Source organism: Candidatus Avelusimicrobium sp. (genome assembly GCF_051874775.1).
Lineage (GTDB): Bacteria > Elusimicrobiota > Elusimicrobia > Elusimicrobiales > Elusimicrobiaceae > Avelusimicrobium.
In genome coordinates, this window is the sequence record NZ_JBJEGE010000026.1 from 2621 (window position 1) to 44641 (window position 42021).

Genomic DNA, 42021 nt, shown 5'->3' on the forward strand with positions numbered 1-42021 from the left:
CGGAACTATTTGTCTTCAAAAAGGCTTTCGTCTTTCTGGATTTTATTGCAGATTTTATTGCATTTGCAATCAGGTACGCACACGTCGGGCAGTTTTAACAAAATGCGCGTATCGCAATCGTTAAAATCATCGGCCATTTCGCTGATGAGTTTGGCGTCTTTATCCGCCATTTTGACAAATTCAATCCCAATAGTATAGATGTTCTCGCGCTGTTTTACCCACGCCAGCTTCGCACTTACTTCCATTTTGCCTGCCCCGGGGAGTTGGAGACTGATAGCAAAACGGTCCGCCAGCGGTGCGCCCAAAAAGCTGATCATCCGCATACCGGAAGCGGATAAATCCGCTAAAATGGCGACAAGCGATGTTTCCTTTCCGTCCTCGGTTTTGTAGTGTAAGTTGACCGGTTCAATCAAATTGCTGATTACCGGCATACGCGGATGTTTGCGTTTTTCGGAAAAATTCTTTTTCTTCGTCATAATCAGTCCCTCGCAAATAATAAAGTTCCGTCTGCTTTTTCAATGTTCACTTTTACCAAACTTCCCGCCGGATAGTTTTTATGGGTCTTTACCCAAAAATTGCCCGACGATCGGCCCTTGTTTTCGCTTTCCATCAGCACTTCCTGCTCTGTGCCGATTTGTTTTTGGTAGGCGCGTTCAGCAAGACCTCTTACTCTATTTAACAAAATCTCAAGCCTTTGTTCCAGTATTTTGTCCGAGTGAAGCGTCATCTTAGCGGCAGGCGTACCTTCGCGGGGGGAATATTTATAACAAAACGCAGCGGAAAACCCCGCTTCTTCCACAAGCGTCAAGGTTTGCTCGAAGTCCGCTTCCGTTTCCGTCGGAAACCCGACAATCAAATCGGTGGAGATGTTCATACCGATTCCCTTTAACGCCCGTATTTTTTCCAAAAGCGTTTCGCGCGTATAGCCGCGTTTCATTTCGGCTAATACTTTGGAAGAACCGCTTTGGGCGGGCAGATGTACGTGATGGGCAATTTTGGGATTGCTTTTGACGGCTTCCAAAAATGCGGGCGTGAAATAAATGGGGTGCGGGCTGGTAAAGCGCACGCGCTGTACACCCGAAATTTCGCTTACGCGGTTGAGTAAGTCGGCAAAAGAGGTGTTTCCGTCGCAATAAGCGTTAACTGTTTGCCCCAACAACATAATTTCGGTCGCTCCTTGAGCGGTTTTGCGACGGACAGCTTGCAAAATTTCGTCCTGCGGCAAGCATTTAATGGGGCCGCGCACGGTGGGAACGATACAGTAGGTGCACGCAAAATTGCACCCGCGCATAATGGTGACGTATCCCGTCAAATTCGGTTTTAAGGGGTCTCCTTGGGGGGACTCGGCGGGAAAAAGGCCGCTGTTGTCCAATGTGTCGCTAAAATTTTCGATGTTTTTTGCGCCGGAAAGAATATCTAAAAAAGGGTAATGTTGTTTTAATTTTTCCCCCAAACGCTGTGCGGCGCAGCCGGCGAAAATTACGCGTCGTCCGGATTTTTCTCTTTTCCACGCACTCAGTCTGCCCAAAAACGAAACGGCGCGGTGTTCGGCGTGGTCGCGCACGGTGCAAGTGTTGATAAGTACCACATCGGCTTCGTCCAAATTATCGGTATGCGTCATCCCGCGCGCGGCGAGGTGGGCAAACATTTCTTCCGAATCGGCAATATTCATCTGACAGCCGTAGGTTTGAATAAAAACTTTTTTCATAGTGATAACAATAAAAAGGGCGGTCTTAAGCGGACCGCCCTGTTAAGATGGCGAGATTAGAACTGGTCGCTGATTTGTTTAATCCCTTCTGCCACGGGCTGTGCCAAGTGTATTTTAATGACGCGGCGGCCCTTGGATTCAAGCGCCTGAAAATCGCCCAGAGCCTGCGCGTTGCAGAGTTGTCCGAACGTGTAATTCTGCCCCGGGATTTTGATGTCGTTTTTCGGGTCGGCGGATAAAATCAAAAATACGCCGTTGTTGCCGTCCCCTTTATGGAGCTGGCCGGTAGAGTGTAAATACCGCGGACCATAACCGAACAAAACGGCGCGTTTGGTGCGTTCCATAATTTTATCGCGCAGGGCGAGTACTGCTTCGTCCACGTCTTTAGACGGGTTCAAATAAGGCAGTACAGCTACATAATCGTTGCTTTCCAAAATGGAATATAAATCTTGCGCCAGCGTGCTCAGTTTCACGTCTCCCGCGATATCTTTGGAAACGAGCAGGGGAGCGTTAATTTCAGCAGGAATTTTGCCCGCGCTGAGTTCGGCTAAAATGTTTTTGGCCAGTGTTTTGGCTTCCTGTACGTTGGGTTGGTCGAAGGGATCGATACCCAAGATGGCTCCCGCAGCGGCGGTAGCGATTTCCCACAAGAGGAACATCGCTCCCAAATAGTAAGTGTTGGGCAGTTCAATCGTCATTACGGGGTAACCGCGTTTAGCTAAATCGTCGGAAACGGCGCTGACACGTTTGTCGTCCTCGCTTCCGGTAGAAAGGTGCACGAAGAAGCGGTCCTCGCGGTAGTCGAAATTTTTGCGAAGCGGTTCGCCCGCTACGGGAACGATACCTTTGCCTTCTTTGCCGGTAGATTCAGCCACCAGCTGTTCCGCCCATAAACCGAACGTGGCAAAATCGGAAGGGGTCAAAAGCGTCAGCTTATCTTTTGAATGGTTGACGTTGCAGGCGCCCATAAACGCACCGAGTTTTACGGCGGCGTTGTCTTTGATCGGGGCTTCCGGCGCGAAGGTGGCGGCTTGTTCTTTGGCAATCGTCAGAATTTTCTTTACATCCACCCCCATAACGGCGGCGGGTACGATACCGAACAGCGACAGTGCGGAAAAGCGTCCGCCAATATCGGCCGGATTTAAGAAGATTTTGCGGAAGTTGTGTTTTTTAGCCAGCGTTTCCAGTCCGGTGCCCGGGTCAGTAATAGCAGCGAAGTTTTGGCCCGCTTCTTTTATGCCGGATTTTTTTACTTCGTCCATAAAATACGCAAACTGGGAGGACGGCTCTACCGTGCCGCCGGATTTGCTGGCGAAGATAAATAGGGTTTCTGCCGGATTAATGCGTTCGCGTGCAGAGGCGACCCAGTCGGGGTTGGTAGTGTCTAGCACAATAAGTTCCGGCCAGCCTTCCTGTTTGCCAAACACGCTGCGGAATACCTCTGGGGCGAGCGAAGAACCGCCCATACCCATAATTACACAATGTTTGAAATTTTGTTTTACGTCGTTTGCAAAAGTTTGTACTTCATCAAGATGTTTCAGCGTCCAATCGTACACTTTTTGCCAGCCTAGAAATTTAGGGATAAATTCAATGTGTTCTTTATCGTGTTTCCAGAGGGTGGGATCCTTGGCCCAGAATTTGGTATTAAATTCCAGTCCTTCCAGTTTGATTTCGCCTTCACGGATAATTCCTTCGGCCATAGGTGTTGCTTGTGTATTCATACGTTTCTTCATCCTTTTTATAAAGACCGCTGGGGCCTTATTTAAAATTTGCTTCTTCAATCGCTTTTACTTTGTTTAAGCGTCCTTCGTGGCGGGTGCCTGTCAAAAAAGACGCCTTTAAAAATCGTTCCGTCAGCTCCTCGGCTATGGAGGGGCCGATAATCCGCGCACCCAAACACAGCACGTTCAGCGCGTCGTGTTCCACGGCTTGTTTGGCACTGTATGCATCGTGGCAGACGCAGGCGCGTATGCCTTTTGTTTTATTCGCCGTTACGCAAACGCCTACGCCGCTTCCGCAGATTAAAATAGCGCGATCGGCTTTACCCGCGGCAACCAACTTGGCCGCTTTATCGGCATAGTCGGGGTAGTCGGCCCGTTCGCAGGAAAACGTCCCGCAGTCAATAACCTCGTGCCCCAAATGTTTTATTTGGTTGATAACGGTTTCTTTGAGCGGGAAACCCGCGTGATCGCATCCGACGGCTATTTTCATATTAATACGCCTGATCCACCAAGTCGCACATACAATGGCCCATAAAAATGTGGCAGGCCTGAATGTGCGGCGTGTCTTTTACGGCTACGGTAAGGGGAATATCGCATACTTCTTTAATGGTACCGCCGTCTTTGCCCAAAAAACCGGCCGTAATACAGCCTTTGCGCTTGGCAAGCGCCAAAGCGAGGTATACGTTTTTGCTGTTACCGGAAGTGGAAATGCCGATGACAACGTCCCCTTCCTTGGCAAAACCGTCAATCTGGCGCGAAAAAACCACATCATACGAGTAATCGTTGCCGATGGCGGTAAGCGTGGAGGTGTTGGTATTTAACGCCAACGCCGGCAGGGAAGGACGTTCTTTTTTAAAGCGGCCCACAAATTCCGCAGCAATGTGCTGCGCGTCGCCCGCGCTGCCGCCGTTACCCATTAAAATCACTTTGTTGCCGTTTTTGAACGCTTTAATCACCTCAGCGGCCAATTTTTCTACTTGTTCCGCCAAGTGTTCTTTGACGTATGTAACGGCTTTAATCAGTTCTTCGGCTTGATTTTGTACAAACATAAACACCTCTTTTAGAAATTAAATTTTTTCCACCGCGCTTTTTTCCACCCAGCCCTTTAAGCCTTGGGATTTCACGATAACGTTATACCACGAATCTTTTCCGTCCAGTACCAAAAGTAAATGCCCTTGCGCTGCTGTTGCACTGGCGGGGAAATTGGTTCCCGGGCCGCTGCGTATTTCGGCGGAAGGCGCGGCTACCACCGCAAGCGGTTCGGTTTCAAGTGTATGCCGCCACCACAGCCATCCGCCGCACAGCATAAATATAACAACAACTGTTGCCAGTACGCGGCCGAATTTACGTTTGACAAGCCATACGCTTCCCAATGTGCAGCTTATCCAGAAGAGCAGTAAAAACAGACCTTTCAGCTCATCGTACGACAACGCGAAAAAAGCTTGATGGAGCACTATCGGCATTCCCGCCGGAACAAACCGTTCCCCACCGGAAGAAAGCGCAAGGGAAAGATTGTGGCGGATGTCAGAATCCCGCGGGGCCAGTTTAAACGCGCGGTAGTAATTGGCCGCGGCTAAGCCTTTGCTCCCCATTTTAAAATAGCAATTTCCTATATTGTAGTAAACAAAAGGGTCGTTTGGGCGATTTTTTAATTCTTCTTCATACAGTCCGAGTGCGACCGAAAACTTGCCTTGACGGTAAGATTCTTCGGCTTGTTCCATTACGTTCTGTGCCCAAAGGGTATTTGCAAAGCATAGCAGGCAGGTTATCGCGAAAAGAAATAATTTACGCGTCATCTGGTTTCCTCCTCGAGCAGTCTAAGCACGTCAAGCGCCTGCGTGGAAAGGTTTGTAGCACTAGCGTTTGCGCCGGGGGCAAAACGTGCTGCATCTAAGCGCTGCCACAAAAGGGAAAACGCCTCAGCCGTAGACGGTTTTACACCGTGCTGTTTTAAAGCGGCTAAAATGGATTTTAAGGGCAGGCTTCCGGTGCTGATGTGTAGTTTTTTCTGTAAATAGGCCGATACGGCATCGGCTACGGCCTCTTCTCCTGCGGCCTGTTTGAGTGCACGTTTTGCATCGGAAAAAGCGCGCTTTTGGGCAATGGATTTCTTGCCTATGGCGGCAAATAATACGCTGGCGGCCAGTAAGAATAAAAAGAAAGCGTTTAATTGTTTGTATTGGGGCAGTTTCGCCAGTATGCCGGATTCAGGCGCATAATCGGTTTTTAAATACCGCACATCGCTTCCAAGCGTTTGCAGTCCGTTAGAGGTGTGGGCGGCAGAAGCAAAATTAAATCCATTTTCGGTTTTGGTAGAAGGTGTTACCGTAAGTTTTATGGGATTGGTATGCAGTATTTGGTAAGTTTTAGTACGCGGATTAAAATAGGACCATTTGACGGATGGCACCACATACACGCCGGATGCGGAAGGAACAATCACGGTCTTAAAGGTTTTGTAGCCCAAAGCTGATCCGTTAGAGGAAGGCAAGGAGCCGGATTCGGGCGCGGCGGGATAAGCTTTAAATCCGTTCATTTTTGGGAAAATTAAGTCTCCGGTAGATTTTAAATTATCGGGTCCTTTGACGGTTACAGTTACGTTGACGGCTTCGCCTGCTTCCACGTTAACGGGGTCAACGTTGGCGGACAGCGTGTAGTCTTCACCCACCGCCCCGTAGAAAGAGTCAGGTTTTCCTTCTGCCGGAAGTGCGCGGACTTGAATGGTAATGGGGGTAGATTCGGCGGTTTTAACTTCGGATACGGCGGCCCCTCCAAACAGACGGTCAAAGGCCGACATCGGCGATGAGCCCGTTTGGTATTGTACGGAGGCCGGCCCTATTTCTGCCGTTCCTGCATTGGCCGCAATCAACAGGTAACGCTGCTCTTCGTATCGGTAAAGTGTTCCGCCGATAACCTGCGAGCCTTGTGCCGTTGTGGCAGATTGCATAAAGAGGTTGCTTACGGACGGTTTTTGGTAAGGCGCTTCGTAAAACTGCTGGGAATAATAAAAACGCACGGCAAGCATAAACGGTTCGTTAACGTACGGCGTTTTATTGCTGACAGCTGATATCAAAAAGTATTTTTCGTCTCCGCGGGCATACGCTTGGTTGGCCAGAGACGCTTCCAACGGAGGCAAAGACGGATCAGCCTTTTCAACTGTTTTTACCCGCGCGCGCTGCTGCGCGGCGGGCAGGCTTTGCGCGTTGCGGTAAATTCGTATGGAAATAGGCGCTGTTTTATACGTTTTGCCGTTGTGGTTAAATGTTACCGGCCCAATAGTGGCTTGCCCTGCAAAACGCGGAAGCAGTACATAGCGAAACTCAAGCGAGGTGTTCCCGTTGATAGTGCTTTGTTCCATCTCTTGTGAATAGACATTAAAAGCGGGCAGACTGGGCAGCTGCGGCATAATGACGTTGCCCGAGGCTCCCGCTACCCGTACGGAGAGCGTGATTTCATCGTCCAGCGTAAGCGTATTTTTGTCAACGGAGGCGGTTAGGGTTACTTGGGCTGCGGCCCATACGCTTGCACTGAGCAGAAGGGAAAGAAATAAAAATATCTTTTTCATAATTACCAGTCTTTTTCTACTGTATCGTCTTGGGCCGTTCCTGCCGCCTGCGGTTTTTTGTATTCGTTTTCGCGCGCCATTTGCATAACACGTTGGGCCGCGTCTTTATTTTCTTTATCTTGGGCGGTGTTTTGTTGTTGCTCCTCCGAGGAATTTTTATCGTTATTGTTTCCGCCGCCGCTTTGGTTGGAGGAATTTTGGTTTTGGTTTTGATTATTTTGGTCGTTTTGGTTGTTTTGATTTTGCTGTTCTTCCAAAATAAGCTGTAAATTATGGACGGCTTCTTTATCTTTGGGATTTTTCAAAATGGCTTGGCGGTAGATTTCTTTGGCTTGTTGTTTGTCTCCCGCGCGGTAATAGGCGTTGCCTAAATTAAATAACGCATCTTGCTGAAGTTTCCCTTCCTGACGGACGGCTTGCTTAAATGCGGATTCGGCAGTACCATAGTCTTTTAAATAATAGGCGGCTGCCCCTGCACCGAAAGAAGCATCCTCATTTTGGGGGGAATAGCGCAGAATTTCGTTGTATTTGGCGAGCGCCTGCCCGTATTTTTGTTCTTGATAAAGTTTTCCGCTTTCGCGCAAATCCGCCTGTACTCCGGCCCAAGCGGAGCAAGCGGTAAACATCAGTAAAAGCAGAATTAGTTTCCTCATATTCTTATTTTACCTTTTTATATTTCTTTTTTCCCGTTTGATCCGTCTTTTGGTTTACGTCCGCGCGGCCAGAGCAGGTAGCCCGTCAGACAGAACATTGCCAGCAAAAGCGGAATTTGGTAGCGGTTTTTGTATGCTGCGCGTTTTACTGAGCTGGAGAGTGTTTTATCCAGCCCGCGCAGGGATTCTTCCACCTTGGCCGCCACTTGGGCGGGCGTCGTGTAAGAAATGTATACCCCGCCGGAGGCCTGTGCCAGTTCGGCGAGCGTTTTTTCGTCCAATTTGGAAACGACGGTATTGCCCTGTCTGTCTTTTTTGTAAGAGGAAATATTGCCCGCACTATCGATTTCATCGGGGATCAGCGTACCTTCCTTGGTGCCGATACCGATGGCGATGATGCGCACCCCGTACTGGGCGGCGGTCTGTTTGGCTTGTTCTAGGTCTTTGGGCAGGTGGTCTTCTCCGTCTGTCAGCAGGATAAGGGCTTTTTGCCCGGGATATTTAGAAAGCATTCTGGCCGCAAGAGATACAGGCGCGGCAAGCGACGTACCATTGACGGGCAGCATATTGGGGCGCAGGGCGGAAATAAAGTATTGCAGAGCGTCCTCGTCCGTAGTAATCGGACATTGTATAAACGCCTTCGACGTAAACGCAATAATACCGATGCGTTCTTCTTTTAAATTGCTGACCAACATCCGCAGCATATTTTTGGCATTGTCTAAACGGTCGGGCCGCAAGTCTCTTGCGCGCATAGAAGCGGAAACATCTACGGCGATAACCGTCTGTGCGAACGCCCCCTGCGCCTCAATAATTTCCGTCCCCCATTGAGGCCCGGCCAGTGCGGCAAAAAGGAAAAATTCCGCCAAAAAGAACAGGGCCGTCCGCCATTTGGCCGCCGGACGAAGATTTTGGGTAAGCTTTTGATAAGCCTGCGGCCCGAACAAAAAGTGTATGGCGCGGCGTTTTAATTTGCCTCCGGCCCAAAAGACGAGGGCGGTCAGCCCCGCCGCGGGCAGGAAATAAAAAAAGTAAATGGGATGGGCGAAAAGTTCCATATTAAGGCACCTTGATTAAAAATAATTTTTCAAGCGTAAGCGCCAAAAGCGCACACAAAAGCGCGAGCAGCAGAACCGGTTGAAAATAGTCCGTCCGGTGGATTGTGGCGCTGGGCGCAAATTCCGTTTTTTCGAGTTCGTTGATGGTGTCGTAAATTTTATCTAGTTCTTTTTCGTTGTTGGCGCGGTAGTATTTTCCGCCCGTTAAAGAGGCAATTTCCATCATCAGTCCTTCGTTAATTTCATCTGTAGAACTGGCATACGGGTTACGGTCCGGTGCGCTGGCGGTTCCCACCGTATAGACGCGTATGCCGTATGCGGCGGCGGCTTTGGCTGCCATTAACGGTTCAATCGTTCCGGCGTTGGAGTCTCCGTCCGTTAGCAAGATGATCACCTTGCTTTTAGCTTTACTGTCTTTTAAGTGGTTGGCGGCTACGCCGATTGCATCTCCGATAGCAGTATAATTAGGGTCTACCATTCCCACATATAAAGAATTAATATACTCCCTTAAAGCGTCGTGGTCTAAGGTCAGCGGTGCTTGGAGCATTGCTGCCTTGGCAAACGCCACTGCGCCAATACGGTCGTTTGGGCGTTTAGCGATAAAACGGTCCGCCGTCTGCTGGGCGGCGATGAAACGGTTAGGATAAAAGTCTATTTTTTGCATAGAAGCTGATACGTCCATCAGCAGAATGATATCAATCCCTTCCGAAGGGGGTAAAACGGTGCGGTCCACCCGTACGGGGCGGGCAAGAGCGATAATCATTAAAATAAGCGCTGCCGTATAGAGCGTAACGGGCAGCCAGTGTGTAAACAAGACGCGCAAGGAGCTTTGTTCTATTTTTAGGTGCACCATAGAGTAGTTCATCCGCCGCGTCAGTACACCGCGCATCAACGTGTGGGCCAAAAATACGCCGAAAGGCAAAATGAGCAGTAAAAACGCCCACGGGTACATAAATTCGGCGCGGTCTGCGGCAAAACGCATAAACAGTAAGGCGACGGCGGCAGAAAAAGCCGCAGCCCCCGCAGCGGCGACGGCGGCCGTCATCCATTTGGATTGGGTGCGGACAAAAAGCGAAGCGATGAGCGTCCCCAACAGAAGCCCCGTGCTGATGATAAAGAAATAAATCATTTTGCACCCTCCTGTCCTTCGGGCAAAATTTCTTTCGGCGAAGTTTCGCGAATGATTTTACGCAGGATCTGTACGTCTTTGTTGCGCACATCTTCTTCGGGAACGGCTTTAGCGAATTTGACGAGATCTCCCGAATTTAAAAAGCTCCGCAGGGCGAATAATAAAGGGGATATCTCGGGTATATTTTTTATGCGGCGCAAGAGTTCCGCCGACGTATCGGCCGATGCGTCAATTTGAAACCGCCGCCACAGGTATTCCCGCAGGATATCGGAAAGTGTAATGTAAAACAGTTTGTACTGCTGCTGTTCCCAAAGACCGCTGTTAAGGAGGGCGTCGATTTTGGAGAACGCAATTTCATCAGACGGGCGGGTATCTTCCGGTGCTTGGTGCACGGAAAGGGATTTTTCCTGCATTTTTTTGCGCCATACGTACACGACGGTAATAAAGGCTAATGCAGCCAGTGCGGCGAGCAGCCACGTCAGCCAGCCGGCAGGAATTTGCGGCGCGCGGATTTCGCGGAAATTTTTATCGTTGAACGTTTTTGCGGGAGAAACGGTAATATACACAGGTTCTTCAAGCGTGGCAGCCGTTTTGCCATTTTGGATAAGTAAAAATGTGGCTGTAAAGGTGGATTTGCCGAGCGTAAACGGCAGGACGGTAAAAGTAAATGTAGCGGTTCCTGCGGAGTTCTGCTGGACCGACTGTGTTTGAATTTCAAAGTCGCGGGAGAGTGATTGCTCGTCCACCTTTACTTGGTAATCGGGCGTGTGGCTGACTCCGTAGCTTAGCGTAAACGGCTGTGCGAAGGTCACTTTTTCCGGCGCATTTTTTTCCACCAGATTTAATTCTTGGGCGGCCAGCGGCGATAAAACAGCTAATATAAGGAAAGAAAAAATTTTTTTCACCGGTTATCTCCTTATTTTTTTGGCGCGGCGTTTAAAAAACGCAATGACCGGATCCGACGGCGGTTCGGCAGTGTCTACCAAAATGGATTCTATTTTGTACGGATTAAAAAGTGCGTGGAGCTCTTCTTTCAGGCGTGTGCGGTAGCTGTGCAATGTGTTGTTGGTTTCGCCGGAAGCAAGCGAGATTAAATCGTTCTTGCCTGTTTCGGGGTCGGTTACGTCCAAACAAACGCCGAGGCGCGGCAGTTTTTCTTCCAGTTTGTCTTTTAGAATGACGGGAATCAAGTCAAATTTTTTGGCGGCCAGTTTAAAAGATTTGGAAAACGATTCGACGGGGGCCAAAAAGTCCGAAATCAAAATCAAAATACCCTGACGTTTCATTACTTTGGTCAGCGTTTCCAAGCACAGGCCGATATCGGTTCCTTTTCTTTGGGGTTCAAACGCGACTACTTCGCGAATCAGGCGCAAGATATGCTTTTTGCCTTTTTTGGGGGGAACGAACAGTTCAATTTGATCTGAAAACAGCATTAGCCCTACTTTATCGTTGTTTTTCAGCGCAGAAAAAGCGAATAAGGCCGTCAGTTCGGCGGCGGCGTCCTGCTTGAGTTTATCTGTTGATCCAAATTGAAGCGAAGCAGAAACATCGCACGCGATGATGAGTGTCAATTCGCGTTCTTCGTTGTATTTTTTGATATACGGTACGCCGGTGCGTGCGGTAACGTTCCAGTCGATGGAGCGGATGTCGTCGCCGGCGTTGTATTCGCGCACTTCGGCAAATTCGATGCCCTGCCCTTTAAACGCGCTTAAATACTCTCCGGCGAAGGTCTCCGAAACCAGTTTGTTCGTCTGGATTTCAATTTGGCGTACTTTTTTTAAAATGTCCGCGGTATCCACGTTTTACCCCCGTGCGGAAATTACGGCACGTCTACGGCGTCAAAGATTTGCTTGACGATTTGGTCGGATGTTACGTTTTCCGCTTCCGCTTCGTACGATAAAAGCACGCGGTGGCGCAATACGTCAAGGCCGACGGCTTTGATATCCTCCGGCGTAACGAAGCCGCGCCCGTTTAAGAAGGCGTAAGCTTTGGCGGCCTGCGTGAGGAAAATCGTCGCGCGCGGACTGGCGCCGTAGGAAATAAACGAAGCCAGTTTTTCAAGTCCGGCGCCTTTCGGGTCGCGCGTGGCGAAAACAAGCTCTACAATATAGTTTTTGATTTTTTCGTCTACGTAAATTCCGTCCGTTACTGCGCGGGCTTTTAAAATCATTTCCGGTGTAACTTGGGTGTTCAGTTCAAATTTTTTGTGTCCCGCCATCCGTTCCAAAATCAGTTTTTCCTCTTCTTTGGTGGGATACGTGACGAGCACTTTAAGCATAAAGCGGTCCACCTGCGCTTCGGGAAGGGGGTATGTGCCTTCCTGCTCCACGGGGTTTTGCGTGGCCATAACCATAAACGGCTCGGGCAATTTATACGTCTGCTCGCCGATGGTTACCTGCCGCTCCTGCATCGCCTCCAAGAGAGCGCTTTGCACTTTGGCTGGCGAACGGTTAATTTCGTCGGCCAGTACAAAGTTGGAAAACACGGGGCCGCGTTTGGGGTAGAACATTCCGTCTTTGGGGTTGAAAATTAAGGTTCCGGTAATATCGGCGGGCAATAAATCGGGTGTAAACTGAATGCGCTGAAACTGGGCGTGAATGGCTTGTGCCAACGTTTTAACAGCCAAGGTTTTGGCAAGGCCGGGAACCCCTTCAATTAAAATATGTCCGTCAGCCAAGAGAGCAACGAGCATTTTTTCCACCAGAGCGTCTTGCCCTACGATTACTTTGCCGACTTCTCTTCTTAAATCTTGTAAAAAAAGGCTTTCCTGTTGGACTTGTTTGTTGATGGTAGTGATGTCCATATTATCCCTCCGTGGCACGCCGCGCGGTGCGGCTGTTTCTTTTTATATTATAGAAAACGGAACCACGGTTGGAAAGCTATTTTTAGGATTAGAAGCGCGCTTGTTGTTTATGTTCCCCGTATAAATTTTTGCCGGTGCGTATACGGTTATAGCAAAAACGGTCAAAAATTTTGGTATAATTTGCATTGTATACTTACCGGTAGGTAGAAATTGTCGGAGGGGCGTTATGGATACATTTACAATGGACGAACTGCGTCCTTTTCTTTTGGGGCAGGGAACCGAGCGGATTGTTTTTCGTTCTCCCAAGGAGAAGGACTGTGTAATTAAATTAAGTCCGTTAAACGCGCAAAAACAAACGCGGCGGGAGATCCGTTATTTTCGGTTTTTACAGAAAAAAGGAGTACCTTTTCTCCATATCCCGCAGTTTAAGGGGGAAGTAAAAGTCGCCGGTTATGTGGGATTCAAGCAGGAAGCTGTCTTGGATGCGGACGGAAGTGTTTCCCGCCCGTTGACTGCGTATTTGGCAGAAGGGTGGGGTGTGTCTGCGGGGCGTCTTTTGCCGGAAACAGAAGCGCTGTTAGATGAGTTACTTTGTTATCTGCTGCATTATAATGTATTGCCTTGCGATTTGACCTCTCCCAATGTGCTTTGTCAGCGCGGGGAGGATCGTACGCGCCTAGTGCTGATTGACGGCGTAGGCAGTATGAACGGAATACCGATTGCTCAGTATATCCCTTTTTTAGGCCGTCAGCAAATTAAGCGCAAATGGCTGCGTTTTATGACACGAAGAATTGAGCCGATTCTTAAAAAATAAAAATCTCCCCTGTTTGGCAGGGGAGATTTTTATTTGGGCGGACATTACACCTTTAATAATATAGAAAACTTCTTCGTTTGCTTCGTGCCAGTGGTATCCGTAGGCAAAGTGTTTGGGTTCTACTTCCACAAAATTGGCGTGGCATTTGGTTACGTCCGAAGCCGGAATAATTTCTTTCAAAACAAATTCTGCTCCGTGCAAAAAATATGCTGAGTAAAAAGGATTTTCACCCATGCCCTGTGGGACTATTTTTGCAGTTGGTGGGCAATAAATGGAAGATTTTGGTTATCCGCGATTTGTTGGGCGGCACCAAGCGTTTCGGCCAATTGCGCCGCAGTGTGGGATGTTCCCATTATTAAGAGGGCGCTGTCAAGTAAGGCGTCCACCTTCTGGGCCTTGACTTGTGTTTTTTTTTTTTGATACCATTTTTTTGGTCAAGGAGCGGGCTACCGGTATACAATGGGTGTTTAATTGCTTAAAATTGACTGGAGAACGATTTAACCGGCCAGTCCCTCCTCAAGAGACGCCGGAAACGGGAAGAACGAATTACCCGCTCTTCCCTATATTTTTTATGAGGAGGGTATATGAAAAGTCGTAAGAAGAAAGCTTTCACGCTGACGGAGCTGCTAGTCGTCGTCATTGTGATAGGCATATTATCAGCGGCGGTTCTGCCGAAATTCAGTAAAGTAATTGAAACGCGTAAAACGACAGAAGCGGAAGAACTGATGGCGTCCGTGCGCACGGAACAGGAAAAACGGTGTGCGTTGGATAAGCCGTATCTGGCAAGTATGTCTGATATGACGGATATTGTAAAAAAGAACCAAACGAAGAATTTTACGATAACGTTAGTCTCCCGTGGGATAGAGGCGGAGAGTGAGGGGAAATATACTTACACGCTAAAAATGCCGTCGTATGCGGACGGCCGTATTTGTTGTGATGGAACGGAGTGCAGCAAGTTAAACAAGAACTATCCCACGTGTGAAGAATTGAAAGGAAAATCGGATTACAGGGAATCTCCTGAGGATTGTGCGGCCGAGACTTCCGATGAGACAGTATCCGTGTTTACATGTTCGGGCGATGCTGAGGAGCCGTGCGGCTGCAAAAATGGCGGCAAACGGACGCGTACATGCGATACGACTACCGGTACGTGGAGCGCTTGGAGTGAGTGTAGTATTAAAAATACGTGTGAATGTACTGGAACGAAACCTGCGACAAGCCAGCAGTGTAACTCTTGTGGTACGCAGACCCAAACAGTAACGTGTGATGAGAATACGGGCGAATGGGTGGAAAGCGGTTTTGGCGCGTGTAGTGTGACAGATGAGAGCGAGTGCAAAATTGAATGTACAGGCACAAAGCCATCAACAAGCCAAACTTGTAATTCTTGCGGCAACCAGACGCGCACCGTAACTTGTGATACGGAAACGGGAAAATGGCAGACTGGGGATTGGGGAATCTGTAATGTATCCTCTCCGTCGTCTTGTGGATCTGGAACTGCGAAATCCGCCGTATTTTATGTGTTTAGTAGTAATCGTTCTGAAGCCTATTACAGCGGCGATTCTGCACTATGTGGATGTGGGTGTACTGTAGAGCCTATATTGGGAACATCTACTCGCGAGATTTGTACGACTCAGGAACAAGCACAGAAAGTTTGTGATCAGGGAGGAAAAGGGTGTGTCTCAAGTATTCCTACTGTGGATTCGAGACAAGTTACAACTCCTTCCACATATGAATGTATCGGAAAAAAGGAATGCTTCTATACTGGCGCTAGCTCTTCTAATACGGGACATTTTGTCCTTTGGGCAGATGAAACAAAAAGTAGTATGTATACTTGTGAGTCTGTAGCTAGTATTAGTTGTTCCGGTGTCTCTTTTGGTACGTGTGTAGATAGTGCCTGTTCGGAGACATCTTGTATTCGTCTCCAAACTTATAAGTGTCTGGAGCAACAGAGCGCAGGGAGGACTTGTTATGTTCCTGCTTATCAAGTTGTAAACGGATACATTTGTTCTGATTATGCCAGAACTGTCAGTAATATCTGTAGCAGTTCCGCTTATAGCGATGCGTGTTCTAGCGGTTATGGCTATAACATTTGCGGAGCGGGAGTGTGATAAAGGATCTATAGTTACTGACAACTCAAGAAAACAAGGCCGTTTCTTTAGAAACGGCCTTGTTGTTTTTGTGCAAAAAGACTTATTATAATAACTGTTTTGCATTGCCAATTTTAGCGGGGCAGTGTTTGGTATTTTAGTGTCGGTAAAGGGCGGATATGCTAGAGTTTTTTGACCTTGCACAGGGCCAAACGGTACTTTCTTCGGGTTAAATTAGTGTCAAATACTTGGCAGTATGTGCCATTAGTATCTATTCCGTATTCTTTCCAGAAAGATTCTCCCCATACCCAATATAAGAAAGGTACTAATATGTATATCGGGCCGGAATGTTGTTGTATTTCTTTTCGTATAGGAAAGTTGTGTTGATAATATGCGGAAGGAAGAAAAAATTGCACGGAGAGAATGTCTCCTTGTGAGACGTGAAGTTTTTCTGCCGAGAGTTGAATCCCGCCCATATAACGTGCCTTTGTGTTTAAAAACGGAATTAAGGCGGAATAATGTCCGGTAAGTATTACCAAGGCATCGTCAGGGATAACCACCCGTTGGGAGAACGTAATATTTTTTTTATCAAAGTCTTGATGCTGTACATCAAAAAGAGGTTTCTTTTTTAACTGCAGGGATAATGTTGATAAAATAATAAGGATAATACAGATCAGTTTTACAGGGATTCGTCTTATTAAAAGAAGGGTAAAGAGTAAGCTGGATAAAATTTCTAAAAAAATAGCATAACGCATATTTCCAAAGACGAATACCCACGGAATATAGGTGCCGATAAATAGGATTAACAGCAAGGTGTATGTTTTAGAAAGGGGACGCTTTTTAATATAATACAAGCATCCTGCTGCCAATACCGCAAAGGAAATAAATCCCAGCAAGAGACGGAAATCCAAACAATGCTCTGCATCGTAAAAATGCAGTCTTAAGAAAGGTAGAAATACATATTCTTTCCAGTTGTTCGGTACAGATTCACTATTGGGTAAGAAAATGGTAGGAAAAAACGGCGATTTAAAAATGTTGTTAAAAAAAGGGAAAAGCGGGTTTTTTAAGATTTTCCAGTTGTGCCATAAAAAATAGCCGTTTGTTAATATAAATCCGCTCAAGGCACAACTCATTACGCAGAGATATTTTTTGTAGGAAGATTTGTTTTTTATGAGTAAAAACAAGCAGCATAATCCTACTCCGCAGGCGGCGGGGGCGGCGGTATATTTAAGCCCCGCTGCACAGGAAACCAAAAAAACTGCAAGTAAGATATATTTTAAGCGAAAGTGCAAATGTTCGTCGGTCCCGCGGAATAGTAAATAAGCGGATATAACGGCAACACAAGCCATTAATTCTTCGTTACTGGAAAATCCGACTTGCAATAAGGTTGCCATCCCTGTAAGGGAAAAAATAATTATGACTCCTTGGACTGTTTGGCTTATCGGGTGAGCTTTAAAAATTATAGGGACCCATTTGCACAGCATAAACAGTAATACACCGTAGTATCCGCCCTTTATAAAAGCCGTTAGTTTCGGGAAGTCATTTAAATAATAAAATAGCCAAAAAAAAGGGATATCAGCTAGTGGATTAAAAAATGTATGGACGACTCCCGCAGGGATAAAGTCAATGGAGAGTTTCCCGTGTAAAAAAGCATAAGGATTGTATAGATGATAATTCAATAGATCAACGCCGATATCTTGTCCCAATAGTAAACTAAGAGTGCCGCCGATACAGATACAGACAATAAAAATAAGAATGTTAGTTTTCGACATTGTTTGTTTCGCTAGTAATTATTAAAGAAATTATAGAAAAAATGACGGAATAAGTGGAATGCGTAAAATATGCTACTGATTTGAAGGTAATATGCTACCATATAAAAAAGAGGTGGAAATAATGAAAAAAACAATTTTATGGCTGGGTGTACTGTTTCTTTGTGCGGGATGCGCCACCGCCGATATTGACAGAACGGGTTCCGTTACGGCATCGTCTGCGGTTTTTACTGCGGATCAAAAAGTGTTGGTAGCCTTACCCAAAGACGGCGTATTTCAAAATATCAAATACGATTATTCCGGCCAGCAGGTACAGCAGTCCTTTTTGGAGGCACTGTCGTTTACAGCCGGCGAAGTGGCGTTGGCGGAGCGCGTAATGTCGTTGGATGAATCTTTGGCATATGCCGGTCAGATAGGGGCGCAGGTGTTGGTTTATCCGGTCATTACGCATTGGGAGGACCGCAATACGCCTTGGTCCGGCTTGCGGGATAAGGTTAGAATTAATGTACAAGTGTATTCCGTCGGCCCGAATAAAGTATTGGATAGAACCTCTTTGTACGCTACCAATCGTTGGTTTGCTTTTGTCAATGCTGCTCCGGCCAATTTGCTAAAAAAAATTGTTAATCCATATGTCCGGCAATTAAGCCGGTAGTTGGGTTTATCTCCTATAAAAAAGGCCCGTAAGGGTCTTTTTTATTGCGAATAAATTTTATTTTTTCTTTCCTGAAAGTCTTCCAAGCGGACGATTTTATCATCTGTCAACTGACCCGTTTCTTTTAAAATAGGCACGTACGGGTCGTGATGCCGTTCCATAAAAAACAGGATGTTTTCGGCGGGCAGCGCAAAAAAGAGTGATGAGCTGAACCCAAACACTTTGTCAGGCAGGTAACCGGTTAAAAACAAAATTTCAAGCGGCGTTTCTTTCGGAAGAGGAACGACGGACGGAAATTGTTTTTTTAGGGTTTTGCGGATAAAAGTGTCTTTGGACAGCCACGGATGTTCTTTATACATCCACGTATAATCCTGCGGATTTTTGACAAAGCGCGTTTTGCCTTCGTACACTTGGCGCAGTACATTGATTTGCTCGCGGTTTTTGTCTTTCGCATCGTGAAAAAAGCCCAAGGTAAACAATATAACGGGTTTGCCGGAGCGGAACGGAGCGAGGGTGTTTTCATCGATATTGGCCAAGCGCAAGAGGGCTTTTTTCTGTTCTTCCGTCAGCGATTGGGCCAGCTCTTTAAAATCCACGTTTTTGACCTCGGCGTTTTTTAACGCATCTTTTAAAATTTTCTTTTGTTTGGCTTCCGGCATTACCGCCAAATGAAATGTAGACGGAAAGATTTTTGCCGCGGAATAGCCGTAGTTATAACTCCAAAATCCAGGGGGGTTGGAATCTTGCAGACGCGGTAGAAATTTGTCTGGTTCAAGGGGCGGTCCGCTGATGATAAACGAGGTAGACGCGTAACTCTCTTCATAAAAATGAATATGTTTTACGCGTTCTTTTGGGATGGCCCCCAACACTGCCCAAATCAAGCCCGTTTGATCTTTATTTAAATGGACGATAAATGAAGCGTTGGGATAGGTTTTTACAAAATCCTGAACGTGCCGGCGCAGATTAGGCATAAATTGGGGATGATAGCGTTTATCGCCGGATTTAAGAATAGTAGCCTCTTTAAAAAGCGGATCGTGAACATTAAGGGTTACCATCCGTTTCCATATAATAAATTTGGGCGTAGCTGGATCTTGTTTGACAAAATCCACCATTTGCAGCAGCGTAGGAAAAGAGGAGGTATCGGCATAAATATAAGCCAAGCGTACCTCGGGTTTGGGAACCACAGGAAGGGCGCGGTGGGCAAAATAACCGTACGTATAAAACGCGGCTAAAGCAACGGTTACGGCGGCGATTAAGTAATAGAAAAAGCGTCTCATAAAAATATTATACAAAAGGTTTACTCGGTCTTTTGCGGAGGCATCCAAAAAGGGGCCTCTTTCTTGAGAAAGGGTTTTTCCGTCAATTTTTTATGATACAATAACCTTATGTTTTGGACCGATTCCCTTCATCCTTCGTATTTACGTTTTTTTATTTATAACAATATGGGCGTATCCGCTATGGATGCGCTGGCTACGGGGCCTTTGCTAACGGCGTATGCGCTGGCTTTGGGCGCGCCGCCGTGGATGGCGGGGGCGTTGGCCGGCCTTCCTTATTTAGGTGTGCTGATGGGTGTGCAGGGGGCGGATTTGGTGCAGCGGGGATATTCCGCCAAAGGGGTTACGTTTTGGTTTTCTTTGATTAGCCGCCCTTTGTATTTGTTTTGCGCGTTTTTGGCGTGCGCGGCGTGGTGGCCGAATCGTCCGTTGTGGCTGCTTTTTGCTGTCGGCTGCTGTTATTTGTTAGGCGGGGTTTCTATCGGGGCGTATTATCCTTGGCTGAAAAGCTTGCTTCCCGATGACCAAATCCCTTCTTTTGTGCAGTACAAATATATTTCTTCCAAAAGTATGTATGTGGTGTTTACACTCGTGACAGTTTTGTTCTTTTTTCTCGTACAGACAGACGGCGCTAAAACGCCTGTGTGGAGTTATGCACCCGTATTTGCTTTGGCGGGCGTATGCGGGCTGCTGGCGTGTTTTGCACTTTCTTTTATTCCGGAAACACGCACGGAAGAGGAACGATCTGCCATTAACTGGAGTTTGCTGCGCGGGGTGTGGAGCGTTCCCCAAAACCGCCGTGTTTTTTTGTTAGTGGGATTGGGGTTTTTTGTGGCATATTATTTAGTCGGCTTCCTGCCGGTATTTGCCTTGCAGTTTGTCAAAATTTCGGTGGCGTGGCTGACGGTTTGTTCATTTGGAATGCAGGCCGCCTTTTTGTTTTCGGTTCCTTTTTGGGGGAGATTGCAGCGTAAAAATCTGGTGCGTACGTTAAGCGTACCTTTTGGATTGATCTGTGCCGTGTTTGTATGGCTGGCGGGGGTATCGGGTATAAATAGCGGAGGGTTGTGGAAAACGATGCTTGCTTTTCTTTTTTGCGGCGTGATTTTAGCAGGCGTTCAATCCAGTTTTGATGTATTTATTTTGCGGCAGGCGCCTGCCCGTAAGTCGCCTGTTTATTTTATGTTTGTGTCTTTGGTGCGCCTGTCAGCTTCTTTAGGGCCTGTGTTGGCGGGGATGTTTTTGCACGGGATTCAAAAGAGTTTTCCTTGGTGGAGCGCAAGTTTGGTTTGGTTGGGCTTTTTTGGAGCAGGTTTGGTAATGGCATTGTGTGTGCTGGTATACAGTTTAAAAATTAACTTTTCGGCAAAACAGTGAGGGTTTTTATGTATAAGGGAAAAAGCTTTGCGGCCATTGTTCCGGCGCGCGCCGGCTCAAAAGGCGTGAAAGGTAAGAACAGACGTTTGTGCGCGGGAAAACCGTTGGTATCGTGGACGTTTGAGGCCGCGCGCGCGTGTTCTTTGCTGGACGGCGTGTACTGCTCGACGGACGACCCCGCCGTTGCGCATTGTGCCGCACGGTATGGCGTGGAGGTCTTGCCTCGTCCCAAGCGGTTGGCGACGGATGAAGCCAAAATGCTCGGCGTTATTTTGGACGTCAAACAACGGCTTGAAAAATCCGGCCGGAAGTTTGATTATTTGGTGCTTCTGCAGCCCACGTCTCCGCTTCGCACCGCAAGCGATATTTCCCGCGCGCTTAAGCAAATTGTTCGGGATAATACTGCTTCGCTGGCGAGTGTGTCGCCTGTGGATTTGCGGGCGGGACTGCTTGTGCTGGGAAAGAAAAAAAACGGCGCGCTGCTGACGCACTCGCTGGCGGCGGACTGTGCGGATCTCCCCCGCCAGCAAAAACCGCTCTTGTTTCGGGTGGACGGCGCCGTATATGTGTGGAGAAATTCCTTCCTTACGCCGCACTGTGTATTAAATGCGCCGCAAAGCGCGGTGGTTCTGCCCGAAAATCACGCGCGGGATATTGATACTCCCGCCGATTTTAAAGTGTGCGAAGAACTGCTTAACGCGCAAGTTCAATCCGGAAAATAAAAATGTTTTTGCAGCGGCGGCTGGAAAAAGTCGTCGGTAAAAATCCGTTCGAACACGGCGGTCAGCGCGTGGGTGTTTTGTTCGGGCGTCCGGCGGCGCGGTTCGCTTTGTATAAGGGGGCGGATAAGTCGGGCGGTTTCTTTTCCTGTAGGAGCTTGCAGGACGGACGAAAAATTCCGTCCGCGTCCGCGGTCATATTGACGTTCGCCCACGTTGACGGTTATTGTTCCCAAAAACGGCGCGTCTTTAAAACCGCTGGAGCTGTTGCCCACCAAACACACGGCGTAACTGAGCAAACTCAAATACTCTTCACACGGCAGCGACGGAAAAAAACGGGCTTTTTCGGGGGAAAACAGTTTATACGCGCGGAGAACTTCTTCGTATCCGCGGTCTTGGTTCGGGGAAATCACCAAATAAGAAAGGGGAATTTTGTTTAACTCCTCCACCAGTATGCGCGCCCTGTCGTATTGTTCGGCGGGGGAAAACCGCGTTTCCGGATGGTACAGAACCATGGCGTAAGGCGTGCGGCAGTTGTATTTTTTTAATACCGCTTGGCGGACGTCCTCCGGCGGCAGCAGCGTAATGGCGCTTGCGCCGGTAACAAATACGGAGCGGGGATCTTCTCCCAGCTGCAGCACGAGTTTTTGGGCTTCTTCGTCGTCCGCCAAGAAACGGTGGGAGAGTTTTGTAATGGCGTGGCGGATGGACTCGTCGATGTTCCCGCTGACGTCCCCCGCTTCAATTTGGCAAACGGGTATATTGCTTAGCGCCCCCGCTGCGGCGGCGGCCAACGCTTCGGGCCGGTCCCCGTGTACAAATAAAAATTCCACGCGGTTTTCTTCTAAAAAACGGCCTATTTTTCCGGTCAGACGGGCGACGTATTCCGTTTGCGAAAGAGAAGCGTCCGCTATGTCTTGCTGCCACGAAACCCTCGGAAATTCGTCCGGTGCGGTAAAAGCATTTTTGGGGGATTTTTCCGTTTGTTTCGCGGCGGAAAAAATAAAAACAGGATATTCTCTTTGGACAAAAAAGGCGACGTAGGGCCTGATTTTGGCCCAATCGGAGCGGCAGCTGGTAATAAAGGCCAATCTAAATTTTTTCATTCCACGTCGCTCCAGAGGATTCTTTCACCTTTTGAAACGGCTGTTTTGGCGCGTTTGCCCACCAGTTGCGGCAGCCGGGCTGCTTCAATTCCTCCGGCGGGTCGTTTGGTGGTCAGGTCTTGGGCGGTAAGTGTTTGCCCAGGAGCAATATCCCTCGCCGCCACAACTGACGAGAACGCAAAGTTTTGCGTAATTTTTTCTTCGCGTGCAGGTTCCTTACGTCCGCCGCGCATACGGGCGATTTCAGCGCTTTGGGCGATTAAGTCCGCCAGTTCCTTGGGGTCCATCGAACAGCAAATATCTTCACCTGTGCGGGTTTTGCTGTCGGTAAAGTGGCGTTCCAGTACGCTGGCGCCCAAAGCCGTTGCCGCCAGACAAGCCAAATTGTTGACTGAATGATCCGACAGACCGATAATTTCATCGGGAAATGCGCGTTTAAGGTCTTCAAGCGCTCCCAGCCGGATTAGATTAGGCGGCGTAGGATAGAGGTTGGTGGTGTGGAGCAGTACAAATTGCGTGTGGTGTCTGGTAATAACTTCCACGGCGCGTTTTACCTCATCAAGATCGTTCATTCCTGTAGACAGAAAAATAGGTTTTTGGGTGCGGGCGACGTATTCCACCAACGGAAAATTGTTCATTTCGCCCGAGCCGATCTTATATGCGGTCACGCCGAATCTTTCCAGCCGATCTACCGCGGCAAACGAAAACGGCGTAGATAAAAATAATACGCCGAGCGACTCGATATATTCTTTTAATTCCCGTTCGTCCTCTTCACCAAGTGCACAGCGGCACATAATATCCCAAATTGAATGCGGAGAATTACCCGGAACGGCGAGTTTGGCCTCTTTACTCATTTCTTCTTCGGGAATATGGGTTTGGTGTTTGATGATTTCGGCTCCTGCTCGCTTGGCCGCTAAGGCAATTTGTTTGGCCGCTTCAAGCGAACCGTTGTGATTGATCCCCATTTCCGCGATGACGAGCGGCGGAAAATCGGGGCCTATTTTGCGTGTTCCCAGTTGAATGTATTTAGGCGGCATAGTAAATTTATTTTACCTTATTTGGGCATAGGCAGCAATTTGGCACTTGGCGAGGGGAAAGGGCGGTTTGTGACTGTTGGAATTGTCTGTCTGAGTTGGTGGTATAAAACAATCAAATGGTACAAAAATCCCTTTCGGTGTATAGTATATACCGAAAGGGATTTTTTGTTTAATTCTATGTTGAAAATACATCGCTTGGTTAGTCTTTTTTATAAGCGCGAAGCAGTAATTCTTTATCAGTATTATCTGTATTTTCTAGTTCCCGTAAGGCATTTTCTTTAAGGTGTTGTTTATGCTTATATTCGTTATCCACTCTTTGAACCATTTCCGTATTAGCGGGATCTTTTCTAATCGCGTGTTCCTGCAGGTGGTGTTTTTTTACATCATCTCCGATCTGCATAAATAACTTCTTTAAGGCGAGGAAAGTATTTTCTTCATAGTCTTCATTTAAAATATGTTGATCAAGGAGACTGCTCATTATGATGGTATGGTCCGCAAGTAATTTATAGGTACTCCACGCATCACCCGCCCCGAAATGAGACATTCTTAACAACGCATTTGTTTCGCTTCTCAAGCGCGGATTTATATTTTCAAATTGATGCCTTAGATCAAAAAATTTATGCATATTTTGAAACAGGATACCGAGCAAGCGGTCGTCTTTCGTCCGGCCGTATTGGGTAAGAATTTGCATTTCGGTTTGTTCTAAAGTTGCATAAATATCGTCGTCAATAGTTAAAAGTAAAAAAGGATTTTTGGTAAGAATGGCAAAATACAACCCTTCCGGCGTATAGCGTACTTCCGTTTTGAGCTTACTATCCATTATGGAGTATTGTACGGTTTTGGCAAGTTTCTGTACGGAAGCATCTGTTACAGTATGCACTTCTTCGTCTGATATTAAACTTGAAGGAATGCCTATGGTAGCAACAGAAGGTATAGGCATAGATTTGGTTACTCTGCCGCATACAAAAGCCAGTCTGTTCCAAAAAGTTAAATCCCTTGCGGTAATATTGTAGCCTGTTTTCCAATTAACGGCTTTCACATCACGTATGATGTCTAATTTTATTTCGTCAAATTCATCCGGTAAATCGGCGTTTGTTATACTGCTGTCGGATACTCTTGCAAACGCAGCGGAACTGATAAACGGCATATTAGGGATTATTTTTTGAGTTACTTCATCTGTGGAAAAAGTATCGTGCGGGTCAGCAGTAATTTCCGAGGGTAGATTGTTGTCTATTTTTTCGGTAGCTTGAATAAATTGTTGTATTTCGCAGTCGCTGTCGGCGGAAAGAACGATCTCGTCTCCGTCCATACGCAAAGCAATTTCCGCAACAGCAGGCATATATAATATGGATATAAATACAAGAATAGTAAACAGTTTTTTCATAACCGGTTATCCTCCTGCAAGTATTTCAGCCATTATATCAAATATTTTAGATGCCATGACCGGCGTTTTGGCTGTCAGCGGCGGCAGGGTTTTAGTTATTTTCCGCTTAAGGTGCGCCGCTTTTGCTGCCTGCGGGGGGAAGCGGGAATTTCGTATAATAAAGTATCTTATGATTTTACCGCAAGAATTTACTGCTTATACCTCCAACTTGTTTGGCACCGGCCGCTGGGAGCATTTTATGCAGTCTTTTTCGCACGAAACGCCCGTCAGCGTGCGGTTAAATCCGTGGAAAACCTCCGCCAATCCCTTTCCGCAGTCGGAACCGATACCGTGGTGCCGGCAGGGCTTTTGGCTTAAAGAACGTCCGCATTTTACCGCTGATCCGCTCTTTCACGCAGGGGTGTACTATGTGCAGGAAGCGGCTTCGCTGTTTTTGGACTATGTTTTGCAGCAAGCGGTTACGGCTCCGGTCAGTGCGCTGGATTTATGTGCCGCCCCAGGGGGAAAATCCACCCTGATGCGCGCTGCCCTGCCGGATGGATCTATGCTGGTTAGCAACGAGATAGACCTCCGCCGCGCCCATATTCTGTTGGAAAACATCTTAAAACAAGGACACTCCGGTGTATTGGTTACGCATAATGCGCCAAAAGACTTTGCCAAAACAAACCTGATATTTGATGTGATTTTGGCGGACGTGCCGTGTTCGGGCGAAGGACTTTTTCGGCGGGATCCGGCTGCTGTCAAGGAGTGGAGCCCGCAAAATGTGCGTTTTTGCGCGCAGCGTCAGCGTCAGATTTTGCGCGCTATTTGGCCGTGCCTAAAAGACGGCGGGTTACTCATTTACAGTACGTGCACGTTTAATACATACGAAAACGAGGAAAACGTCCGCTGGATTGCCGAAGAACTGGGGGCGGAGATTTTGTCTGTGCCTGTGTTGCCCGAATGGAAGATTGCCGGCAGTTTGCTTGCGGATTATCATCAGCCTGTGTATCGTTTTATCCCGGGTACGACGCGCAGTGAGGGACTGTTTATGGCTCTTCTGCGCAAACGGGGGCAAACCAATGCTTTTTCTACGCGGCCGTCCTTTTTGCGGGAGCAGCTGAAAAAGTACCCGTTTTTGCATTTACTTTACGACGGCCTTCCCCTGCCTCAAACCAAGGGGAGGGAACAAATCCCGTCCGTGGCGCAGGCGCTGTCGTTGTCTGTGCGGGAAACGGATTTTCCGCGATCGGAACTGTCTAAAGAAGACGCCTTGCGCTATTTACACAGAGAAGCGCTTGTATTGCCCGCCGCCACGCCGCGCGGATTCGTGCTGGTAACGTATCAAGGCCACCCTCTCGGCTTTGTAAAAAACTTGGGTGACCGCGCCAATAACCTCTACCCCAAACCTTGGGCGATTCGCCGTTTGTAGAAAAACGCAAGGGATTCAAACCGTATCCGCAGTTTTCTTGGAGAAATTTTGACGATATAAGACAAAAAAGCCGCTTCTTAAAAAGCGGCCTTCTAAATGGTCGGGGCGGCGGGATTCCCTTGCGGTCAATTTTCTGACGAAAATTGCCTTCAGGCCGGACTCGCGGTTTTTGCCTTGCGTGCGGGGGAAACCCATTATTGGCGCGCAAACAAAAACATCGCTGCGTCTTTCAAATCCCGCACGCACACCAAGCAGTTGGTGTGCTCTTCTCTAAAACAAATAAAAAACAGTTTTCAGCCGATGCCAAAAACTGTTTTCTAAATGGTCGGGGCCCGAGTCGGGACTAGTGGCCGCTGTAAGACCAGTGTTTGTAATTCCCTGTTTATCAGGCAAGAAACAGGGTAAAAAGTAGTATTTTTGATATATTTATGGATTTTTCTAATTAATGATGTTGTATTTGTATTGGCTAATTAATATGCTCTACCGCTAATTCCCTAAACTTCAAAACAGGGAATTAACAAGGAAATCTTATTGTTTTTTGAGTAACAGTTGTGAACTAATAAATTCTTGGCAAATATTTTTTAAGCGGATGGACAGTATCAAGAGGAAACTGTTCGGAAACCCCGAACAGTTGAATAAAAAGAAATTCCGGTAATATCTGGCAAGAGCGCGCTTTATAATTTGGATATGATTATTTTATTAGAGACAAGTTCATAAACTAAATTTTATATTATACAGTAAGTACTAATGATTGGGAGGGGCAAGAATGAATTTAATTTGGAATACAGCGGCTGCTGTTATAGTTAGTCTAGGTGGTGGTGGAGCGATAGTTTGGTTTCTAGTAAAGTGGTATAGCGGGATTCTTGCTGATAAACTGTCTAAACAATATGCTCACCGACTGTCAGAGGAGTTGGAAAAATATAAAGCTGAACTTGGTAAGAAAGTATATATTGGGAACCAACGATTTGATTTGGCTTTCTCCATTTATAGGGAACTTGCAAGTGCGTTGGTTAATATGACAGAAACTTCTTATTTCCTATTTCCTCCGGGAGATTATTTGCCAGAGGATAAGGAAGAAATGCGAAAAATGATTATTCGGAGATATGAAGACGCCGTAAAGGCATATGAAAATGCGTCGAAGATAATTATCAAAAATGCGGCTTTCATTGATCGCCCACTTTATGAGCAATGTATGCAGATACGTTCTGTTTGTGCGGATCAACTAACCTCTGCAAAAATATTTAGAATAGATGATGATTCTAATAAAAATAGGCAAGCTATGTATCAAGATTTCCGAAATACTTGGAAACAATCAGAAAATATTTTAAAACTTAGAGATTCTTTTATGGAAGCCTTGCGTATGCATTTACAAAGTTTAGAAGAAATACAAAAATAATTATGCAACCGAAAAACCTCAAAAAATTAAACCGTTTGTTGTATCTGCTTAATATCTTGGACTCGGGGAAAATCCAAGTGCAGCGCGAAGCGCGGGAACTGGACGTTACCGAGCGCACTATCCAGCGGGATATCAATGATATTGACGCGGGGGGATTTCCTATTTATAAAGCGGCCCCGGGGGTATATAAGTTTATAGAGGGGTTTTCTCTTAAAAAAATGAATTTGACGGAGGCCGAAGCGTCCCTTTTACTCGTTATGCAGGATGTGATTTCCCCACTAGGCAAACCTTTCCAAGATACGTTGGCGTCGCTCCGCCAAAAAGTATTAAATGCGCCGGAAGAATCCCCGTTCTATATCAAAATGCCAACGGGCAATAAATACGAGGAAACCAAAATCACGCGCGTATTGGAGAAGGGAATCCGTACGCATACCGAAGTTTTAATGTCTTTGGCGGCCGATCCAACCCGCAAGCTGACCTATGATTTAAAACCTTTGAAAATAATGAATTACGACGGGTTCTGGTACTTGCTGGGTATCAATGCCTATAAACAGGTGCGGAAATTCCGTTTAGACCGCATTTTGGACGCCGTTAATACGGATAAATCATTCAAACCCACTAAAAATATCCAAAAAATACTGCAAGAGAGCCAAAATATCTGGTTTGGGGAAAAACGGGATAAAAAAGTAACTTTTTGGGTGCCGGCGGAGTTTGCTCCGTATTTTGAGAAAAAGGCTTATTTCCCATTGCAAAAGATACTCAAAAAGCAGAAAAACGGGGATATTTTGGTGGAAACGAGTGTATCCAATTACCGCGAGATTATCCCGACGGTGCTCAGCTGGCTGGAACATATTACGCTTGTGGAACCGGAAGATTTTAAGCAAATGATAGGTGAAATTTTGAAACAAGCCGAAAAAAGAATGCGGAGTTAAAAACTCCGCATTCTTTTTACATGAGCGTATTGGTTTTTTAATCAGCAACATTGACCATTTTTTGCCGTTCTTGGGCCGCTTTTAACCGAAGTTTGGTTCCTTCGGACAATATTCCCACTTCTAGTTTTATCTTCCATTTATCTACTGATTGTGTGTACCAAGAATTATTTTGAAAGGATTTCATCGCTTCTGCGCAGCCAAATAAAACATATTTTTGGATGGGTTCTGTGAGTAATTGTTCGGCTGTAACGAGTTTTAAAATGTCTGTGCATACTTTCTGGCGCTGGGCACTTTTCAAAGGACCTTGATGAGCGTATATTTCTATAAAAATCCATTCGCCGGCAGAATTTTTATAAGTTCCGTCAAATTTCGCGGGGAATGGAGTTGGAAACATGGGGGGTTCTGCAATAAGATGATTTGTTTGCATAAAATGATGTTTTATTTCGGCTTCTGCAGCTTGGTGTTCATGGGAGGAACTCTTATAAGTGTTATTCATAATTATTGGATGTATTTTATTTATCTAGTATTTCCCAATTTCCACATAATTTGTTTTGGGGAGCATTGGTTCCTTTTCCGCAAGGAATTCCTATGCGGAAATACTCGTTTGGAGAATGCCTCTTGTATTTTTTACGAATATTGTCGGCGGCTTTAAGATATTTCTGTACTTCAAGGCCTGAAGTAAGATGAAATAAAATTTCATTCCAAGATCCATCTTGATGTTTATAATACAGGGCTTCTTTATGGTTGCGGTTTTGAATTTGTTCAGGATCAATTTTTTGAATAGATACAAAACAATAAATGATATCTGTTAAATTACGTTCTTGAATCTTTCCAACAGCCCAAAAAGTATGTTTCCCATAAGGGGATTTGCTTTTTTTCTTGGGCCACATAAAATTATTACTCGTTGTTTTGACCTCAATTCGTTTACAAATAGTTTGTTTTCCTGTTTCTTTGTAAGCAATAATATCGGTATTTTTGGAGTTGCCGGGAGTGGCAATAGCTGTCCATCCCAGTTCTGTTAGTTTCATCAATACGGCATAAGTTCCAAAAAGTCCAAGAGTTTGGGTGTTTTTGTGTTTACTCATATTTGCCCTCTTTTAAATTTTATTTAAATATTTCTTTAAAATCCTCTCTTTTTACTTCAAATTCTTTGTATTTTTCTACGGGAGAGCCACTATCATTAAGTAAAATTACCCAGGTTTTGTTCATATTTTTGCCGGATTTATGGTGCGAGCAGGCTTTCAAGTATTGTTCCGAGGAGAACAACCACATAATATCTTGGGTTTCGGCATAAAACAGATAATAATAATTATGCCTCAGTTTGGGGTTTTTTACCTCAAAACGGCCTATCCCTTTTTTACCGGGTTCTCCTTTGCGGGCCTTGATTTGAATTTCAAAAAATTGACCAGAGGGGGTTTTTATCACACAATCTGTTCCGTCGTCATCTACACAAGGTTCAAAGCATTTAAAACCTTGGGACATCAGTCGGCTTTCCATTAAATATTCAATACGTTTTGCATATTGGGGGCTGCGTCCGTCAAAAAATTCTTCAAGTACCATATATCTCTCCTATTTTTTATTTTATTGCCAATCTTGAATTTCCCGTTGGCATTCTTTAATTTGATTTTTTAAGCGTTTTTCTGCGTACTGGTCGGCACGGGAAAGAGATTCTGTTTCCCGTTTATAGCGTGCAGAAAATTCTTCTGATTTTTCTGAATTAGAGAAGAAAAACATATGGCCTCCTTATTGTTATTTAGCCTTACAATGGGCCTATACATCAAGTAAATGTTAAAAAACATTTCCGACAAACGTTTGTCGCTTTTGATTGGTAAGATAAACTAGGCAAGAAAAAAGCGGCAATCTTTCCGGGTAGCTGAGAACCGACCCAAAACGATATGCCGCCAGCACGCTCCCGTAAGGGGGCGTGCTAAAAGACGGCTTCGTTTCCGTTTCTCAGCTCGCCGGAGTATTCCGGCGGGGCTATGCCAGACGCATAACGCCAAAAACAAGCCTGAAAACAAATTGTATTTACTGCAACTCTTATATTATAACCTTTTTTCTCCCAAACAGCAGGTATTTAAGACAGACCTTGGATTTTGTACCAAATCCACTTTTTAGTTTGGAACAGGTAAAAAAGTTTAAAAGCAAATGATGTGGACATAGATTCGAATCACTATCTGGTGTGGCCCGAGCGGTAAGTTGGATCCTGCAAATTTGGAGCTCAGAGAAAACGCGGGAAAAATTGCAGTTTACGACGGAGAAAAAAGAACTCTGAGACCGTAACAGATAAGAAAAACAGGTATTCTCCGACGGGAAAACTTTAATTCTTAGACGAAAAAAGCACCTTAAAAAAGGTGCTTTAGAAGATGGTCGTCCATAGTTTCGCGTAATAGAACTGAACTGCGTTTGGCCGTAGCTGATGAATTAGCTATGTGGCTGGCCGTACTGGAAGATTTGGATGATAAATACAGGGCGGATCCAAACCCGTATTACCCGTTTGCCGAACCCTACCACGAGGTAATGTAAAGGCTGCTATGTCGGTGTCATAGTTATCCGGAACAGGCTGTATTTACAGAATTAATGGTTTATTGGTACAATATCGTATACCAAAGTGTATAGAAGGAGTTGTTTTTAATAAGCCTTAAACGTGGCTTATATACAATTTTAATCTGTTTTTTGGAACCATATGCAGAATATGGTGGACTGACGAGATTACGCCAGAACAAGTAGACTCCAAAAGCAGTCGTTTTAAGCACGAAATAAACGGCCTAATTACCCGTTTATTCCGTGCTGAGTGTTTTCTGCCATTCTATATGGCAGAAAGCCGCGGCTGTTTATATTTGGGTCCCGTCTACTTGGCTCAAATTGGGCAGCCGTTTTTTGTTTACACGCTGTTTTCTTACCTTGCCTGATTGAGTTCTCTCCCCCGCTTGTGTTTGCCCACTGACTGCATTAGTTTCTTTTATAAAAAGGAGCTTTATGCCGCAAACTAACTCTAGTAATACGCCCAACTCAGATTCTAAATCTAACCCGCAGGAGGCCGTAAGCACTGCTTCGGGCATTGTCGCCGCTAATTCCGGCACCAATAACCCCGTGGATGTTACCGCTTCTGTCAATACGTCCTCCCACAAAGCCGACAATCCGTTTATCGTGGCGGTGCCCGCCGTTCCTACCCAAGAAGGGCCTCTGGGCATACGTTATGACTTTAATGACGGGGCCCGTGTGTTGCTGCCTAAAGGCAAATGGCACGTGCAAATTGAAGATGACGAAACGGATAACATTATTTTTGCCTGTGATGCGGATGAAGGGTGGGTGCTTAGTACGAAGAAATACTATATTCCGTTTCGTATCCGTGTATGGATACGCGGGGAAAAAGAACCCATTTTAAACCACACCTTAGACCTTAAAGGCAAGGAAGTACAAATTAAATTCCCCGTAGGTACTTTAGGTGATATTATCGGGTGGATGACGTATGCGGACCGCTTCCAGCAAAAACATCAATGTGCGGCCGAAATCACCATGGCGGATAATTTAGCTACGGTATTTGAAGGGCAATACCCTAATTTGTTCTTCACCCACTTGCCAGGCAAAATCCGCTTTGAGAAGCCCTATGCTAGCTATATGTTAGGCTTATTTTTCAAAGGGAACGATACCCACCAACCCATAGATTTCCGCAAAGTAGGTTTACACCGCACAGCCGGGTACATTCTAGGTGTGGATCCGCGCGAAGAAGCCCCCAAAGTAAAACTGGGCAGCAAACGCAAAATTAAAGAACGCTACGTATGTATTGCCACCAAGTCCAGCTCGCAAGCCAAGTTTTGGAACAACGGCTACGGCTGGGAACAAGTAGTGGCATACCTCAAAGATTTGGGTTACCGCGTCATTTGCATTGATAAAGAACCTGTGACCGGTTTTAAATATACGTGGAACCGTATGCCGCACGACGCCGAAGATTTTACAGGTACTAAACCCTTGCAAGAGCGCATTGAACTATTAGAACACGCTGACTTTTTTATCGGGTTATCTTCCGGCCTTACGTGGCTTGCGTGGTGTACGCACGTGCCGATAGTACTTATCAGCGGTTTTACGCTTCCCATTTGTGAATTTTATACGCCGTACCGTGTGTTTAACTCGCACGGTTGTAACGGTTGTTGGGATGATGTGAATTGTAACTTTGACCATTACGATTATTTTTGGTGTCCTAAATTCAAGGATACCGACCGCCAATACGAGTGCACCCGCTTAATTACGGGTAAGCAAGTAATCGGCCACATTAAGCAACTGATGAAAGATCATAATTTAATTGCCCCCAAAGACGAAAAGAAACAGGAGAAATAAAATGTCCCACCACCACTGCCGTAAACAAGAAGAAAACATTTATTCCAGTGCCCTTGTGCAAGCATTAGAACAGCAGTATTGTTCCAGTTGCAGTGCGGCGGTAGTAAGTTCGTGTTTAGTGTCTAGCCACGGGCTAGGTGCGCGGGTCATGTCTCGCATATACCACGGCGGGCGGCAAGCCATTTATACGGCTACTATGGGTGCCATGCTGATGAACAATATGGCTACCCCTGCGTATGGGGCAGATATTACGGTATCTTCTGGCGGAATTATATATAACACCCCTCAAAATACGGGTTGGAATATTAATACAAGTGTTAATCAGAATGATTCACATGTTATATATGGTACTAATGAGAGGGGAGAAAGCGTTATATTATCTAATGGAGTGGCAAGTAATTTTATTATTAATTCAGGTGGTTGGCACACTGTACAGTCTGGCGGTAAATCATACAATGTAATTCAAAATTCGGGTGGAAATATTAATGTAGAAATAGTGGGCGGAGACACATCTACCTTTGTGAATGGTACGAATGAACGCGGCGAAAGCTTTTTATTATCTAACGGTGTAGCGAGTAATTTCATTCTTAACTCAAGTGGTTGGCAAAAAATTTCTTCTGGCGGTGTGGCTAGTAGTACTACGATAAATTCAGGTGGTACTCAGTATATATCTGGTGGCGGAATGGCCATTGATACGACCATAAACGCAGGTGGAAAGCAAGATTTCGGTATAGGGACCATAGGTAGTGATTGGAATATTTACTATGGAGTAGCAAGTAACACCATTGTCAACTCAGGTGGAACACAAAGCGTTAATTACGGGGCCAAATCCTATAATGTAATTCAAAATTCGGGTGGTAATATTGACGTCTATGTGCTAGGGAATGATACGTCCACCCATGTCAATGGCATCAACGAACATGGTGAAAATTTTGGATTGTCTAGCGGAGTGGCGAGCAAATTTATTATTAATACCAGCGGCAGTCAATATGTTACATCTGGAGGGAAAAGTTATGATGTGGTGCAAAATTCGGGCGGAAATATTAATGTAGAAGTAGTGGGCGGAGATACATCTACCTTTGTGAATGGTACGAATGAACGCGGGGAGAGTTTTTACTTATCCAATGGAGTCGCCAATAATTTTATTCTTCGCGCTGGTGGTTGGCAAAATGTTTCTTCCGGAGGACTAGCCACAGATACGACTCTTTACGATTATGGTAGACAGTTGCTAGGTCTGGGGGGTAGCGCGAGTCATACCATAATAAATTCAGGTGGCTCACAAATTATATCTTCCGGTGGAAAATCTTATGATGTAACACAAAATTCGGGTGGTGTAATTTTGGCAGATGTGCGCGGAGATGATACACAAACTTATGTTAATGGTATCAATGAACACGGCGAAAATTTTGGGTTATCTAATGGAGTTGCCAGTAATTTTATTATTAACTGGGGATCACAGACAATTTCTTCCGGTGGTGTAGCAAATCATACGACGATAAGTTCGGCAGGTTGGCAGGAGGTTGCTTACGGCGGCGTGGCGAATGATACCACTCTCTATGATGGTTGGCAACAAATCTATTCTGGTGGTACCGTCAGCCATACAGTCATAAATTCAGAAGGAGAATTGATTGTATCTTCCGGCGGAAGGGCGTATGATGTAGTGCAAAATTCAGGTGGAAATATTGAAACCCCAGTTATTGGCGGCGATACACAGACCTATGCAAGCGGGACTAATGAACGTGGTGAAAGTTTTTGGTTGTCTAATGGGGTTGCCAGTAATTTTATTATTAATTCTTATGGTGCACAAACGGTATATTCAGGTGGTAGCGCGAGTCATACCATAATAAATTTAGGTGGCTCACAAATTATATCTTCCGGTGGAAAATCTTATGATGTAACACAAAATTCGGGTGGTGTAATTTTGGCAGATGTGCGCGGAGATGATACCCAAACTTATGTTAATGGTATCAACGAACACGGCGAAAATTTTGGGTTATCTAATGGGGTTGCCAGTAATTTTATTATTAATCATTATGGTTCACAAACGGTATATTCAGGTGGTAGCGCGAGTCATACCATAATAAATTCAGGTGGCTCACAAATTATATCTTCCGGTGGAAAATCTTATGATGTAACACAAAATTCGGGTGGTGTAATTTTGGCAGATGTGCGCGGAGATGATACACAAACTTATGTTAATGGTATCAACGAACACGGCGAAAGTTTTGGGTTGTCTAATGGAGTTGCCAGTAATTTTATTATTAACAACTGGGCATCGCAGACAATTTCTTCCGGTGGTATAGCGAATAATACAGTACTTACAGATATTGGACAGCAATATATCTCCTCTGGTGGTGTGGCAAGTCATACTACACTCAATTCAAGGGGGTATCAAATCGTATCTTCCGGAGGAAGATCCTATGATGTGGTGCAAAATTCCGGTGGTGTAATTGTTGCAGATGTATATGGCGGAGATACCTCCACCTACGTCAGTGGTATCAATGAACGCGGCGAGAGTTTTTGGTTATCAAATGGAGTAGCGAATAATTTTATTCTTAACGGAAATATGCAACATATTTCTTCTGGTGGTATAGCAAGCAATACTACGATTAATGCAAATGGTTGGCAAGAGGTTGCCGATGGCGGCAGAGCAGAGGTTACACGGTTAAATAGTAATGGACGCCAATTTGTTTGGTTTGGCGGCAGTGCCAATTCTACCATCATTGCTGATGGTGGCATCCAAACAGTTGCTTATGGAGGAATTGTTACCAATAACATCATCTCAGGCGCGGGGTCTCAAGTAATTTCCTCTGGCGGGGTGGTAAGCGGAGCCGTGCTTAATTCCGGCGGTTCACAAACTATTTTATTTAGTGGGTCTGCGTTAGATACTACTATTAACTCCAGCGGTTTGCAAATTATTTCCAGTGGGGGATATGCCGGACAGACCACCGTCAATTCCGCAGGAATGCAGATTATTTCCTCGGGTGGTATTGCCAATTCTACTACGATTAACTCAGGTGGTTCTCAACTGATTTCTAATGGCGGTATAGCCGATACCACTTGGCTTAATAGTGGTGGTTTTCAAAGCGTATTTTCCGGCGGAAGTGCCAATTCCACGATTATTGCCGCTGGCGGTATCCAGTCCGTAGCTGACGGCGGTATTGTAACCAATAACATTGTATCTTCCGGCGGTACAGAATATGTATCTTCCGGTGGAGTTACACATGATGTAGTGGTAAACTCCGGCGGGTCGCAGGTGGTATTATTTAGTGGCTCTACATTTGATACCGTTGTTAATTCTTACGGGAACCAAACCATTTCTTCCGGTGGTTGGGCCAGCGGTACAGTTGTCAATGCACTGGGCAGCCAAGTCATTTCTGACGGCGGATTAGCGGAATCTACCACAATTGATGGTTCTGCTTACCAATTTGTTTTATCTGGCGGTATAGCAAGCGATACCTCGATTAACGAGTGGGGTATTCAATACATATCCCAGGGCGGGGTAGCGAACGATACCACCATTAATTCTGGTGGATATCAACGAATTTATTCTGGTGGTGTGGCGAGTAGTACCACAATCAATGCGGTGGGGGAGCAGGGTATTAGAACTGGTGGTGTGGGGATCTCTACTACCATTAATTCGGGTGGAAATCAATACATTAGCAATGGTGGAGTTGTAAGGGATACCACGATTAATGGTGGCAGGCAAACTATCAGCTCTGGCGGTTTGGCTAGTAATACGACCATCAATTCCGGTGGATCACAATTCATTTCTAATGGTGGAAAAGCGGATGTTACGTGGCTTAATAACGGCGGTTTTCAAAGCGTTTTTTCCGGCGGGAGTGCCAATTCTACGATTATTGCGATGGGTGGTACTCAATCCGTTGCCGACGGCGGTATTGTAACTAATAATATTGTATCTTCCGGCGGTACAGAATATGTATCTTCCGGTGGGGTTACACACGATGTTGTAGTGAACGAAGGCGGTTCGCAAGTAGTTTTATTTAGCGGATCCGCGTTTGATACGGTGGTAAATTCTTATGGGCGTCAAGATATTTCCAGCGGTGGCTATGCTGGCGGAACTATTTTGAATAATCAAGGTTATCAATGGGTATCTTCCGGCGGATATGCTGAAAATACAATCGTCAACTCCGGTGGTAGCCAGTATGTGATGTCCGGTGGTTTGGCCAGTGGTACAAAGGTTTATTCCGGTGGGTCAGCCAAAGCTCATTCGGGCGGTGGTGTGCTTTCGGGAATGATTATTTATAACGGTGGAAAAGCTTCCGTTAAATCCGGTGGTATTGCGTCGGGCACTATTATTTCTTCCGGTGGGTTGTTGCGCTTAGAACCGGATGATGTTTCGGGCGGGCCCAATGTCGGTCTTGCGTATGACACTACGATTAGCTCGGGCGGGATACTCCATGTACGTTCCGGCACCAGCGCTTACGGAGTAACGCAACTGAGCGGAGGTACGGTAGAACATGCGGCAGTGTCTAATACGTATATTAGTGGTATCAACGAATATGGCAAAACCATGCTGTTAGAGAATGGAATTGCAACCAATTTTGTTGTTAACGAAAACAGTGAACAAAATGTAGTGATATCCGCCGTATCTACTACAGTAAATAATTTAGGCTCACAAATGATTTTTGCGGGTGGTGTGGCAAAAGATACCACTCTTAATGCTGCAGGTTCACAGATTATTTCTTCCGGAGGACTCGCCAGTAATACGACCATCAACTCCGGCGGTTCTCAATTTATTTATGACGGTGGTATTGCTGATGTTACGTGGCTTAACTCTGGTGGTTTCCAAAGCGTATTTTCCGGCGGGAGTGCCAATTCTACCATTATTGCCGATGGCGGTATTCAGTCCGTAGCTGACGGTGGTATTGTAACCAATAACATTGTATCTTCTGGTGGTGGAGAGGTGGTATCTTCTGGTGGGATTACACATGATGTAGTAGTAAGTGCAGGGGGCTTGCAAACAATACTCTTTAGCGGTTCTGCGTTTGATACCATCCTTAATGCAGGCAGTCAGCATGTTTCTTCCGGCGGTTGGGCTGGTGAAACGATCGTGAATGTAGGCGGCAAACAGGAAGTTTACTTAGGCGGCCTAGCCAGCAATACCACGATTAATTCTGGTGGCTCCCAAACCGTATCCAACGGCGGCATAGCGCAAGATACGGTCGTTAATGAAGGCGGCAGTCAATCTGTGTTAGCAGGCGGTAAAGCGTCTAATACAGAAATTAACGGCGGTACACAGGACGTATCCGGCGAAGCCATTAGCACCGTTATCAATAACAGTGGTGTACAAAACATATCCTCGGGTGGCATAGCTTCCGACACGGATATTAACAACGGTACACAGAATGTTTTCGATGGGGGAACTGCCAGCAATACTTCCATTAATGAAAACGGTGTCCAAAATATATCGTCTGGCGGTGTGGCTTCCAGTACAGATATTCAAAGTGGTACACAAAATATCCTGAACGGTGGAAGCTCCGTGGATACGACCATATATGCTGGTACGGTTAATCTGTATGAGAACGGAAGTCTGAGTGGCTTGAACGCCCAAGGCGGGCAGTTAAATGTGTATGGAGACAATACGTTAGCGGGCAATACCATCCTTGCTAATGGTGCAGCCGTAAACATTGTTCACAGTGGAAGTATGACAAACTTATCTATACCGCATCTGACCGCTTATAACGCTGCCTTTAATATGAATGTGGATTTGGATCAGCAGACCGCAGATAAACTGTCCATCAGCGATTTTTATGAAGGTAATGCCTTGTTAAAGTTAACGAACATAGCGTCCCCCGTGGCCAAAGAAACGACGGCGGACGGTATCAAACTGGTAGAGTTCGGCTCGTCTGCTTCGGTCAATGGTACGTTTGATTTAGTCGGTGGTCAATGGGATGAGGGCGGTTATATTTATAAATTGCAACAAGGTACCCAGGCCGGAGAAGGTTCTGATTATTACTTACGCAGTACCGGTGTATTAACGGATACCTTTAAAACTATGCTCAATATTCCTGTAATGAACGCTATGATAGCCCAAACGGGGATGAACTCGTTGCAAAAGCGTATGGGTGATTTGCGAGCTATGAACAACCCGGATGCCAAGCAAGGCGTGTGGGTACGTAGCTATTACAAAGATATGACGGTCAAAGATCTGGCCAAGACCGATATGAACTTGTTTGGGGCCGAGGCAGGGTATGATTGGCTTTTCCGTGCCGATGAACCCACTAAATTGTATGCGGGCGTGATGTTGGGCTTTGTACAAGCAACCGATATTAAAACCGCCACGGATCAGAACGCTTATGCCAAAGGGGACGGTGTATCTCCCAGCGTAGGGGTATACGCCACTCTGGTAAACGATGACCGGTGGTTTGTAGATATAGCGGCGCGAAACTTCTGGACGAAATTGGATATGACCAATTATTCCGCAAGCGGAACAGCGTTAAAATATGAGCCGGAACGGAATGTCCTTGCGTTTAGCGCAGAGGTTGGAAAAAGCTTTATCAACCAAACGGCACGCAATAAGTTTATCCGTATAGAACCCAAAGCGGAAGTGTCCTATATGGCGGCCTCGGCGGATTCGGCTGAAGTAACCAGCGGCGTGGGAAAACTGTCGTATGACAGTGCCAATTATTTAAATACAAAAGCCGGTGTGCTGCTTTCGTATAACGCGCTTAGAAGCAACGGATTATTAATAGAACCGTTGTTGGAGTTATCCTACCGTTACGAGTTTTTGGGTGAAGGAGGCGTCAGCTATGGCGGAGCCAAAGAAACCAGCAGCTTAAAAGGCGGCACGGTAGAGGCCAATATCGGGTTAAATATGCAGTTAACCGATAATTTGTACTGGTACAGCTTAGGCAGCTACGAAGCTGGGGAAAAAGTAAAAGGTTGGGGCGTGTATGCGGGTATTCGGTATGCGTTTGGAAACTCTTTTTTCAACAAAAAAGTGAAAACTGTATCCAAAAAAAGAAAACTCGGAAACCGTAAAAATGGTTTTAAGAAACGGACAAAAATAAAGAAGTCAAGTAGCAAGAAATTCGGTGCTAATCGGCCATCGTTATTAGAGCAAATAGAAAATCAATCGTATGGTAAAAAGTAAGTAATATGTGTTTATAACAATTCCCCAAGAATCACTTGGGGAATTGTTCTTATGGGATACAAGGCGACTTTTGCGTCCCTATTGGGTATAAGATGTTAGAATCAATGCCACTGTTTGCTGCTTTATTCCCATAAAAGTAGTTTGGAAAATTGTAGATTTACAAGCCAGATGGCTTATGAACGAAGATGGGTATTGTAAAACTCTAAAAAGGCAGGGGATTTTTCAGCTGCTACATATTCAATTTTAAGCAGTTCATACCTGTGCGCTGAAGCGGTTGCTTATCTAGCGGTTTTTAGGAAAGACAAGAAACGCCCCAAGGTGTGCTATAAGTCATTGCAAAAGACCTATGCTTGGGTAGCGGTACTGTGCAATAAATGTTTGCGGATAAAATATTATTGTTTATTGGCTGGTTAATTTTATAAAGCGTAAAAAAGAGTGGGAACAACCAAGAGTATGGGTTTCTGTGAACAGAAGTTGGATATTCTTTAGACTTAGCAACAAAAGGGTATCTGTCCGGAAACAGCAACCTATAAAGACAATTATTATCAAATCACATTAAGTGTATCAAAAATGACTGAATCGATTCGAGTAAGTATAAATCCATCTAAAACTCAGAAAGCCCTCGCAAAAGGGTAATTTTGCGGCTTTATGACGGTTTATGAAATACTCTATGAACACTCTCGTTGATAATATAGTTCTTGGCGTAAAAATCTCTATGATTTTGTAACTTTCATAATGGCAGGCATGACTACACTAAATTGTCATGCCCAAGAGCGGCAAAACAAGCATTCATTTAAAAGATTGCTTGAAGAAGTTTTCAGGCAGGCTTTTTCCGATCAAGAAGCAGCTGATGCCCAATTTGCACTAACAGAGTTTTTCAAGCTGTTAAATGCTATAGAACAAGCTCGGAATGCCCAAGAGCAAGGGGGAACCCATGATTGATGCGGTTACTCTCTTCTTGTGGGATCCAAAGACGTATCAAGTACAGTTGCCCTCTCTGTTTAAGGAGAACACTCAGTATTTCGGTATTCATCAGCATATATATAATTTTAAGCGGCATCAACGGTATTATCCGCATGTGGAAATTCGGAAATATATGGCTGATTATCCCAAACAGTTGACTACTGTGCTGGTTGTGAAAGTGTCTTTACCCAAGCTGGTATATGGCAATAATTTAATGGAGCTGACGGACAACGACTTTCTGACATGTTGTATGAAATTGTCGGACGTTTTGCTTCAAATGGGGATAGTAGTTACACCCACTAATATAGAGCGGTATGCAGACGTACGGGCCTTAGAATACGGCAAAAATATACTTACGGGGCGCATTCCTGTTCCATTTGTACTTAGTGAGCTAAGCCGTGCAAAGCCGATACAGCATTACATGGATGTTCAACGGATGGCGTATCAAAATGGCGGAGAAAAAATTGTATTTTACTCGGCAGGGTATGAACTGCTGTTTTATGACAAAACTAAAGAAATGCAACAGTATATTCATCAGCCCCGCTGCCAATTGCCCGCGCATGGCAGTGTAAGAAGATGATAGAAAGCGGCAGGACTTCCCGCGAATGGGAAAAGGCAAGCGGAATGAATAAACGCAACTTCGCGCGGTATTTAAATTTGTGCTATTTGTCCCCACATATTGTGGCGGATATTTTAGAATATAAAAACCCGCGCAATTTGACATTGCGGGAGCTGATGAATTTGGCTGAAGGCCAAGTCAATTTTGAGGAGCAAGAAAAGGTATGGTACGGTTAAACGGATCCTGCAATTTTGCCCAGCAGAGAAAAAGGCCCGAACAGGGCCTTTTTTGCGGGCCTTATAAACTACTCTAAAACCCAAATGGATAAAAATCAGCCAAAAACACCGACGAGCGAGGAAAAAATTAGACAACAAAAAAGCCGCTTACTTAAAAGCGGCTTTCTAAATGGTCGGTCAGTGGTTAGTGACTGTGCTTGCATCTAAGAACGCCCAAACGCG

The 42021-nt window shown here is 45.7% G+C and carries 35 protein-coding genes and 1 pseudogene; 14 read left to right on the top strand and 22 right to left on the bottom strand.

Translation table 11 applies throughout. The annotated features are described in order from the left end of the window. Positions 1–5: 5 nt before the first annotated feature. Genes ACI351_RS04985 through ACI351_RS05045 form a run of 13 tightly spaced genes read right to left on the bottom strand, consistent with a single transcriptional unit; the run spans position 6 to position 12631 of the window. Complete coding sequence (locus tag ACI351_RS04985) at positions 6–476, bottom strand: PilZ domain-containing protein (RefSeq protein WP_439734142.1); 471 nt, start codon at positions 474–476, stop codon at positions 6–8. Between the two features lie 2 nt (positions 477–478). Then, positions 479–1708: a tRNA (N6-isopentenyl adenosine(37)-C2)-methylthiotransferase MiaB gene (gene miaB / locus ACI351_RS04990; RefSeq protein WP_439734143.1), complete on the bottom strand. Its 1230-nt coding sequence runs from the start codon at positions 1706–1708 to the stop codon at positions 479–481. A gap of 56 nt (positions 1709–1764) precedes the next feature. Beyond that, entirely contained in the window at positions 1765–3429 is a 1665-nt protein-coding gene (locus ACI351_RS04995; RefSeq protein WP_439734144.1) for a glucose-6-phosphate isomerase, read from the bottom strand. 37 nt (positions 3430–3466) lie between these two features. Beyond that, complete coding sequence (gene rpiB / locus ACI351_RS05000; RefSeq protein WP_439734145.1) at positions 3467–3919, bottom strand: ribose 5-phosphate isomerase B; 453 nt, start codon at positions 3917–3919, stop codon at positions 3467–3469. 1 nt (position 3920) lies between these two features. Next, complete coding sequence (locus ACI351_RS05005; protein WP_439734146.1) at positions 3921–4478, bottom strand: D-sedoheptulose 7-phosphate isomerase; 558 nt, start codon at positions 4476–4478, stop codon at positions 3921–3923. A gap of 18 nt (positions 4479–4496) precedes the next feature. Next, the gene (locus ACI351_RS05010; protein WP_439734147.1) at positions 4497–5225 is read right to left on the bottom strand and encodes a hypothetical protein; all 729 of its coding nucleotides are present in this window, start codon (positions 5223–5225) and stop codon (positions 4497–4499) included. Continuing rightward, complete coding sequence (locus tag ACI351_RS05015; protein ID WP_439734148.1) at positions 5222–6991, bottom strand: BatD family protein; 1770 nt, start codon at positions 6989–6991, stop codon at positions 5222–5224. Before ACI351_RS05015 ends, ACI351_RS05010 begins: the two co-directional genes overlap by 4 nt. Before the next feature lie 2 nt (positions 6992–6993). Then, complete coding sequence (locus tag ACI351_RS05020; RefSeq protein WP_439734149.1) at positions 6994–7644, bottom strand: tetratricopeptide repeat protein; 651 nt, start codon at positions 7642–7644, stop codon at positions 6994–6996. Positions 7645–7661: 17 nt separating this feature from the next. Then, positions 7662–8699 carry a VWA domain-containing protein gene (locus ACI351_RS05025; RefSeq protein WP_439734150.1) on the bottom strand — a complete coding sequence of 346 codons (1038 nt, stop codon included), beginning with the start codon at positions 8697–8699 and terminating at the stop codon, positions 7662–7664. 1 nt (position 8700) lies between these two features. Beyond that, positions 8701–9828, bottom strand: a complete 1128-nt coding sequence (locus ACI351_RS05030) for a vWA domain-containing protein (protein WP_439734151.1) — start codon at positions 9826–9828, stop codon at positions 8701–8703. Next, the gene (locus ACI351_RS05035; RefSeq protein ID WP_439734152.1) at positions 9825–10733 is read right to left on the bottom strand and encodes a hypothetical protein; all 909 of its coding nucleotides are present in this window, start codon (positions 10731–10733) and stop codon (positions 9825–9827) included. The genes ACI351_RS05030 and ACI351_RS05035 overlap by 4 nt, the downstream gene beginning before the upstream one ends. A gap of 3 nt (positions 10734–10736) precedes the next feature. Next, positions 10737–11627, bottom strand: coding sequence for a DUF58 domain-containing protein (locus ACI351_RS05040; protein ID WP_439734153.1), 891 nt, complete (start codon positions 11625–11627; stop codon positions 10737–10739). 20 nt (positions 11628–11647) lie between these two features. Next, on the bottom strand, positions 11648–12631 hold the full coding sequence (locus ACI351_RS05045; protein ID WP_439734154.1) for an AAA family ATPase: 984 nt from the start codon (positions 12629–12631) through the stop codon (positions 11648–11650). Between the two features lie 226 nt (positions 12632–12857). Here ACI351_RS05045 and ACI351_RS05050 point away from each other — a divergent pair, with 226 nt between their 5' ends. The 3 genes and pseudogenes from ACI351_RS05050 to ACI351_RS05060 all read left to right on the top strand — a co-directional run bounded on the left by ACI351_RS05050 (position 12858) and on the right by ACI351_RS05060 (position 15550). After that, complete coding sequence (locus tag ACI351_RS05050; protein WP_439734155.1) at positions 12858–13445, top strand: YrbL family protein; 588 nt, start codon at positions 12858–12860, stop codon at positions 13443–13445. A 206-nt stretch (positions 13446–13651) separates the two neighbouring features. Then, positions 13652–13789 (top strand): annotated as a pseudogene (locus tag ACI351_RS05055) (winged helix-turn-helix transcriptional regulator); the annotation flags it as partial. 240 nt (positions 13790–14029) lie between these two features. After that, positions 14030–15550 (top strand): type IV pilin protein, encoded by a 1521-nt coding sequence (locus ACI351_RS05060; RefSeq protein ID WP_439734156.1) that lies wholly within the window; start codon positions 14030–14032, stop codon positions 15548–15550. 161 nt (positions 15551–15711) lie between these two features. Here the strand turns inward: ACI351_RS05060 and ACI351_RS05065 are convergent, their stop codons facing one another. Then, positions 15712–17301 (bottom strand): hypothetical protein, encoded by a 1590-nt coding sequence (locus tag ACI351_RS05065; RefSeq protein WP_439734157.1) that lies wholly within the window; start codon positions 17299–17301, stop codon positions 15712–15714. Positions 17302–17422: 121 nt separating this feature from the next. Between ACI351_RS05065 and ACI351_RS05070 the strand changes: the two genes are divergently transcribed. Next, positions 17423–17950: a DUF4823 domain-containing protein gene (locus tag ACI351_RS05070; protein ID WP_439734158.1), complete on the top strand. Its 528-nt coding sequence runs from the start codon at positions 17423–17425 to the stop codon at positions 17948–17950. Positions 17951–17991: 41 nt separating this feature from the next. Here the strand turns inward: ACI351_RS05070 and ACI351_RS05075 are convergent, their stop codons facing one another. Next, the gene (locus ACI351_RS05075) at positions 17992–19227 is read right to left on the bottom strand and encodes a hypothetical protein (protein ID WP_439734159.1); all 1236 of its coding nucleotides are present in this window, start codon (positions 19225–19227) and stop codon (positions 17992–17994) included. A 108-nt stretch (positions 19228–19335) separates the two neighbouring features. On the opposite strand from ACI351_RS05075, the gene ACI351_RS05080 reads away from it, so the two are divergent. Continuing rightward, complete coding sequence (locus ACI351_RS05080; RefSeq protein ID WP_439734160.1) at positions 19336–20601, top strand: hypothetical protein; 1266 nt, start codon at positions 19336–19338, stop codon at positions 20599–20601. 8 nt (positions 20602–20609) lie between these two features. Beyond that, the gene (locus ACI351_RS05085; protein ID WP_439734161.1) at positions 20610–21323 is read left to right on the top strand and encodes an acylneuraminate cytidylyltransferase family protein; all 714 of its coding nucleotides are present in this window, start codon (positions 20610–20612) and stop codon (positions 21321–21323) included. Here ACI351_RS05085 and ACI351_RS05090 read toward each other — a convergent pair. The 3 genes from ACI351_RS05090 to ACI351_RS05100 form a co-directional block, all read right to left on the bottom strand. Continuing rightward, on the bottom strand, positions 21308–22426 hold the full coding sequence (locus ACI351_RS05090; protein ID WP_439734162.1) for a UDP-N-acetylglucosamine 2-epimerase: 1119 nt from the start codon (positions 22424–22426) through the stop codon (positions 21308–21310). The two genes, ACI351_RS05085 and ACI351_RS05090, sit on opposite strands and share 16 nt — an antisense overlap. Beyond that, a complete protein-coding gene (locus ACI351_RS05095) occupies positions 22423–23463 on the bottom strand; it encodes an N-acetylneuraminate synthase family protein (protein WP_439734163.1) in 1041 nt (346 codons plus the stop codon). The genes ACI351_RS05090 and ACI351_RS05095 overlap by 4 nt, the downstream gene beginning before the upstream one ends. 199 nt (positions 23464–23662) lie before the next feature. Continuing rightward, positions 23663–24847 carry a hypothetical protein gene (locus ACI351_RS05100; RefSeq protein ID WP_439734164.1) on the bottom strand — a complete coding sequence of 395 codons (1185 nt, stop codon included), beginning with the start codon at positions 24845–24847 and terminating at the stop codon, positions 23663–23665. A gap of 169 nt (positions 24848–25016) precedes the next feature. Between ACI351_RS05100 and ACI351_RS05105 the strand changes: the two genes are divergently transcribed. The 3 genes from ACI351_RS05105 (at position 25017) to ACI351_RS05115 (ending at position 28586) form a co-directional block, all read left to right on the top strand. Then, positions 25017–26258 (top strand): methyltransferase RsmF C-terminal domain-like protein, encoded by a 1242-nt coding sequence (locus ACI351_RS05105; RefSeq protein WP_439734165.1) that lies wholly within the window; start codon positions 25017–25019, stop codon positions 26256–26258. A gap of 766 nt (positions 26259–27024) precedes the next feature. Next, positions 27025–27654 carry a hypothetical protein gene (locus ACI351_RS05110; RefSeq protein WP_439734166.1) on the top strand — a complete coding sequence of 210 codons (630 nt, stop codon included), beginning with the start codon at positions 27025–27027 and terminating at the stop codon, positions 27652–27654. A 2-nt stretch (positions 27655–27656) separates the two neighbouring features. Beyond that, positions 27657–28586, top strand: a complete 930-nt coding sequence (locus ACI351_RS05115; protein WP_439734167.1) for a helix-turn-helix transcriptional regulator — start codon at positions 27657–27659, stop codon at positions 28584–28586. Between the two features lie 37 nt (positions 28587–28623). Here the strand turns inward: ACI351_RS05115 and ACI351_RS05120 are convergent, their stop codons facing one another. Genes ACI351_RS05120 through ACI351_RS05135 form a run of 4 tightly spaced genes read right to left on the bottom strand, consistent with a single transcriptional unit; the run spans position 28624 to position 30320 of the window. Continuing rightward, positions 28624–29082, bottom strand: a complete 459-nt coding sequence (locus ACI351_RS05120; protein WP_439734168.1) for a hypothetical protein — start codon at positions 29080–29082, stop codon at positions 28624–28626. A 16-nt stretch (positions 29083–29098) separates the two neighbouring features. After that, the gene (locus ACI351_RS05125; RefSeq protein WP_439734169.1) at positions 29099–29671 is read right to left on the bottom strand and encodes a hypothetical protein; all 573 of its coding nucleotides are present in this window, start codon (positions 29669–29671) and stop codon (positions 29099–29101) included. 19 nt (positions 29672–29690) lie between these two features. After that, positions 29691–30146 (bottom strand): hypothetical protein, encoded by a 456-nt coding sequence (locus tag ACI351_RS05130; protein ID WP_439734170.1) that lies wholly within the window; start codon positions 30144–30146, stop codon positions 29691–29693. A gap of 21 nt (positions 30147–30167) precedes the next feature. After that, complete coding sequence (locus tag ACI351_RS05135; protein WP_439734171.1) at positions 30168–30320, bottom strand: hypothetical protein; 153 nt, start codon at positions 30318–30320, stop codon at positions 30168–30170. A 1245-nt stretch (positions 30321–31565) separates the two neighbouring features. On the opposite strand from ACI351_RS05135, the gene ACI351_RS05140 reads away from it, so the two are divergent. From ACI351_RS05140 to ACI351_RS05160, 5 genes are all read left to right on the top strand, one after another. Beyond that, complete coding sequence (locus ACI351_RS05140; protein WP_439734172.1) at positions 31566–32924, top strand: autotransporter strand-loop-strand O-heptosyltransferase; 1359 nt, start codon at positions 31566–31568, stop codon at positions 32922–32924. Positions 32925–33120: 196 nt separating this feature from the next. After that, positions 33121–40041: an AIDA repeat-containing protein gene (locus ACI351_RS05145; RefSeq protein ID WP_439734173.1), complete on the top strand. Its 6921-nt coding sequence runs from the start codon at positions 33121–33123 to the stop codon at positions 40039–40041. Positions 40042–40776: 735 nt separating this feature from the next. After that, positions 40777–40983: a hypothetical protein gene (locus tag ACI351_RS05150; protein ID WP_439734174.1), complete on the top strand. Its 207-nt coding sequence runs from the start codon at positions 40777–40779 to the stop codon at positions 40981–40983. Then, positions 40976–41584: a phage/plasmid replication domain-containing protein gene (locus tag ACI351_RS05155; RefSeq protein WP_439734175.1), complete on the top strand. Its 609-nt coding sequence runs from the start codon at positions 40976–40978 to the stop codon at positions 41582–41584. Before ACI351_RS05150 ends, ACI351_RS05155 begins: the two co-directional genes overlap by 8 nt. Beyond that, a complete protein-coding gene (locus ACI351_RS05160; RefSeq protein ID WP_439734176.1) occupies positions 41581–41799 on the top strand; it encodes a hypothetical protein in 219 nt (72 codons plus the stop codon). Before ACI351_RS05155 ends, ACI351_RS05160 begins: the two co-directional genes overlap by 4 nt. The last annotated feature ends 222 nt before the right edge of the window (positions 41800–42021 follow it).

What these genes read in the sequence shown, in the direction of transcription:
- ACI351_RS05155 (WP_439734175.1), top strand. Translation starts at nt 40,976, where the DNA reads ATGATTGATGCGGTTACTCTCTTCTTGTGGGATCCAAAGACGTATCAA.
- ACI351_RS05025 (WP_439734150.1), bottom strand. Translation starts at nt 8,699, where the DNA reads ATGGAACTTTTCGCCCATCCCATTTACTTTTTTTATTTCCTGCCCGCG.
- ACI351_RS05120 (WP_439734168.1), bottom strand. Translation starts at nt 29,082, where the DNA reads ATGAATAACACTTATAAGAGTTCCTCCCATGAACACCAAGCTGCAGAA.
- ACI351_RS04995 (WP_439734144.1), bottom strand. Translation starts at nt 3,429, where the DNA reads ATGAATACACAAGCAACACCTATGGCCGAAGGAATTATCCGTGAAGGC.
- ACI351_RS05110 (WP_439734166.1), top strand. Translation starts at nt 27,025, where the DNA reads ATGAATTTAATTTGGAATACAGCGGCTGCTGTTATAGTTAGTCTAGGT.
- ACI351_RS05060 (WP_439734156.1), top strand. Translation starts at nt 14,030, where the DNA reads ATGAAAAGTCGTAAGAAGAAAGCTTTCACGCTGACGGAGCTGCTAGTC.
- ACI351_RS05020 (WP_439734149.1), bottom strand. Translation starts at nt 7,644, where the DNA reads ATGAGGAAACTAATTCTGCTTTTACTGATGTTTACCGCTTGCTCCGCT.
- miaB (WP_439734143.1), bottom strand. Translation starts at nt 1,708, where the DNA reads ATGAAAAAAGTTTTTATTCAAACCTACGGCTGTCAGATGAATATTGCC.
- ACI351_RS05150 (WP_439734174.1), top strand. Translation starts at nt 40,777, where the DNA reads ATGGCAGGCATGACTACACTAAATTGTCATGCCCAAGAGCGGCAAAAC.
- ACI351_RS05100 (WP_439734164.1), bottom strand. Translation starts at nt 24,847, where the DNA reads ATGAAAAAACTGTTTACTATTCTTGTATTTATATCCATATTATATATG.
- ACI351_RS05135 (WP_439734171.1), bottom strand. Translation starts at nt 30,320, where the DNA reads ATGTTTTTCTTCTCTAATTCAGAAAAATCAGAAGAATTTTCTGCACGC.
- ACI351_RS05075 (WP_439734159.1), bottom strand. Translation starts at nt 19,227, where the DNA reads ATGAGACGCTTTTTCTATTACTTAATCGCCGCCGTAACCGTTGCTTTA.
- ACI351_RS05070 (WP_439734158.1), top strand. Translation starts at nt 17,423, where the DNA reads ATGAAAAAAACAATTTTATGGCTGGGTGTACTGTTTCTTTGTGCGGGA.
- ACI351_RS05125 (WP_439734169.1), bottom strand. Translation starts at nt 29,671, where the DNA reads ATGAGTAAACACAAAAACACCCAAACTCTTGGACTTTTTGGAACTTAT.
- ACI351_RS05045 (WP_439734154.1), bottom strand. Translation starts at nt 12,631, where the DNA reads ATGGACATCACTACCATCAACAAACAAGTCCAACAGGAAAGCCTTTTT.
- ACI351_RS05005 (WP_439734146.1), bottom strand. Translation starts at nt 4,478, where the DNA reads ATGTTTGTACAAAATCAAGCCGAAGAACTGATTAAAGCCGTTACATAC.
- ACI351_RS05115 (WP_439734167.1), top strand. Translation starts at nt 27,657, where the DNA reads ATGCAACCGAAAAACCTCAAAAAATTAAACCGTTTGTTGTATCTGCTT.
- ACI351_RS05010 (WP_439734147.1), bottom strand. Translation starts at nt 5,225, where the DNA reads ATGACGCGTAAATTATTTCTTTTCGCGATAACCTGCCTGCTATGCTTT.
- ACI351_RS05160 (WP_439734176.1), top strand. Translation starts at nt 41,581, where the DNA reads ATGATAGAAAGCGGCAGGACTTCCCGCGAATGGGAAAAGGCAAGCGGA.
- ACI351_RS04985 (WP_439734142.1), bottom strand. Translation starts at nt 476, where the DNA reads ATGACGAAGAAAAAGAATTTTTCCGAAAAACGCAAACATCCGCGTATG.
- rpiB (WP_439734145.1), bottom strand. Translation starts at nt 3,919, where the DNA reads ATGAAAATAGCCGTCGGATGCGATCACGCGGGTTTCCCGCTCAAAGAA.
- ACI351_RS05145 (WP_439734173.1), top strand. Translation starts at nt 33,121, where the DNA reads ATGGGTGCCATGCTGATGAACAATATGGCTACCCCTGCGTATGGGGCA.
- ACI351_RS05030 (WP_439734151.1), bottom strand. Translation starts at nt 9,828, where the DNA reads ATGATTTATTTCTTTATCATCAGCACGGGGCTTCTGTTGGGGACGCTC.
- ACI351_RS05065 (WP_439734157.1), bottom strand. Translation starts at nt 17,301, where the DNA reads ATGTCGAAAACTAACATTCTTATTTTTATTGTCTGTATCTGTATCGGC.
- ACI351_RS05095 (WP_439734163.1), bottom strand. Translation starts at nt 23,463, where the DNA reads ATGCCGCCTAAATACATTCAACTGGGAACACGCAAAATAGGCCCCGAT.
- ACI351_RS05140 (WP_439734172.1), top strand. Translation starts at nt 31,566, where the DNA reads ATGCCGCAAACTAACTCTAGTAATACGCCCAACTCAGATTCTAAATCT.
- ACI351_RS05105 (WP_439734165.1), top strand. Translation starts at nt 25,017, where the DNA reads ATGATTTTACCGCAAGAATTTACTGCTTATACCTCCAACTTGTTTGGC.
- ACI351_RS05130 (WP_439734170.1), bottom strand. Translation starts at nt 30,146, where the DNA reads ATGGTACTTGAAGAATTTTTTGACGGACGCAGCCCCCAATATGCAAAA.
- ACI351_RS05050 (WP_439734155.1), top strand. Translation starts at nt 12,858, where the DNA reads ATGGATACATTTACAATGGACGAACTGCGTCCTTTTCTTTTGGGGCAG.
- ACI351_RS05015 (WP_439734148.1), bottom strand. Translation starts at nt 6,991, where the DNA reads ATGAAAAAGATATTTTTATTTCTTTCCCTTCTGCTCAGTGCAAGCGTA.
- ACI351_RS05090 (WP_439734162.1), bottom strand. Translation starts at nt 22,426, where the DNA reads ATGAAAAAATTTAGATTGGCCTTTATTACCAGCTGCCGCTCCGATTGG.
- ACI351_RS05085 (WP_439734161.1), top strand. Translation starts at nt 20,610, where the DNA reads ATGTATAAGGGAAAAAGCTTTGCGGCCATTGTTCCGGCGCGCGCCGGC.
- ACI351_RS05080 (WP_439734160.1), top strand. Translation starts at nt 19,336, where the DNA reads ATGTTTTGGACCGATTCCCTTCATCCTTCGTATTTACGTTTTTTTATT.